The sequence below is a fragment of the Candidatus Nitrosotenuis aquarius genome, assembly GCF_002787055.1.
GTDB classification, from domain to species: domain Archaea; phylum Thermoproteota; class Nitrososphaeria; order Nitrososphaerales; family Nitrosopumilaceae; genus Nitrosotenuis; species Nitrosotenuis aquarius.
Genome location: NZ_CP024808.1, coordinates 450,962 through 503,740 on the forward strand (window position 1 = coordinate 450,962; position 52,779 = coordinate 503,740).

The following is a 52,779-nucleotide window of genomic DNA, read 5'->3' on the forward strand; positions in this document are numbered from 1 at the left end:
TACAACTCCAGTCGGTAAACATTACAAGCATGATAAAACAGATCATAGTGGATAATAATTTCTCAAAGGATGTCAAGGTAAATGTCGACAATGTGGATCTTAAACTCAGCGTTGATGCCAGAAAGATGGAAGCAGTCATAACCAATTTGCTGATAAATGCAGTCCAAGCAATAGACAATAAGGGAACCATCAATATCCGAATTTTGGACAACGGCTCTAATGCAATATTTGCAATAGAAGACTCTGGTCCAGGAATCCCGCCTCAAAACATATCCAAGATTTTTGACCCGTTGTTTACCACGAAGCAGACTGGAACTGGGCTTGGCTTGTCAATTTGTAAAAAAATCATAGAGCAACACGGTGGAAATATCAGCGTCAAGAACAACCCTACCACATTCATAGTCAGACTGCCAAAGAACCTAAACCCTCAGGCGTGATTTTTTAGGCAAAAATTACAGGTTCCGCTGGTATTGACTAGTACTGCGAATCGGTCCTTGGTAAAGGTCACATGGAATGACCTTAGTTTACTTTTGTACAAAAAGTTCTTTTTGCCATTTTCCGCAATTTGTCCAGATATTTTTATCAAGTTCTCCTCTAGCATGTTGTGGAGTTTGCGATAAACAGTAGTCAGTGGAATCTTTGTTTCCTCTGTTATTTGTAGTGCGGATTTTGGTTGCTCTATCATCGCAGACAGTATTATTCTGGCATAGTTATCAGAGAACATCTCTAGTGCTTTCTGCTTTTTTTCGTCTTGATCGATCACTATTTCGCGTAACGCATCAGATGACACGACAATATCCATACGTCAAATCTATTTTTAAACATATGACCGGATCATGATGCCAATACAGCGTAGATTAACCAGTACGGTTTATTAGGTAATTAGTTCCGCACGAGATCAATGGCACTAAAAGCAGCCCTGATCATAACTGCGATTTCAATTGTACTGCTTGCAATCTATGGAGCAGATGCAGCAGTAAGCAAGGGCTCAGATCAGGGATTTTTGCCGTTTGATCATAAAACACGCGGAATGGGCCTTGGAGGTCCAGCTATGATACTGCCAATAATTGCATTTTTCATATCGCGCAAAGAATCATCAAAGCCACTAGCTGCGATGTTGCTTGTAACTGGTGCTATGATAATAGTTGGCGGCGCAGTATTTTTGTCAATGCCTCCGTCGGATGAACCAAGAAATGTCATGGCAGAAGCAGGCCCGTTGTTTGGGGTCGGGGCATTCCAGATTGCACTGGGCGCAATAAAAATTAGAAAATGACTGTCTGCGCAAAATGCAGCAAAGAGTCCAACAAAACCTACGATTGTACGCATACAAATGACGAGCAGTACTGCGTAGAGTGTTATACTGAACTACATTATTACCTAACAGAGAAGAATTGAACGAACTCCAAGTCCTAATACAGTGGATAAGCTCGCTAGTATCAGAATACCTCTATGTAGGAGTCTTTGCAGCTGCAATAATAGAGACGGTTTTTCCACCAATTCCAACTGCCGCAATATTTCCATTTGCAGGCTATTTCGCATCACAAAACGGAATGAGTGTAATCGAAGTACTTGGGTTGGGAATGGCGGGCGGAGTCGGGGCCACCATTGGTTCTACTATCATCTATCTGGTGTGCATCAAGCTTGGACGAGTCGCAATGTTACGATATCTAAAATACGCAAGAATCTCTGAGCAAAAGTTGGCAAAAATAGAGACATGGTTTGAAAGACATGGAGAAAAGGCAGTCTTTTTTGGCCGAATGGTGCCAGTATTGCGAGAAATGATTTCAATTCCGGCAGGATTATTCAAGATGAAGCCAATCAAGTTTGTTTTGTATACGTTTTGTGGATCTTGTGTTTGGAGCATTGCTCTGACATTTGTCGGGTATTATTTTGGCCAAGTCACACTAGGAATAATTTGACTTGCATCCATAGATTTTAAAGCCCAAATTACATCATACCAGCATTGCAAGCAATCATACTGGCAGGAGGCCTTGGGAGTAGACTAAGACCGATTACCGATTATGTTCCAAAACCACTAATCCCAGTAAACAACATCCCGTTAATTGAATGGCAGATAAAACAATTAAAAAAATTCAAAATAAACGAGTTTATCATATGTACTGGCTACAAAACAGAACAAATTGAAAACTATCTAGAACAAAAAGAAAACTTTGGCTCAAAAATCAGATATTCCACAGAAAAATCACCACTCGGCACGGGCGGCGCAATAAAAAAGGCAGCAAAACTAATCAAAGAAAAGTCATTTTTGGTTATTAACGGCGACATCATAACCGACATTGACGTTAGAAAATTGTACTCAAATCCAAACTCTATTGCGCTAGTAGAACTGCGAACCAAGTTTGGCACCGTAGATCTTGACGATTCAAAAATAGTCAGATTTAGAGAAAAAAAGCCAATTGAGAATGTCTGGATGAATGCTGGGATTTACCATCTGGACAAAAAACTGGTTGCGGCCCTTCCATTCAAAGGAGCAATAGAAGAGACAACATTTCGAAGGTTTGCCAGCAAAAAAAATCTAACCGGAATAAAGTTCAAGGATGCATTTTGGCACTCTATTGATTCTCACAAGGACCTAGACGAGTGCTCAAAGGCACTAAAAGGCAAAAAGATCTAAGACATGAAATTATCATATAGTCTAGGCTCACTTTTATCAATTGAGGATCTTCTAAAGTGTGCTGAAAAAACCGCCAAGACAGATCCTGACACCGTATGGGTTCCAGAAACTTGGGGCATGGAAAATTTTGCAATGCTGTCCGCAGTTTCTGCCAGAACCAAATCCAAGATAGGCTCATCCATTATCAACATTTACTCGCGCAGTCCTGCACTCATTGCGATGGGTGCTGCCACAATAGATACTATATCAAATCAAAGATTAACGCTGGGCCTGGGAACAAGCAGTGTCCCAATCATTCAAGGGTTACACGGATATAGATTTGAAAAACCGCTACAAAGAATGAAGGAAACCGTAGAGATAATTCGCCTTGCTCTTTCTGGCAAAAAAATCGACTATACCGGAAAGATATTTGCATTGCGAGGATTTACGCTACTAATTAAGCCACCAAGACAGCACATTCCAATCTATATTGCTGCAATAAACCAGAAAATGACGGAACTTACTTGGAGAATAGGAGATGGGGTTATTTTCTATTTGAGGCCAATCTCCGAGATGAAAGAGACAACATCCAAAATGCAGAGTAATAGAAAAATCGACGTTGCCTGTCAGCTAATAACCAGTGTTTCAGAGGACGGCGACCAGGCAAAGGAGCGGGTGCGAAAAACATTGGCGTTTTACATCTCTGTTGGTGAAATTTATAGAAAATTCCTAGCAAAAAACGGCTTCAAAAAGGAAACGGACAACATCTATCAAGAATATCTAAAGTCAGGCCTCAAATCAAACCACGAGTTAATTCCAGATTCCATGTTGCAATCACTCACAATTTCCGGCGCCCCGCAAGAATGCAAAAAGCAGTTAAAGCGATTCTACGATGCAGGAATTACGCACCCAATAATCCAGTTTAATCCAAGCGGTGAAGTCGGAAAATCCTTTGATTTGTTCACAAAGACATTCAGTGATGTATGATGAGTGTAGCAATAGCTGGGTATTCCACTACAAAATTCACGCTAGACCAGACCCCAATAGAAGAACTACTTGTCTCCGCAACAAAAGAATTATTCCAAAATACGAAAAACCTATCGCAAAAAGACATTGACGCAGTCCTAGTCTCAACAAACAACAACAAAAAGTACCTGGCACCAATATTATCAGAGATAACAGGAATTGCCCCCAAGATTGCCCAAAGCATAGAAAACATGTGCAATTCAGGCGCAAACTCGATCGTTTCTGGATATTCTTACATCGCATCAGGAATGGCAGACGTGGTACTAGTAGTAGGAGCAGAGCAAGCGGAAAATTCCGCCCAAGTACTGGATTGGGACATGTCTCGCGGAGAGTTCACACATCCGATATTTTGGGGGACAATGTTTGCCAAGGCCCATAAAAGAGAGTTCGGCACAACCGACGAAGAACTGGCACATGTTTCTGCCCTAAATCACAAAAATGCACAGGACAATCCAGCTGCATACAACCCAAAAACCTACACCATAGAAGACATCATGGATTCAAAACGGCTAACGGAAGATCTGAGGTTGCTTGATTGTTCCCGTTCTTGCAGTGGAAGTTCTGCAGTCTTACTTGTATCAGAAGAAATAGCAAAAAAGTACACAGATTCGCCGGTTTTCATATCTGGAATAGGCCAAAAAACCACATCTGCAAGTTTTACAAAAAATGAACTGACCAGGTTAGAATCCACAATAGATGCAGCAAGTCAAGCATATTCCATGGCAGGCATCAAGGCAAACCAGGTAGATGTAGCAGAAATTCATGATGCATTTTCAATCTGTGAATTGATGATCCTAGAAGATTTGGGATTTGCGTCAAAAGGAAAAGCAGGAAAACTCGTTTTAGAACTGTACAAGAATGGCAGTAAAAAAATCAACCCCAGAGGAGGACTGATTGGCGCAGGCCATCCTCTTGGAGCTACAGGGATAGCACAAATTGCAGAGATTACATCACAACTTCAAGGAACAGCTAAAAAAAGGCAGGTAGAAAACGCCAGAATAGGCCTTGTGCAGAACATGTCGGCAGCTGCAACATCATCCACGGTTTTGGTGATGAAAAATTGAATTTTGAATCAGAGTTAAGGCAGGGCCGATTCACGGTGGGCGAATGCAACAAGTGCCATAGGATAAGCTGGCCTCCAAGTGATTTTTGCAATAATTGTTTTGGCAATCTACAATACAGGCCAGTAAAAGAGCCAGGAATTTTACTAGAATCATCTACCAAAGACGGTAAGATCTTTGGAATTGTGAAATTCGAAGATTCGATCAAGGTAATTGGCACAATAGACGGCAATACCGAGCAAAAACCCGGACAAATGATGAAAATTGCAAGTTGTGGCTTTGATAAATCCCCAAAATTCACATTTACCAAGTCATAATTCCAAGACCATTTGCTTGATAATACAATAACCTAGTATTCTATAATCAGACAAACCAATACTAAACCATGTCAAACCTGGTCAAGCTGCAAAAACCCGTCAAGAAAACAAAAAAGGACAATGTCAGAATAGCAAGAACGCGAAGGCAGCGCGGGTATCACTGGGAAGATACGCTGGTTAAGCGATTCAATGCTCTTGATGGCTGGAAGGGATTTCGGTTAGGCTCGCCAAGCGTAGGCTTGCCAGATATTTTGGCAATTAGCACAAAAAACAGCACCATTTTTACAATAGAGGCAAAGTCAGGCACCACAAACTCACTTGTCGTGCCATACGATCAGATAATTCGCTGCCTAAAATGGGTGGATAATTTTGAGCTGTATCAAACACGAGATGTAATTTTTGCGTTCAAGTTTCTATCAAAAAAGCGAATTGGTCTAGGCGAATATGAAAAAAGAGAGTTGCGAGAATACTACAAAGTATGGGACAAGTCAAAGCAGATATCAGATTTTGCGTGCAATTATGACGGAACCACATATTCCATAATAGATGCAAAACGCCAGAGACTTGACCTAAAGGATTACACCATGCCGTTTGTGAGTAAAAACACCAAGACCACCCAAGAAGCCTAGTGGAAAGAGGACAAATTCAGAATAACTCTTTAATTATCCAACAACACTAACAATATCATGAGTTTTGAGGAATTTGTAGATGAACGCATGCTCGTAAGCCATAATGTCTTTGGCGACAAGGAAATGAAGATAAAAATTCTCGAAGTCTCAGACGAGCACCCGCCAGTCCAATGGAAGTTCGGAAACAGAGTCAAGGTCAACAAAATCCTGATCACAATAAAGCACCTCAACACCCAACAAGTCGAAGAGGGTGAATTCGACATCGAGACAATCGAAAAAGAGCTCAGCACGCGTAGCCACTATACCTCAACTAATAGATGGGTGTCTGTCAACGATATCAAAAATGGCTATGTGGTAAATTCCAAACACGTCAATCTTATCTCAGACGCAGTGGCTCTGGAATACATTGTATTTTGAAAATCAGCACCAAAAACTATAAGAAAGTACTCTAAAATCATCAAATCATGTCATCAAAAGAGATTTCGATTTCAGGCACGGACTATACTATCACACTAACGGATCAGCTGGTAAACCAAGTAAACAACCTAAAGGCATTATACAGCGCAGCCTATGAGGACCCAGAAAGCTTCGAGCAAGTAAGCTCAGAGATATCCAATGCAATAAACGAGATTGCGTCTCAAGCCGAACCACCGGTATCAGATGACGATTTGGATGGATTCATCCAGGAAATAATTCGAGTAGTGGACAAAAAGGCAGAAGAAATCAAAGAAGAATTAGAAGGCAAATCCAGTGTAAAACCAAAAAAAGAATCCAAGACAGCAAAACCACAGAAATCAAAAAAATAATATCATTTTAGCAACAAATCAGCAAAAAATATGCAGTTTTAGTTATATTCTACTTTGGATTAACTATCCTAATGAAAGCGCATTGTGAATGCGGGATTTGTGGGCATTATGAGGAAAGCGAATGTCTTGCCAAAGAATGCAAATGCTGCATTAACTTCCATGTTCGTTCAGGTGGAAAAAAATCCAGTTAAAATAATAACAAAACAAACAGAATTATTGACAAAAATACAAACCCTTGAAGAATTCAAACAGATCAAAAATGCGGATTTTGGCTTTATTGTCATATCCGATGACACCGCTGCAACACTGCATCAAAGCAAGTGTGCCAACCTAAGAGAGGACGAATTCCCAAATTGCACTCACCATTGGTTTTCAACACTAACATTGGCAGAAAAATCATTTAATGTTGTGATTTGCAATGTTTGCAAGCCAGAATAGCTACTTGTGGCAGCTGCAACTTTTTGACCAGTGCTTTGAGCAGCCAAAAATTTTGTGATCTTTGCATCCACAGATGACGCATTTTTTCTCAGACATTATTCCCTCAATATTGATTTTATATGCTCTAATAGATTGTTTTCCTCTATGGAATCAAGAATGGACATTCTGAGATTTTTGAGCCTCATTGGATCATCAGAATATAACAGTGACATTGTGTCCATTTCTCTGAAAAACTCGTGATTTGCCAGATATTTTCTGATTGGCGGTAGCACGTGTTGATAGTCAGCTAGTTCTTGCTTGTTTGTCTCTAGCTTGTTTGCCAGTGCCGCAAAAAGGCCGTTTATCTTTGCAAGTTCTCTGCGTATGATGTCGAGATCGCCTGGCTTGTCACGCAGGTTTTGCAGTAGGGTATGTGAATCATCTACTTGTTTTAAAATGCCTTTAAGATACTCTTCAAACGTAACCATTTTCTTTTTGAAATACAACACCATTGAAAAAGCTTAGTCTAGCTTTTGATTCCAAAATATTAACAATTCAAATTTAAAGTAGTAGTCAGGTGGAAACGTGTATTGAACAATAACGCTTACCTAAAATGCATAGATCCAGCTTGTGGCCTAGAGTATCCGATTAATTCCAGAAACATCGAATGTGAGCAGGGGCATTTACTGGATGTAAAATACAAAAACACCCCCTCCCCGGAGCTAAAGGAATTATTCTATAATCGACGAAACCCTCAGGGAAATATTTTCAATGAGAGTGGAGTTTGGAGATTCAGAGAGCTACTCAATTTCTGTCAAATAGACACGGGCAACAGAGATGAATGCTCAAAATACCTAGTATCATTAGACGGCGCAGAGGGAAGACAGTCCAAGCCATACCAAATGTCAAAGGTGGCAGACTTTATTGGAATAAACCATGACGGTTTGTGGCTCCAGCCAGAAGGATACAATCCAAGCGGATCATTCAAAGACAATGGTATGTCGACTGCGGTAACACATGCAAAACTAATTGGTGCTAAAAAAATAATCTGTGCATCAACGGGCAACACCTCGGCAGCTGCTGCAATGTATGCGGCAAACGAAAACATGGAGTGTGATGTATACATTCCAGCAGGACAAATTGCTCCAGGAAAGCTATCACAGGCGTATCAATTCGGTGCGCAAATTGTCCAGGTTCAGGGAAATTTTGATGATGCCCTAGCAAAATCACTGGACGATGCAAAACATCATGAAGGCTATACGGTAAACTCGGTAAACCCGTTTAGAATCGAAGGACAAAAAACCATACCATACAGGGCAATAGAATACCTAAACTGGAATCCACCAGACTGGATTGTCTATCCAGGCGGAGCATTGGGAAACATTTCAAGTTGCGGCAAGGCATTAATGGAATTATACGAATGGGGCTGGATCAAAAAAATTCCAAGAATAGCGGTGATAAATTCAGAAGGGGCAAGCACTCTGTATGATTTGTACAATGGCGAATTTGAGGGACAAAAGCTGCGCTGGAACAAAGGCAAGCCAGATACCGAGACGATAAAAAACTATTACAAGCACCTGGACGAAAAGGGAATCAGGCCGAAAACAAAGGCAACTGCAATTCAAATCGGCAGGCCAGCAAACATACTCAAAGGATTGCGGGCGCTGGAATTTACAAACGGCATAGTGGAAAAAGTCTCTGATTCCGAAATGCTTGACGGCATGTCAATTGTAGGACTAAACGGTTTTGATTGCGAGATGGCGTCAGGTGCATCCCCAGCAGGAATCAAAAAGCTAGTCGAAAAGGGAATAATCAAAAAAGATGATGTCGTAGTCGGAATACTCACAGGTAGGCAGAAAGACTCTAGCCTTCCAGTGGATTATCATAACAATCCAGCAAACAGATTCGCAAACCCACCAAGGGAATAATTATTTTTTAGCGAAAAATTCTTCGAGTGCTTTTTTCTTTTCTTCCATGTGAAATAGCGTCTCGGTGTGCACAAATGCCTCTTCATATGGTTTTTGGAAGAGCATTGCCTGCATGAGCAGGTGGTTTTCAGGGATTACTATTCCAGTCTGATCATCAGAGTAAACCATTTTGATTGTGTCTCCAATTGCTTCAATCATGTTTGCGTGTATGTGAATCATGTTGGTGTCTTTGAAGCTAAACTTCATGGATTCTGCGGCATCACGGATTTGTTTTGTCCCCTTTGCCGTCCAGAGTGTGGCAACACCATATTCATCTTTGAACAGGTCTAATATCTCAGATGGGTCTGGCGCAGAATCCTTGAATCGTATGCTCATCATGTGCACATGCATTTGACGGGTTGGCACCTTGATTGCCTGTATGAATAATGGTGTGTCTTTGCCCATGTATGATTTTACATCGTCCTGATGGTGCGGGTTTGGGGACAACTCTATTGTGTCTGGGACAGATTTTTCAGTCTGCTCAATGTCTGCCCAGCGTCTAACAAGTATGGCATCAAATCTCAACAATCTAGAGCCGTATTTTTCACGGAGTGGTTGCAGTATTCTTCCCATTCCTGTGACATTGCAGCTTCCTTGCATGACATGTTTTTTGCCAAAGGCATCCTTGTAGTTAACACGCGAGTTAAACAGTAAATCAGATACACGCTCATCCCCAAAGACAGACTCGCCTCCCTGATAGATTGCCATTACACCTTTTGGCTCATAGAGCTGTTTTTTGTTGGTGTATCCAGTTCCTCCAGGGGCACCGTCAATTACAAGGTCACAGTTTGACAGTGCTTCTTCTATACTGCCTTTGATTTTGTAATTCTTAAAAGAGTCAATGCTTTTTTGCGGCACATAGACATCAAAGCCTCTTGATATAGCATCGTTTACCTTTTCATCCGGAGAGAACTTGCCCACTCCGATTACCTTTATTTCAGGATCGTCTTTGATGAATTGTGCAATTCGGTTTCCAATGGAACCATATCCATTGACAAAAACCCGCTTCATGGTTTTGTCCCAGAATTGGGATTTATTTACATTTCACAGATTAGGTAGCAGGCGACAATTCAGATGATGTGGATTGGTCTTCTCGTATCGAGTCAAATTTTGCAATAGACTGTCCCAATCCGGATTCTATTTTTTGAGCGGTGCTTTCTTTGCTTAGCATCGGCGAAAGTAGAAAATATGCAAGTATTAGCAATGACGATAACGCCGCCACCACAGTAATCGTCCACAATCTATCATTTTGCACATAATACATGTTATTCACATTTAGATTAATGGGCATGTGTTCGAATCACACAAAACAACTAAATGCATCCCGATTCTGGCTACAGCATTGATACATGCTCCATCTCTAGGCATAGGTGCAGGAATTGCAGCTGCCGTCATAATTGGAGCACTCTTTGTAATCAATGGACAAATGCCAGAGACAGGCTTTAAGACAGAAGACATCAAGGATGTAGAAAGAGACCAGATTTTACAAGAACAGCCTCCACAACAAGTGCAAATGTCAGTCTTTTCTGCTAATGCATCACCAATACTTGGTGATCCAAATGCGCCAATCACAATAATAGAGTTTGGGGATTACCAGTGCTTTTACTGCAACAAGTTCTTCCACGATACAGAACACCAGATTCATGACAATTATATCAAAACAGGCAAGGCAAAACTAGTCTTCAAAGATTTTACCATAATAGGGCCAGACTCTGTAGTAGCAGCCCACGCAGCGCATTGTGCAGACGAACAAGGCAAGTTCTGGGAATATCATGATACACTATACAACAACTGGAATGGTGAAAACAACGGATGGGCATCGGCACAAAACCAACTCAAATTTGCCCAACAGGTAGGCCTAGACGAGACAAAATTCACAGAATGCATGAACAGTGAGAAATACACAGAAAAGATTCAGGCAAGCTCCGAAGACGCAAAGACGTTAGGATTGACAGGAACCCCAGCATTCTTTGTGATTGGTCCAAACAACAAGATAGTCAAAGTCCCAGGCGCTCAGCCATATGACGTGTTTGCCAATATTTTAGACTCGGAAGAAATAATGGCAGACTAGTCTGATCATGGAGTTTAATTGTGTAAAGGACTGCTCTCAATGCTGTATTGACCGAGAGTATTACCCATCAAAGAAATTCGGCAAAATAGGGGTATTGATTCTGCCCGATGAAAAGCAGAAAATAGAATCACTGGTAGAATCACTAGGAGTCACCGTAAACATAATTCCAAGAATTGCAATATCTAATGATGACTCTAGGCCGGAAAAAATCATCGCATACCAGATGATGGGAAAAGAGCAAAACGGCAACACCTGCCCATTTTTAGATACAGAGGAAAAATCACCCCATGGTGGATTTGCTTGTAAAATTTACAAAGATAGACCTCTTGCATGTAGGGCATATCCCCTCATAGAGACAAATCCCATCACACTAGACCAAAAATGCAAGTTCTGCCAGACGTGCCCCACTGCTGACTCTAATCTGAATTCAGAGATAGAGTCCCTAATCCAGATTAAAAACAAGATGAATGCAGACATGCCAATAATATGGCGATATGCGACAGGCATTGGAGATCAAAAAGACATCCCAATCATACAAAAGGGATGGATCAAGGACTAGGTAAATTCACAGATCCGCAACAAATGAGGATGTATTTGCAAAAAATTTCTGCAAAACGACAAAATTTCCGAATTTTTATAAATTTACACAACATAACTCGATTGTAGAACAGATTTAGCTGACAACCCTTATATTCAAAAATCCGAAGGGTAGCTCATGGCAGCAGGTATTGACGACATTGCCATTTACATTCCGCGCTTGTTTGTAGATTCGACCGACTTTGCCCAAGCACGAGGCGTAGACCCAGTCAAGCTAAAGCAGGGACTGGGCATATCACGCATGGCAATAGTAGATTCCAACCAAGACCCAGCGTGCCTGGCTGCAAACGCATGCCTAAAGATAATGCAGCGCAACAAGATATCCCCAGACGATATTGGTAGGCTATATGTAGCGACAGAATCCTCATTGGACGAATCAAAGGCCCTAAACTCTTACGTCATTGGTATGCTAGAGCAGGTATATGGAGACGGCTCCTTTGAGCATTGTGGTGGGATAGAGTGCAAATTTGCATGTGTTTCAGGATCATATGCCCTGTATGATAACGCCAACTGGATTAGGGCAGGAGAGGCGGAAGGAAAACACGCAATTGTTGTAGTATCAGACATTGCAAAATACGACATGGGTTCTTCTGGTGAATACACACAGGGAGCAGGCGCCATTGCGATGTTACTTAACGATAATCCAAGACTGTTACAATTTGATTCCAAGGTCACATCAACATCAATTAAAAACGAGTACGACTTTTACAGGCCGTTTGGCAAAGAAACCCCAATTGTTCACGGACAATACTCTAATTTGCTGTACCTAATCCAGGTCAAAAAAGCATTTGAATCATACAAGAAAAAGGCAATAGAAACAGGAATCATCATGCTAAAGGAAGGAGAGACAATCTTGGACCACATTGATTATCTTTGCATGCACTTGCCATATTCTAACATGGGCAAAAAAGCACTATCATACCTGCTAAGACGTGAATGGCGAAGCCTCCCAAGGTGGAAAAGAATAGTAGAACAGACAGGAATGGAAGAGCCTGTGCCAAAAGATCCTCGTGGCACAATTGAATCAATACTTGCAGACGAAGAATACATGGGCAAAGACCACGAGTTTAACAAATTATTTACCAGAACCAAAGAATATCAGGCATTTTACGAGGACAAGCTTGCCAGCTCATTAATTGCATCATCGATGATAGGCAACCTATACACCGCATCACTATATCTAGGATTTAGAAGCTGCCTTGAATTTGAATTCCAAAAAGGAGTCGACTTGGAAGGGAAGAGATTCGGATTTGGCTCATATGGTAGCGGAAGCAGTGCAATGGTGTTCTCAGGCGTAGTTCAGCCATCATACAAGGAAATCGTCAAGAACATGAACTTGGAAGCAGAAATAGGCGAGCGAGTCAAGCTATCGCTAAAAGACTATGAGGAAATACATGAAAACAAACGCGCCCCAACACAAAGCATGCTAAGCGGTAAAAATGAATTTGTCCTAGTAAGCGTTGAGAAATCTCCTGAGAGTAGGGGAGAGCGCAAGTACGTATACTGCCAGTAATAGTCCAAATTCACATCATGGACACATCATCGCCAATCAAGGACAGCCTATACCAGATAATTCAGAGCGTTCCTGAGAATATAGTTCAAGAAAAGATTGCAAAAAACCCAGACTCGTTCATGCGGGAAATATTCTCAAGGGCAGACATGGACTCACTTGGTGGAAACAAGACTGAAAACTATGAAACATTTGCGGAATCGCTCATGCATTTTGTTCTGACTAATGCGCTTATTCCAAGCCAAAGAAAAATAACACTAGGCCAAGCTGAGATAGATATTGTAATTCCAGACACTAGAACGTTAAAAACATCAAACAAAGACGCAATCGTGATTTTATTTCCAAAGACAGAAAACGTAAAATCAATACTACAAAGATTAGAAAAAACGCTCACCATTCAAACAATTAAAGAAAATATTTGGCTTGTGCAAAAGTCATCACTGGGATTACCATACAAAACATACGAACTAGAGAGAAGTGGCTCGTTTTTTCACATTATTGAGGATGTCAAAAAGACAACGGCTGGCAAGAGTCAATCAAAATTAAAGATCTTTAAAGTTTAGACAACACAGAGTCTTTTTGCAAGATTTGTGATATTGTCATGATGTTACCATTTTGTATGTTGGGGATTTTACAAATGACATCGATGCCACTCAGCGACACCAGATCCTCTTCTAGTTCTTGCATGACATATCCTTCAGTATCAGTCTGGTTAATTATCAGCCCCAAAACGTTTATTCCATATTTTTTGCATAGATTCAAGGCAAGTAACGTGTGGTTAACAGAGCCCATCTTGGTTCCAGTCACCATCAAAACATCAAGATTCAGATCTTTTATCAGATCCGCAACAAAGTAATCCCTCAAAATAGGAACAAGTATTCCACCAATTCCCTCAACTAGAACAACATCGTGGTTTGCTTGTAATTTCTCATAGCTCGATAAAACCAGGTCAACGTCTATTGTTTTGCCCAGTTTTTTTGCGGCTCGATACGGCGAAGTCGGAATTGGGAAAAAATACGGATTAATCAGTGATTCAGGATCATTTACGCCGGAATGGTGTACAAGTAATTCGACATCTTCAGATTTGAATCCGTTTTTTTGTGGAATTCCTGTTGCAAAAGGTTTCATTACGCCTACATCGACACCAGAAGACTTTAGAGTACTTGTAAGGGCGCACGTAAAGACGGTTTTGCCTATGCCAGTGTCAGCACCAGTAATGAAAATCGACTTCATGTAAAAACTCCTAGTATATGGAATTAATCCTTTTACCGCTTGATTATTAAAATGAAAATCACCCATACAGGCAATGAGACCCAGTTCTGTGTGGCACCCATACACGCAAATGTCAGAATGGGATTCATTTCCAAATATTGTCAGGGGGGATGGATTTTGGCTCATAGACTCTGATGGAAACAGATATCTGGATGGCGTGGCAAGTATGTGGTGTAACGTTTGGGGTCACTCTAAAAAAGAACTAGTTTCCGCAATCAGCAAGCAAGCAAAGAAAATCACCCATTCATCTTTGTTCAATCTTACAAACAACCAGGCAGAAAACTTGGCAGAAAAACTAATTGCGATATCACCAGGCATGAATCGAGTCTTTTACTCTGATAATGGTTCGACTGCCATGGAAATTGCATTCAAAATAGCAATACAATACTGGCAAAACATCGGATACAAAAACAAGAACATGTTTGCCACACTACAAAACGGATATCACGGCGATACATTCGGTACAATGTCCGTAGGATTTGTTCCAGCATTTTTTGCCAAATTCAAAAAAAACCTATACAAAACAATCCAAATTCCATTTGAGAACAGCTACAAAATAGCAAACATCGAAGAATATTATTCTCAGACCCTAGAAAAAATTGAGGTCACATTAGCAAAGAACCAGAACATTGCAGCATTTGTAATGGAGAGTGGTGCACAGATAGCTGGTGGAGTCAACATATACCAAAACGATTTTCAATCACAGATTAGCAAAATTTGCAGAAAATACAACACATTACTGATATTAGATGAAATTGCTACAGGGTTCGGCCGTCTAGGATCATTAGTAGAATATACCGCACAGAAAAGCAAGCCAGACATTGTGACATATGGCAAGATGCTCACAGCAGGATACTTGCCAATGGCCGCAACGCTTGTGACAAAAAAGATCTATGATTCGTTTTTGGGCAAATATCACCAAATGAAGCATTTGTATCACGGTCACACATTTACTGGCAACACGCTTGCATGTGCAGTGGCAAATCAGAATCTGGATTTGTACCAGAAAACAAACTTGATCACAAATGTGAGAAAAACTGCAAGTCACTTGAAAGGACGCCTAGAGGAATTCTACGACATACATACAGTAGGCGACATTAGGCACAAAGGAATACTTGTCGCAATAGAGTTGGTCTCAGATAGAGCAAAAAAGACGCCCATGTCGTTTGCAAAATCCACAAACAAGATAGTCTTTGAGGAGGCAAAAAAGCACAAAATCTATCTCAGAACTCTAGGAAACATAGTCATGCTTGTACCGCCGCTTGCGATGCCCCAAAAAGAAATCGATTTTCTAATAGACGGCACAATCAAAACCATCAAAAACATATCAAAATAATTGTAAACCAGTCTGCAGTCTCAGGTTAACATTTGAAATATTAATTAATAGAAAAAATCAAATCGCAGTGATGGATTCCCAGTTTATTTTAGAATGCCAGAATAAGGTTTTGGGTGGAAGAAAACTAACAGAATCAGAACTAGAAGGACTCATCAATATTGAGAATTTGAAAGAACTATCGGATGCAGCAAATAAAATCACAAGGGCATTTCAGGGAAACAAGGTGGATGTAGAACAATTGGCAAACATCAAAAAAAACTATTGTAGTGAGGATTGTGTTTTTTGCGGCCAATCGGCGTTTTTTAATACAGGAATAGATAGCTACCAGTTACTACCACCAGAAGAAATAGTCAAGACTGCAAAAAAGGCAAAAGACGAAGGCGCTGAATCATATTGTTTGGTAGCCGCGTGGCGTCAGCCATCAGATTCGGATTTTCTCAAAGTTTGCAATATCATAACTCAGATTAAAGACCAAGTCGGAATATCAATAGAGTGCAGCCTTGGATTTCTCACAGAGGCACAGGCAAGAAAGCTCAAAGAACTAGGTGTCAAGCGATACAACCACAACCTAGAAACCGCAAAATCAAAATTCTCGCAAATATGTACCACTCACACATATCAAGACAGACTAGACACATTACACATTGCGAGAAACGCTGGCCTTGAGCTTTGTACGGGCGGAATTATAGGAATGGGCGAAACACGCGCACAGCGGCTAGAATTAATTTCGGAATTGGCAAGACTAGAGCCAGAAGAAGTCACAATAAACCTGCTAGTGGCAATTCCTGGAACACCACTCGAATTGCAAACCCCGATATCATTTGAAGAGATCCTGCGGGTTTTTGCAGTGACTAGATTTGCGTTGCCAAGGTCGATCATCAAGATTTCAGGTGGGCGTGAAGTACACCTAGAAGATTCTGGTGAAGAACTCTTGCTAAGCGGTGCAAATGGCATAATTAGTTCTGGCTATCTTACTTTGGGTGGAAATCCAATGAACAAAGATCTTGAAATGATCAAAAACATCAAACTTGAAGCTTGATTACATAGCTCAAAAACTAGCAGAGCTAAAAAAACAAAACCTATACAGAAACCTCAGAAATGTCAGAATCAGCGGGCCATACATCACGATAAATGCAAAAAAGCGAGTAAATTTCTGCTCAAATGATTACTTGGGGTTATCTGACTGGAACATCAAGCCAAGACAGCTTCAATCCAGCTCAAGGCTAGTATCTGGAAATGATGAGTCATTTATCAGATTAGAAAAAAAACTCGCAGCTCATAAATCGCAAGAATCGTCTTTGGTTTTTCCAACTGGATACATGGCAAACCTTGGTGCAATACCTGCCATTGCAGACAAGCAATCCACGATATTTAGCGATGAGCTAAACCACGCAAGCATAATTGAGGCATGTAGACTAAGCGGGGCCAAAACCCAGGTATACAAACACAATGATTCCCAAGATCTTGGGAAAAAAATATCCAAAATCAAAGGCAGAAAATTCGTCATAACCGAGGGAATATTCAGCATGGATGGCGATTTTGCCAATTTGGAGGAAATCTCGGAAATAACTGAAAAAACAGATTCTATCTTGGTGATAGATGACGCACATGGAGACTTTGTCGTGGGTAAAAACGGCAAAGGCACGCCAAATCATTTCGGTGTAGAAAAAAGAATAGACGTCTACATTAGTAGTCTGAGCAAGGGACTGGGTTCTTTTGGCGGGTATGTGGCATCATCAAACCAAGTCACAGAGTTGTGCATAAACAAGGCTCGCTCGTTTATCTACACATCCGCATTGCCGTCGTTTTTAGTTGAATTGTCATTATCAAGACTAGTACAAAACAGAGCAAAACAACAAAAAAAACTGAAACAAAACGTATCTCATTTATCATCAGGCCTAAGAAAAATAGGATATGACATCAGGTCCCAGACGCACATCATACCAATCATAATCGGCAGTGAAAAGAAAACTCTGGAATTTGGCAAATTCATGTATGATAATGGAATCTTTGCACAGCCCATCAGATATCCAACAGTTCCAAAGAACTCGGCAAGGCTGAGAATCTCAGTTACTGCATGGCTATCAAAAAAGCAGATCGATGATGCATTAGAGGTATTCGATAAAGCAGGTAAAAAGTTTGATTTGGTGTGAGCTATCTGCGCATGTCAAAGCCCATAAACGCAGGTGAGCCTACAAAGACTGCGATTGCCACTATGATTCCAAGCGCGATTCCAACTATGATGAATCTCTTGTTCACGAGTTTTACCCATGCAACTTAGATAAAAAGCAATACCAGAAAAATCTGGAACAATGCTTTAATAAAAAAATTCAACAACTGTTGTATTGGCAGACATAACTATTGGGATTGCCGCAATTGCCGGACTGGGCTCATTTCTGGCACCATGCATTCTGCCTGTGATTCCAGCATTTTTGGCCTATATCTCAGGCACGACAATTACTGATCTTCAGAGAAACCGCGGCATGCAAAGCCTGGCGACAAGCAAACTAAACATTTTACTAAACACAATATTTTTTGTTCTTGGATTTTCCATAGTTTTTTCAATATTTGGCGTGATACTAAACAGCGTACTTGTTAACAATGCAACCAATCTGATTTCAAGTTTTAACCAGATAGGAGGAGCAATAATTATCGGATTTGGAGCGTTCATGTTATTATCAACTAGAATTACGAAACTGAACTTTGAGAAGAAAATTTTCCCAAAGGTAGGAAAAGTAAGCTACACGCTCTCGTTTGTGTTCGGCTTGGCGTTTGCGACAGGATGGACTCCATGCATTGGTCCGATTCTCGGAAGCATTCTCACATTAGCTGCGACAACACCAAGTCAGGCATTTACGTTGCTGCTTGCATATTCCATCGGATTGGGAATTCCGTTTATCCTAATGGGGGTATTTTTTTCAAAAATGACTCGAGTCATTAATGTGCTGAGCAGACATCTGAAATATTATTCCGTCATAATGGGAGGGCTAATCATACTGCTTGGAGTCCTAGTTTTAACAAACCAGCTTGCGACAATAGCTAGTTTTCCCATTTTGAACAATTTGTTACTTGGATGATATTATGAAACCAGAGATAAGAACTGCATTAATCATGGGCGCAATAATTTCAGGACTAGTCGGTGGGCTAGGCACATATTTTTCCACTCTAGACCAACCTGATGATTTTACTGCACAAGACATGTCCAAAACTGACAAGAGCCGCTTCAAAAAGGCCCCAGAACTAGTCGGAATTGCAGGCTATATCAACTCGGATTCAACATTGCAGGAAGAGATCAGAGGCAAAGTAGTCCTATATGACATTTGGACATATAGCTGCATAAACTGCCAGCGAACCCTCCCATACATTACAGCATGGGATGAGAAATATTCAGACCAAGGACTAGTAATAATAGGAATACATTCGCCTGAATTTGAATTTGAAAAAGACATCAACAATGTAAAACGAGCAGTGGAAAAATTTGGAATAAAATATCCAGTGGTACTAGACAATGACAAAAAAACATGGGATGCGTTTGAAAATAGATACTGGCCAAGAAAATATCTTGCAGATGATGAAGGATACATCAGATATGATCACATCGGCGAGGGAGCATATGATGAAACTGAAATGGTCATCCAGGAATTACTAGAAGAGCGAGCAGAAAAGCTTGGAATCAAGGTATCTGCGCAGCCGCTAGTGGACATCGAACAATACAGACACGGATCTCGAACTCCAGAGCTGTACTTTGGATATGACTTTGCGTTTGGCCGAAGTCAGATTGGAAACCCCGAGGGATTCAGACCAAACCAAGAAGTAACATACACAATACCAGACAAACTACATGAAAACAATTTCTATTTGGATGGAACCTGGAAAAACCTTGAAGACAGAATGATATTGACATCAGAGTCAGGCAGAATTGTTTTGCCATACTTTGCAAAACAAGTAAACATTGTGGCTGCCGGAGAATCAGAGATACAGATATTGCTTGATGGCAAAACAATTTCAGCTCAACATGCCGGCACAGATGTCAGAGATGGCAAAACAGCCATCAAAGAGGCCACGCTGTACAACCTAGTCAGTATGGAAGAGTCGTCATCTCACGTACTAGAGATTCAGGCAAGATCTGGCTTTGAAATCTATACGTTTACCTTTGGTTAGACTTGTAACCATACCACCATGTAACCAGAGTTACACCATGTAAGGTTACAAATTTCTTTAAAAGTAATTTTTCAAGCATTTTGACATGGGGTCATTAAGCGACAAATGGAATGATTTTGGAAGATCAGAAAGCCTCACACAAAAAATTGTCGATAAAGTAAAGCCAGACGTCCCACTCAAAAACAAAATCGACGTAGCCCAGAAAAACCTCCAACTACAGATTGTCAAACTGGACGGAATCTCTCAAAAAATAAAACAAAAACACGATTACATTTTCAGCAAAATAGTTTCAGCACAAAAATCAAACAACAACTTGCACGCAAAGGCATATGCAACCGAATTATTGGAAATTAGAAAAATGCACAACATGGTAAATGGTGCAAAACTCGCACTAGAACAAATTCAGCTCAGACTTAACACAGTGTCAGAGCTTGGAGACATCGTGGTGACATTGAGCCCATGCATGTCTGTAATCAAGGGGCTAGGCAGCTCACTTTCTGGAATAATGCCAGAGGCAACATCATCGATGCAAAACCTCTCGCAAATACTAGGCGATGTGCTAACTGGATCTTCAATGAATGCTGCAGATGCCACGGTGTCCACATATAGTCCAAATTCAGACACGCTTGCAATACTAGAGGAAGCCCAAGCAGTAATTGAAGGCCAAGCAAGGGCAAGCATTCCAGAACCACCAACAAGCATAGCTAGTCAAGCAAGAAGAGAATCAATCATTTAGATTTCTTTTTGCTTTTTTCAATTAGAATTTTCTTTATCCTGGAAATTGTAGGATAGCTGTATCCGCGGCGTCTGTAATTTGAGATCATCATTTTCCAGTTTTTTAGACGCCATTGCGCCTGCTCGTTTGTTATGGAGTGGATTTCTTTTTGTATGATGCTTTTTCTGCCCACCTTGAGAACCCCCGCGTCTTTTGCAGACCACCGGTTCTTGGCAAACTTGAGCCCTAGTAGAATTTCTTCAATAGGCATTTCTCTAAAACAATCTTCAATTATTTTGAGCTGAGCATCAGATGGTGTCTTTTGCACCTCAAGTTTTATCTCATCCACGTACGGCCTGACATGTTATTTCTTAATAGAGAACTGATAAGCTAGTTTTAACAAAATACCAAGTGTATGTCTTGCCAACCTGTTTGTTTGTATAGTACAAAACCCATGATATTATGTGTGCAATGCAAGACAAATCATGGTAGAAAAACACCTGCAAAAAAAAGACTTGCAAGCTGGAGGAGACGATCCGTTTGGAATCCAGGTCAGAAAACTGTATTTTCGAGAAGAAGAGACTGACACTAGAGAGCATTCTGAAAAAGTCAAAGATAAATTCGTAGAGGCGGGAAATGACACCAGAAATGCGAATCAGTATGTAAAATTTGTAAATGCTCATTTGCAAGACAAAGTATCAAAACTTGAGAAAATTAAAGCAGATCAAAACAGATTTTGGGGGGAATTGGACATGTTCAAATCTGAACCAAAGCCAGAACCAACTAGTACCAGACCGGAAATAGAGGAAGCAATGATAGTGCGGGATCTGTCTGCGATGATAAACAAATACGGCATTGAAAAGCTGATCAGTGCGCTAGACAAAATATCAAGACAGTAACAAAATTCAAGTACCATATCACATAATATCATTTTGATGCGAGTCTTTTATTCGCAAAAAACAGAACAAGTAATCAGAATCCAGTTGACACAGTGGCGACAAATGATACAAGAACACCTGACTCGAAAACATCAAGACCTATCAGACAACTGGAAGACTTGTGCCCTAGGTGAGAGAATAAAAACAGAGGGAAAAGATCTTCAAAACCTCAAGGATCTGTCCCCAGAAGCAATAAAGTTAGGCTATGACTTTTCAGTAGCACTGCAAGAGCGAAATAATGCTCTGGCGCTGGAAATCATAGAAAAAATAGAAAAACTATCCACCATTTGGAGAAATGAATCGTAAGGCGATCTTGGATTAATTCTGAGATTAGTTTAATAACCCAAATCAGGCGTAAAATTATCATGAATAAGATTATGTCTGCCGCAATCTTTGCATCAGTTGTCCTAATGTTCGGCACAGTCGCATCAGTACTAGAAATGGTACCAGATGCAGAGGCAATAAAGGCAAGAGGCACGTATCTGAAGGATACTGCTTCGAGTCAGAGACATACAGCATCCAAAGTCTGTGGCGACCAATTATGTGGAGGACTGATTGACTCGTCAACAGGATTGAAAAAGGGACAAATCAGCAGAGGCTTTTCAAGATAAGCACGACATCCTCTGACTTTTTACTTTTTTAAACTAAAAAATAGAATTATTGCCCTTTAATTTTCAGTAATTCTTGGTGTGTGTATGTATCGTATGGAGATTTGAATGTCTTTGACTTGAAGTTCCATTTGAAATATGGTTGACCTTCGCATAATTGATCACCACAGACACTGTTTCCCATCCATTTTGAGATCTTGTGTCTCTGCAGACCTTTACCTGAGGACTTTTTTGCTTCTGCAAATTGTCCTGCCTCGAGTGCATTAATTACTGTCATGGACAATAATATGCTGACTCCAATTAATGCTGCTAATTTGAGCATGTTTTTGCTGAACTTTATTGCATTAATTAATCCATCCATTTATCGATATTTCAAAACTCGAATTTAGAAATAAAGAATTTTAATGGTGTTAGTTATGTGGAGCGCTCTTGCCTATTCGCTTGACGGTTTTAAGGTGCGTGCCCTCTTTACAGAGCTCATCACCACAGACCTTCTTTGACCATTTGCTGAATTTGTGCTTTGGAGAGTCTTTTGCCGGCTTTGCGTCTGCTGGTTGATCGGCTGAGAAGCCCATCAATAACGCGCCAGAAAGCAATACTGCCATTGCTACAAGACCCATTGTTTTAGCAGCCATGTTAAACGTACCAATTGCTGTCTAATTAATTGATCTTTTTGTAATGTTTCAAAACTCGAATTTAGCAATATTTGTCATTTGTGCCTAGAATTCAACGCGTCACGAATCATCTTTTTGTGATGTGGCAAGGTCTTGCCAGGCAGCCTTGTAAAAAACCCATAGTCATCGCTTTGGTAATCTGTCTTGATTTTTCCCCTTGATGGCACCACTATGAATCCATGCGAAATATCATGACGGAATTTGTTGAGGCTCTCATAGACTCCAACAAATCTTTTGATTTTTACATTGAGGTTTAGCTCTTCTTTTGCGGATCTTTTGACTGCGCCTTGCAGAGTTTCATCCTTGTGGACCATGCTTCCAGGCAAATGCCAGTATCCCTTGTATGGATTTCTGGTTCTTCTAGTCAGCAGGACAGACTTGCCATCAAGTATTATCAGGTCAACACATGAAAAAGCAAAATACTTTCTAAAGTGTTCATAGTCTTTTTGCGGTGCTTTTTTGACCAAGTTTTGGCAGACCCCCACCTTTTGGAGTAAAACTGGGCTAAATTAACCAATTCTGTATGCCTAAAAATCCAAGATTTGGTAGAAATTTTGCCAATATTAGAAAACATCAAATTTTGCAAAACCATTCGTAAATGCTAAACCCCCCGGTATGAAGGCCTGGCTTACTCATGTAGTGATTTTTTCAAAAATGCTCAAAAACCATGGGGGTTTAACGTTTGTGCGTAACTAATACAGGCAAGCACCAAAACACCCCCATTGCCCAGCTAAGGACCTTGCAATTATTTTTGATACGAGTAAAAGCTAAACCCCCGGTTTTTGGCAATTTTTTACCATTTTTTGGGTCAGTTTTTGATACCAAGTTTTGGTCTTTTTTCATCATTTTCTAAATTGAGTTTACTGGTGGTTTTTTGGAAAAATGTGCCCTCATTTCCCCATATTCTAAAATGGAAAATAATGGTAAATTTTTTAGAAAAAATAGATAGAACTAGATGGGTTTTGTATCACACCACAATGCAAAACCAGGTAGTTTTGCGCGTATTTTTGTATTGTCGTAATTTAACACTGGTAGTACGGGGTTTAAACTAGACTAGTTTGTAAGGGTGACCTTTTCGCGGTTTTCTATGATTTCTACTTCTATTGTTTCCAACGGATCTTCTACCTGATTTCGCCTAATTGATAATAATTTGGGTTTCTCAAAGTCCACCGTACAATCAGGACATGCATATACCAAGACCCTATGTTCGTTTGGCGCCTTTGGATTTGATAATCTGGGGTAATAGGTCAGTCTGCCACCGCAATCAATACAATAACGGTTGGCCCTTCTAGTTCTGGCCATTGTAAACCTCCTGCATTATTGGATATCTGCGATCAGATATTAGATCGGTTCGGTCTAAATGTATAAACCAGAATGGTTGCAACGATCAATGTTTCAAAACTCGAATTTAGAAATATTACACACAACACACATGCAAACCGGACTTGATGATTTGCCATCAGCAAAAACAAATATTTCAGAATTCGAATTTAGAAAGATTATGGCGCCGCCCGTCAGACTTGAACTGACGACCCCCTGATTAACAGTCAGGCGCTCTACCACGCTGAGCTAGGGCGGCACGAAGATTGTGCTTGGCGCATGCGATTTAATTCTTGCGAGTATTGATTGTAAAATGAGAAAATTATTTTTCTATGCCTTTTGCCTTGTGGTACTGGTATACACCATCTAGGAAGACTCGGTGATCCTTGTTTTTGACTTTGGTCACTGCCTCGATTTCTGCAGCAGTCTGTGTGACGTCATTTAAGACTGGGCCTGTGATTGTAATGTCGTCGCCTTTTGATACCACCTTTGTTGCGCCGTGGATTTTTGCCACGCGCGGTGCCCGCTCTCCTTGGAAATTCTCAATTAGTACCAGCTTGTCCTTTGTTTTTACTGTGATTGGAAAGTGCGCATACACAATTTTCATTTTTATGGTGTAGCCATTGATTACGCCGTCGCAGAGGTTTCTGACCAGGGACAGTGCGGTGTTTGCAATTGCATAGTATTTTTTTCGAGTGTTGATTGCCTTGATTGATACTTTGCCGTCAGAGACTGACATTTCGACTGGGATTTTCTTGAAATTCTTGTAGACTTTGCCTAGTGGACCCTCAACTAGTAACATGTGCTTGTTTAGTGTGACTTTGACTTTTTGAGGCACTTCAAATGTTGTTTGGAATATTTCCTCTTGCTTAGTAGACATATCCTATTAGAAAACCTCCAATTCCCTTGTTTTGCGCGTCATGGTGCGACATTATACCCTGGTTTGTAGTTACTACTAGCATTCCTCGGTTGTATGCTGGCAGGTATTGTTGCTCCCACTCGTTGAACTCGCCTTTTTTTACCTTGAATCTGGGCGTGATTGCGCCGCATTTTGTGATGTGTGCTAGTAGCTGAATCTTGAATTTGCCGCCTCGCTTGTCTTCTACGTGCTCAAATTCACCGATATAGTTGTGCTTTTGCAGAGTTTTGAGCACCTCGATTCCTAGCTTTGAGGTTGGCAGTATGACGCATTCGGTTCGTCGTCTTGCCTCGTTATTGTATAACGTGTTAAATAGATTGGAAAGAATGTTTGTCGCTGGCATTGTTTGATCACCGATATTTGTAAAAGCCCAGCGAATTTGCTACTTCCCTGAAGCAACGTCTGCAGATCATAAGGTTGTATTTTTGGATTACTGCTGTATAGTCTCCGCATCGCTTGCACCATCGTGAGCCTTTTCCGAATTCGTGCTTGTGTCTTCCAGTATACTCGTATGATCTGTCCTTCATATGATGGTCACTCCAAACTCCCTAGTTAAGAATTCTTGGGCTTCTTCTCTTGAGATTCTGTGTTCGTGTCCAACTGAGGCCTTGTGTCTGCTTCTAAGCCTGATGCTAAAGCCCGGTCTTGTTAGCGTGATTGCAACTTCCATTCCAAGGATTCCTATTTGTGGATCGTACTTTATTCCCGGAATGTCGATGTGCTCTTTGATTCCAAAGGAAACGTTGCCGAAATTATCAAAGGATCTTCCCTTTAGTCGGTTTCCTACTGCCTCTAGCAGTCGTTTTAGCAGTATGGTTGCGTCTTCGTCTCTTATTGTTACTGCGACTCCGATTGGCTCTCCCTTTCGAACCCCCCAGTCTCGTTGCGTGCCCTTGGCGTCCCGGGAGCATGATTTTTTGCCAGAGATCTGGTCGAGTGCTCTTTTTGCAATTTCGATCGCATCTCCGGACTTGCCTACACCCATATTGAGGACTACTTTTTCTAGTCGAATTGTTTTCATTGCGTTTTGTGTTGCCGACATGATTATCACGCTATTTGGATTACTGGCTCCTTTTTGCCAACCACCATTACAAGATCTGATGGAATTTCGATTTCACGCTTGCCTAATGATAATAATGCTCTCTTTGGAAGAACGAATGTTCCTTCCTTGATTTCTTTGACGTCCGCTAGTTGTCCTGCGTTTACTCCTTTGGTTACCAATACTTTGGCGCCTTTTTCCAGCGGAAGTACCTCGTTGATTTTTTGTTCCGGCACCTGCATGAGGCATGAATCTCCAACATTTGCCTTTGTGTCAGAGACTAGTGAGCGACCATCATGGAATCCTAGTTGGGTTTTGCCCTTTCGAATTGTGGTCTTGCTTGTGACCTTGACTAGCTTGACTGATTTTTCTGATGACTTTATCTTGATTGGCTCTAGTATGTGGCCCTGCTTTGGGACCAGTCTGTAAATGTCTTGGACTCCTGCTAGCTCCACAACATCCATCAGTCCGATTCCGTGGTGGACTGACTTTCTTTTTACTCCGTCAACTGATACCTTGCCGTTGTATATGGCATATTCTGCCTCTCTTGCTGTTGTGACCAGTTTTAGTGTGTCCCGGAGGAAGACTGCGCTAGGAATTGAGAAATTCTTTGAATGTGGTCCTGGTCGTACCGTTGTTACAAATCTTGGGCTCTTTCTGGTTATGCCCCAAAACATTGGAGCCATTTGTCTTTTGAGTTTCTTGCTTCCTGCTATTCGTGGCATTTACTTACTCTCCTTTTTTGGTTTGGCTGCTTTTGTTTCTTTGTCTTGCTTTTCTTTTTTTGGCGCTTCTGCTTTTGGTGTTGGTTTTGGAGCTGCTGGCTTTGCTTCCTTTGCTGGCTTGGTTGATTTGCCTTCCAGCTTTGCTGCTCGCCACTTGTCCTCGGTGTTTAGATCAGTTACTATAACATTTGATGTGTGTATGAATACGTCTAGGTTTCCGCCCTTTAGTTTTTCTTTTTTGATTCCTTCAACTGCGACTCCATTTTTCATGGCAGAAACTCGAGTTACTTTTCCAGAGACTCCCTTGAATTCCCCTCGAACCACTTTTACCGTATCGCCTTCGGTTACTCGGACGCTTCGCTTGTGGTATTTGTTTTTGAGGTCCTTGGAGAGATGGCCGCAGAGAAGCTTGCTTCTAAGAGACTGAGATGCTTGGTAAATTGTCCTGTTGCGGATTGTAGTTGGTTTCATTGTGTTATACCACCATTGATGCCAGGTTTGCTACTCTTGGCCATTTCTCGGATGCTTCGGCTGCTACTGGTCCTTTGATGTCGGTTCCCTTGATTTCGCCTTCTGGCGTTACAAGTACTGCGGCATTGTCCTCAAATGAGACACGGACTCCATTTAATCTTCTAATTGGATACTTTTGTCTAATGATTACTGCACCAAAGATCTGTTTTCTGAGCTCTGCTGGTCCTTTCTTTACTACAACATTTACAAAGTCGCCGACTGCCGCAGATGGATATCGAGATGTTCTTGTCTTTGCTCTCTTTACCATGATTATTTCCAAGATTTTTGCGCCGGTGTTGTCTGCACATGTGATCCTAGCGCCCAGTGGTAGTGCGCGGGTTACATATGGTCGGAATTCCTGTACGCCCTTTGCGGATACTGCGCGGGATTTTCCTGTAGACATTTTATGACTTGACCTCCACTACTACAAATGATACTGACTTTGCAATTGGCCTGCATTCTGCAGCAACTACAATGTCGCCTTCTTTGATTTCTTGTTTAGCTGACTTGTAAGCATGGATTGTGCTTGTGCTTCTTGCGTATCGTTTTGTCTTGGTGATATACAGTGGGTTTTCTCGCTGGATAACTACTGTGTTTTTGTTCTTGGCGCTGACTACTTTACCTTCGAATAGCTTGCCTCTGACGCTGAGGTGCTCGCCGTTGTCAGTTATGATTCCTTTGTAGACTTTGGGTTGTTCTGTCATGCTTTCACCTTTATTCTGTCCTCTGGTCTTTTTGCTATTAGATTGCCATTAATGACTTGATCGTTTGCAAACTTCCATGAGGTGTGCTGTTTTGGGATGGTTTTTTGGCCATGGTTTGTGTTAATTGTAAAGGTTTGCTGAGTTTCAAATGCGATTTTACCATTTAGGCCAATCAGTGATGTGTTATTCGAGTCTACAATTTCTGTGTGCAATCCAATGAATTCGGAGTTTAGTGCCATCATTGCTTTTTCATCTCGTTTAGTCTTGTGAGCATTCTTGCGATTTCTTTTCGCAGTGCACGAATTTTGCCGGATTCCTTGCGCAGAGTTCCCTTTGCGGCATCGGTTCTCATCTTTGCAAGCTCGACTCGTGATTGCTCTAGTCTTGACTTAAGATCAACCTCGTTTAGCTCTCTGATTGACCTCATCTTTAATTGGGCCATTTTACTTTAGTTTCTCCTCCACTTCTTCCATGAGATCCATTTGCTCAATCTTTTCCTGGTCGAGTTTGACTTGCTCGCTTTCTGTTCTTGCGATACGTTCCGATTCCTCTTTTGCCAGTCTGATTTCGCGCTCTTCTTTGGTTTCTTTTTTGCCCTTTAGCTCAAATTCTGGAATGTATCTTTCCTTTCTTGCAATTCTGATTCTAACGCCGATGTAGCCCATAGGGGTTGGAATCGGTGTTGTGTCTTCGTCAACTATGATGCTTGCAGAGTGGCCTGCTCGTGGTAAAACTCCCAGCGAGTGTTTTTCAAAGGATGAACGGTCACCTCGAAGTTTGCCTGAAACTGTGATCTGGACTCCCATTGCGCCAGCATTCATGATTTGTTGCAGTGTCCACATTGTTGCTCTTCTAAATGCTGTTCCTCGCTCGATTAGCTGCGCCAGTCTGTTGCACATGACACTTGCGGTAAGCTCTGGCTGTGAAATTTCATTTACTGCTATTTGTGGGCTTTTTAGGCCGAATCTTTTCTCCAGAGTTTCGGTTAGTTCTCTGATTCCGGTTCCTTTTCTACCAATTACGATACCGGGTCGTGTTACATGTAGTACAACTCTAGTGCCAGTTGGAGTTTTGGAAATCTCAACGTGTGAGAATCCTGCCTCTTTGATTGCACTTCGGAGATAATCTTTGAGAAGCATCATGTTGTAGTTGTCTTTGATTACATTTTTGACTGAAGACATTTTTCTAAACCTCTTGAGCCACCAGCTCGACGTGTGTTAGGACGTTGTTCTTTGGAGTTGCCCTGCCTTGTGCTCTTGGAGTGAATCGCTTGATTAGAACACCCTTGTGTGTATTTGCAGAAATGATTTTGAGTCTGTCCAAGTCCATTCCCTTGTACTCGGCATTTGCTTCCAGATTATCCAGTAACTTGATGAATTCCTCAGCAGCCTTTCTTGGGTAACGACCAGACATTACGCCAGTGTCAGAGCGGTGTCCTACTTCGTTTTTGTATCTTCTAAATGGGACTGCTCTTTTCAGTGAGATTACTTCTTGTAATGCATCTCGTGCCTTTTCAATAGACATGCCTTTGATCATTTTGGCTACCTCACGTGCATGCTTGTGAGAGAATGATTTTTCTCGAATTGATGCTCTGACGTGTTTTGTCGAGTCAAAGTTTTGAAAAGCGTAACCAAAGTCTGGCATAGTAATCACTTTAATGGTACATACAAGCTGGATCTTGATGCTCCGACGCCAGGTGCACCGTGAACGACTCGCTTGTTTGTTCTAACATATTCGCCGATAAAGTGGCCAATCATTTGTGGTGTGATTGTTACTGGAACGAATTCCTTTCCAGAAAATACGTTAACTGTTACTCCTACCATGTATGGCAGTACAATAAGATCTCGGATGTGTGTCTTGATTGGATTCTTGGACTTGCCTGCCTTGTCCGCCTTGATCTCTTCAATTAGTTTTCTTTTGCCGTCGGTGATTCCACGGGTAAGGGATCGTCTTGCTCTCGCTGGGAATAGCTCGAATAATTTTTCTAGCGACATGTTTTGGAGTTGATCCAATGGAATGCCCCTATAGTCGAATTCCTTAACCATTTATTGACACCTGTAGGTTTGAATTTTTGCGGTCCATATTATAGCATTCCTATCTTTGTTGCAAGGTCGCGTGCTTTTTCGACAGTTTCAAATTTGACAAACGCTTTTTTGCCAGAAATTGTTCTTGCGGTATTGACATCAATTGCGTTTTCTTCGTATAGTATCTTGATTGCCTCTTTGATTGTCGCCTTGCTTGCGTCCTTGTCGACAATAAAGCAGATCCTGTTGTCTTTTTCAATTAGCGAGAATGTCTTTTCTGTGACGTATGGTCTTAGAATTATTTTTGTTGCTTGTGTGGTATTCATTGTAGTGCCTCCATAAGTTCAAGATGGCGTGACTTTAGGTTTCCAATTTCGTTTATTGCCCCCTTGGTGTAAACTGTTAATCTAACTAGACTAGAACCTGGAGCCAAGTCTAGGATGGATAGATCACTTACTGCTCTCACATCTACTCCTAGGAATGCACCGCATGCCTTGGATAGGGATTTTGCGTCTTTGGTTACAAAGAGAATTGATTTGCCCGTCTTTGTTTTTCTTCCTCTAATGGATGATCTGCCAGAACGTGCCTTTCTTTTTTCTAGTCGCTCAATGTCACCAGACAACTTTAGTGCAGACAGCACCTTGGAGATTTCTTTTGCTTTAGAGATCTTTTCAATGTCATCAGATACTATTACTGGAAATGATTCAATTCCCTTGATGATGTGTCCTCGTGAGGAGACCAAGTCCTTTGAAGCAGTAGCTGCAATTGCAGAACATAGCGCTAGTCGTTTTTCTTGTTTGTTTAGTTTCTTGTAGACTATTTTTTCAGATGTTGGGGGGTGTGCTTGTCTTCCGCCTCTGACCATTGCGACTTTGGCAGCTTGTCCACGTCTTGGACCGCCGCCACGAATTCTTGCAACTCTTGCTTGGCCGTGACCTGTTGGCGGATCGTTTGATGCAGCAACTGTGTTTTGCCCAGCAGAGGGCATTCTTCCCTGTCTTTGGTAGTGGTGAGAGTCCAAGTTGACAAATGCTCGATGAATTAGATCCTTGTTTACTGGTGTTGAGAATACCATTGGCAACTCGATTTCATCTTGCTTTGTGCCAGTCAGTGACAGTGTTTGTGTTTTCATACTACAATCTCCAATATGTTTGGCTTGAGAACTTTGTTTGGAACATTTCTTACTTGGGTTCTAAGTTTTACTAGTCTTCGGTATGTTCCTGGAACTGAGCCTTTGAGAACCACAAAGTCGCCGTTGACAAACCCATAGTGTTTGTATCCGCCAGTTGGGTTGATTTTGAAATCGTCTTTGTCGGTGTTACTCATGATCATGATTCGTTTGTTGTATTCTACTCTTTGATGGAAACCACGCTGGCCTGCGCGAGGTACGGTGTACATGATGCTAGACGGTGAGATTGGACCCAATGTGCCAAGAGCTCGAACTGACTTTCTTGATTTGTGCTGCTTTTTCTTGACACCCCATCTTGTGATTGGACCTTCCCATCCTTTGCCTTTGGTAATTGATGCTACATCAACGCTTGAGCCAAGCTCAAAGACTTCTTCTACTTTGACTTGCTTTCCAAAGAGAGATTTTAGAAAATCAAATTGTTTTTTGAGGTCGCCACCTTTTACTGCAACTTCAAAAACATATGGCTTCTTTTGTGAGATTCCTGCATTGTTTGGCAGTACTGCGACAATTGCATATAGTTCACTTGTGCGATTTAGCATTTTTTCTGCTCGCTCTAGTGTTCCTTCTTTTGGTTTTAGTGTGAATAATCTTGAAACTTCTTTTGGCATATCGTTAGAATAGACGTCAAATAATGCATGTGCACCATCAATGTCTTCATAATATCCGCGAATTCCAATTACTGAGATTGGTGGTGTTGCAACTACAGTACCAAGGCTGACTAGTTGTTTTCCATGGTTTGGTGTTTTTTCTCTATCATCAATGCTTACAATTTGGATGCATCCGACTTTGAATCCAGCATAGCCCAAAAGCTTTGGCTGCTCAGATACAATGTCCGGCCAGGTTCTGATTCTTGGTTCCATGCTTTTGGCACGTCCTCTAGGCAGATATGCAAGACTACCACGGCGTGGCTGGCTGTGTTTTCTATGACCCATGGATAATCGAAAACAATTGTTAACCCCATTATATACCTAAAGATAACGAATGTTACGGATTTGTTAGTCCGCTGATCCTATACAGAATTGAAATTGCGCCAATTATGACACCTGCAATCCCTAGGCCTATTGCTAGCAAAAGAAAATTCTTCTTTGCCATAACACGGTGATGGTGGGACTTAATTTGAATGTGCCATGTTCAGAATCGACAAGATTCCGATCATGGATTCTTCCATGCGCACAGTATCGGTTGCCTGATTTGGGAAAAAGTTGAATGTTTTTGCGTTTTGGAATTGGTTTATCTTGTTGCCTAAAATGTCATACAGTCCTCGATCTGGTGCGCCAAAAACCACCAACAAAGGCTTATCGGTGTGACCATATTCTTGGAGCTGTTTTTGTGTTATTTCTTTGCCTTTTCGTGATGTTAGAATTATGGTGCCACTCCATTCTTCTAGGATTTTGATTAAGCTTGGGCGTTCTTTGACTTTGTAGCCCCAATATTGCTTGATTTCGTGCTCTGAGATTTCTTTGAATGTTATCGGATCTGTGGTTTTGATTTGGACTGTGACTCGTTTTTTGTCCCATTCTTTTCCATAGTACGGAAGCATTTGGTGAATTCCAATGTCGATGAACTTTTTTCCTTTGTGAAATATGATTGCACCTTCACGTACATCACCGGGCTTGATGTTTTTTGGATTCGAGGACAGTGAATGGTGTGGGATTTGCAGAGGATGCATTATTCCTGCATAACGAAGGTCATCTATTTTTGGAAAAATTGTTTTGCGCAAATATTGTGGCGTTTCCAAATATCGCAGTATGGTTGCCAAGAGTAGCCGATCGGACGTGTTGCCTTGGCCTTCATCGTAGATGAAAATCGTTTGTACGCCAAAAATCGCACATGCTCTTGCAATTATGGAGACTTTGCGAGACTTGTCTAGCTTGGTTGCTTCGTCTTTAAGACAGGAATCTGGAATTGCTACAGAGATATTCAAAAAATTCTACGCATTTGGAATTGGGAACTTTTGTTTTCCAAGCTTTGCATAATTTGCAATTTGCTCTGGAGTTACTTTTTCAAATTGCTTGGTTGATGATTTGATAATTGACATTTTGATGTGGTCTGTCCCTTCTTTTTGATCACTTGCAATGTAGATGCAGGAAGTAGCAAGTGCAGCTGCGTCATCTAATGATAGATCATGTTTGAAGTTCTTTTCAAGAAAGTCATTTGCTTGCTCAGAGCCTGCACCAATTGAGACTGCATCATATGCGATGTAGGTTCCACTGGGATCAGTCAGATATAGTGAGTTACCATTAGAGTCGACGCCACCAATGATTAATGCGACGCCGAATGGTCTTGCTCCACCAAACTGAGTGTATTGTTGGCATTGGTCTGCAAGATGTTTTGCGACTGTTTCAACGTCTACGGCTTCATCGTAAATTATCCTGTTACTCTGTGAGAAAAATCTCGCATTGTCTGCTTGACTTCGGGCATCCGGAATGTAGCCAGCTGCTGCAAATCCGATGTGTTCATCAATTTGGAAAATTTTATGAGCTGATTCAGAGATTTGTAATTTGCGTGGTTTTTCTTCTACTGCCATTACAATTCCGTCTTTGCTTTTAATACCAACTGCGATTGCTCCGCGTCGTACTGTTTCGATTGCGTATTCTACTTGATAGAGTCGTCCATCCGGAGAAAATATTGTAATAGCTCTGTCATAGCCTTGTTGAGAAGGAAGCAATTCTGTTTTGAGATCTTTGAAAGTTTAATTTAAGTCTAGTCATGCGTGAATCGTGCGATTTGAGATTCCATTTTTCGGACATGAAAACGTGCGGGCGCTACACACAAGGACAATAGAGATCACAACAGAACACGATCTGACACTTCAAGGAGACTGCATAGTCGGGGTTGGTGCAGATCATGGTTGTGTGAGCATACCAGAAAATCTAAAAGAAAAACTCCGCCGATCTGAATCAAAGATAATAATTACAATTCAAGTTGATGATGAAGAGTTTGTCATCGAGGGCAAAGGTCATGAAGATCTCAGACTAGAAAACCCCCACGACATTGTAATTAGGAAAAGTAATTTTCTTTGTCCGCGAACCTTGGCAATTGGATGCGACAAGGCATCTGATGATATTCCAAGAAAAATGATAAAAAAATTACAAAACCCTAAAACAAAAGGATTGTTTGTAATCGAAGTTACTTGATCTTTTTTTGTCCTGTAAGGTCCTTGTTTTCAAGAACATTTGCCATAGCCCGATTTACGATTTCGGTGAGGACAAATTCATTGTAAGCAGATTCTGACTTTTTTTGTAGTGCCGGCTTTTTTGCAATACCTTCTAGAATTTTCTCAATTTTTGCGGATGTTATTTTTATCATCGAGGAGTATTTCGAATCAAAGTCTTTTGATGATGAATTTGAGAACAGTTTGATTGAGGTACCATAGAATTTTGCAATGGCCCCCCTCACTTCTTCAATTTTTACTATCTCAATTAGGCCTGCTTCTTTGAGAATGTCCAAATGATGTCGGATTGTGGTGATGGCTTTGTTGTGTCCATTTTTTTGGAGTTCCTTTGCGATTTGTTCCGCTGTTAGTTGTTTGTGATACAGCATTTCCACTATCTTTACTCTGGCAGGATCTTCCAGGGCCTTTGCGTGTTCAACTGAGATGCTTACCACTCGGTTGACCTTGATTGTTTTTTCTAGTAATGTTGACATGATACTTGCATCTGAAGCGTTCAGCTAAAAGATCCTAGTATCACATTTTTTTGTCCAATCGCATTAACTTTTTTACACTACGAAAAATCTCGTAGTGCAAACAGAAATATTGTTTTTGCTACTAGGAATGTAGTTGCAATACAATAACATTAGTAATAATGTTATAATTCTAGTATCAAAACTAGTAATTTGAAAAAATCTAAAAATTTGGCAGCTTGGGAAACTTTGGTTCCAAAATGAATGTAAGGATGGCATCAGAATGGTTGGCTCAACTCGCAATTCGAGTTGAAAATAATACTTTGTGCCTAAAGAGTCTTGCCAGAAATTAGTTTGTAGGAATCTACGTATCGACTTGACATTTTTTGTATAATCTCAGGCGGTATGGAGGGCGCTATTGGTTCTTTGCCTGCCTTTCTTGCATCATCAAATTGTTTTTGATATCCGTTTGCAGTAAGCCAATCACGCAGAATTTGTTTGTCGTAGGACTCTTGTATCTTGCCTACGACATATGTCTCCTTTGGCCACATTCGGTATTCATCTGGACCTATTGAATCACCTAGTGTGATTACCCCATCAAGCTTGCCAAACTCCAGTTTGAGGTCTGCCAGTATGAATCCTGCGGCATCTGCAATCCCGTACATTGTATCATAGATTTCAAGCGATTTGGATTCTAGGAAATTGTATTCGTCCTCAGTTACTAGTTTTCGTTCTAGTGCAATTTTTTTGTTGATTGGTTCATCATGTTCTGATTTTGTTGTAGGATCAAAGATCGGCTTTGGCAGTTTGGCCGCAATTTCGGTTTTGCTCCCTTCTGGAATTACGATTTCGCCTGCATTCCATCGTGAAATTAGGCTACCATAGAAATATCCACGTACTACACATTCTACAGGAATCATTTGCATTTTTTTGACAATGATTTCATTTTTTGAAACCGATTTTACAAAGTGATTTTTGACAGGTAGTTTCTCAAACCAGAATTCTGCAAATTTTGTTAGTGCTTCGCCTTTGTGTGGTATCGGATCATGAAACTTGACATCATATGCAGATACACGATCGCTGAATTTGAAAAGTAGAGTGCCATCTTCCATGTCATAGACGTCTTTTACCTTACCAGAACCTATGAATTTCAAATTACACTCAAGATCTAAAGCAAAACCAGTCGTTATAACAATTTTTGAGTGGATTTTTAATTATGATATGGTAAGAAAAGACGTGAAGATTCTTCTTTTGGCTCTGTGTGTCTCCATGTCATTTTTGCCTGCCTTTGCAAGCCATACTGGGAATAGTGGAGATTCAGGTCCGGTCATATACGATCAAGGCCTAACAGTAGAACGCTATGTCAATGAAGGCATTCCAAACAGCCCAACTACAATGGCCTTTGTTGGCGACAACCTATTGGTGTTGGAGCGATATACCGGACTGGTAAGATTGGTGCGAGACGGTCAGCTCAGTCCGTGGCCTGTCCTAGACGTGTCGGTTGCAAAAGATGGAGAGCGGGGAATGCTTGGAATCACCACAATAGGAAATGATGTTTATCTTTATTTTACGGCGGCAGATTCTGACGCAGGTAAAGCAATAGAGAATAGAGTTTTCAAATATACTTGGAATGGGGACAAGCTTGTTGATCCAGTATTGCTAAAGACGTTACCAAGCGATAACTTTTATCACAATGGTGGCGCAATGACAAACCACAACGGTCAAGTCTATGCAGTAATTGGAGATAATGGGAATTATGGTTGGCTGCAGAATAGGCCCCATGAATGGAAAAATGACACCAGCGTGATTTTACGAGTCGACCCACCCGGCCCATATTATGCAATTGGAATTAGAAACAGCTTTGGCCTTGTAATCGATCCTGTTACTGGCAACCTTTGGGATACTGAAAACGGGCCTGACGAATATGACGAGATCAATTTTGTGCCAGAGAACTTTAACAGTGGTTGGATTGAGATTATGGGTCCAACAGACAATCAAACCAAAATTGATTCATTGCCAAAATACGAAAATTATGCATACAGCAATCCCGAATTTAGCTGGCAAAAACCCGTCGCCCCCACAGCAATTGAATTTGGCAGTAAGGAACTAGGACAAGAGAACAAGGTCTTTGTAGTTGACTGCAACACAGGCAATCTCTACAGATTTACCCTCAATCCAGATAGAACGGGTTTTATTTTTGAATCGCCTGATTTGCAAGACTTGGTGCTAAATGTAGACGATTCACCAGATGAAATCATAGTTGGAAGTGGATTTGGTTGTTCGACGGATATTGAGCTAGGTCCTGACGGATTCTTGTACATTTTGTCATTGTCACAGGGGGCGATTTACAGAATAATCCCCACAGCATCAGGCGAGCAGCCAATCCCAGATGCACCAAAAACAGAATTCCCAATAGAATACATACTGACCACATCTGCGATTGTTGCAACCATAATAGTTGCAGTTGTTGCTGCAATGTTGGTCAGAGTGATAATAAAGAAAAGAAAATCCTAACCAGATAGATAGTACAAAAATTTATCAATAGATTTTCCCAAAACCATACAATGCGCGACATAAATGAAATCATGCCCAAGATCCCAAACATGAAGTGGGGGGCACTAACCAACAGATACCCTACAAACAATAATGTCAAAGAGCTAGACAAAATGCTGCCACATGACAAGAAATGGCACACAGTATTTGATTATGAGGACCAAGTTTATGTCGACGATGTTCGAGTCTGGAAAAAGGACAAAAAAGCCTGGACTTAGCTTCCCATCATTCCAACCATTTTGGGTGGAGCCCTATACTCTTTGATGATTGATATTCCATTGTCTGCAGTTACCACTACTTGTTGTAAGGAATTGTCTTCTGGAGGAGATAAAATCACCTTTTGTCCTGGCTCTAGTGTCCCCAGTGGTTGAATGTCGCCATTGCCAAAGTTTACCACAATGTTGGTAAGAGGTTTAGAGCCAGTGTTTTGAATCATCACTCTGGCTGTGACAAAAAGATTTTGTGGGTCTTTGAACGGGTCCACATCTATCTGATATTCTTGTGTAGATATGACACCTTTTGTTAGTGACAGTACAGTAAGAATTCCAATTATTGCAATTGCTGCAACACCCGCAATGATAAAGAACCTGTATGTCGCCACAGCGTGATTTTAGCTAAAGTTGCTATTAAGACTATTTTCCGCCTTGTTCTGGAATTGTAGATAATGTAGTAGTCGATACCACGTTTTTGGTCTTGCGGATTTGCTTTGTTATGATATCAGAGACTACCTTGTGGTTTTGCCCCACCACTTTGACAAACAAATCATACATTCCGTATGTCCCATGGGCTTCTTTTACTCCGTCGATTTTGAGTATGTCACGCATGACATCCATTTCGTGCGCCGTTTCGCACTTTACAAGAACAAATGCAATTTCCATTATTCCCCTTTCATCTCCTCACGGGTTTTAAACTGTGGCTTTATTCCCAGGGTCTCATAGTTTCCCGTAGTGCATGTAAAGCACATCGAATTGTGTGGAATTCCTACCGCAGTCGCCAAGTTTTGTGCGTCATTATATCCTAAAAAGTCTGCACCAATGTCGCTCCTAATTTTCTCAATGATTTCTTGTTCGGTTCTGTCTTGGTTTGCCCCAGTTGCCAGCTCGTCTTGCGATGGAAAGTCAATTCCAGCATAGCATGGATATTTGATTGGAGGATATGTGATCAGCATACTGATTTTTTTGGCACCAGCACGTCTGAGTGCTTTGATGATTGCCTTGGAGCTCGTACCGCGGACCAGACTGTCATCAATTACTACAACATGCTTGCCATTTATTATTTCAGAAATAGGTATGATCCAGCGATTTATCTCGACTCTGTCTGACTGGTGTGGCTCAATGAAGCTTCGCAGTGGTCCCTTCTTGCTGTATCTGTCCTTGAGCAGCCCTTCATCAAATATCAATCCTAGCTCTTGCGCATAACCTAATGCAGCCGGTCTTGCAGAGTCCGGAACTGGGATTACCAAGTCTGCATCTTTTATTGGGAATTTTTTTGCCAAGAATTGTCCGATTCTTTTTCTTGCGACATAGATGTTTGTTCCCTCCATTTTAGATGTCGGGTGTGCAAAATATGTGAATTCAAACGAGCAATGAGAGCGCTGTTTTGCCTCCGAGAACATTTCTGTTTCCATACCAGTCTTGCTGAACTTGAGCAGCTCTCCGGGAACAACATCTCGAACCAGTTTTGCCCCTATTGCAGAAAGCGCCGATGACTCTGACGCCACAATTGAAACTCCGCCTTCTTCCTTAGAGCCTAAAACCATCGGTCGGAATCCACGCGGATCGCGCGCTGCATAGACGGCATTATCGTCAGATACAAAAGTAAAGCAATACGAGCCTGCCATTTCGTTTTTGAGAATGGATAGTGCAGATCCAAGTTTTCCATTAGTGGACATCAATGATACTAGGCGTTGTGCGGCAATCATGGTGTCACTAGAGTTTTGCGGGGTGAATGTACAACCACCAACCATGTTTGCTAGCTCCGCAACATTGGCAATTGTTCCATTGTGGGCAATGCAAAGATCCTTGACTTTGAGCGGTTGTGCGTTTTCTAGGCTGCTTCGTCCAACCGTAGAATATCTCACATGGCCAATCGCTGCAGGCGATGCGTATTCTTCTGTTATTTTTTGAAATTCGGATGATGCCGCAGAAACTAGACCCAATCGTTTCACGGGAGTCTTGTTTGGAACTGCTATCCCCCAAGCCTCTTGGCCTCGGTGTTGTAGTGCACGTAATGCATCAATTACCATAGGTATTACATTAGAGCCATCTCTTGAGAAAATTCCCACTACACCACAATTCTCTTTTACTTTAGGCATGAAGCACCAGTTCCCTCAGTGAATTAAACCACTTTTCATGTGCCTTATCAACCCTTAGTTTGGCAACTTGATTTTTCTTGTTTGAAAATACGATTTCATTTCCTTGGAACGAACCGATCTGAGAATGTGTTATGTTTTTCTTTTTGAGTGCGGCAAGCACTGGGGCTAGCTTTGATGGTTCCACTACAAGCAAATATCTAGAGTGACTCTCTGAAAACAAAATCTTGGCAGAGTCTAGCTTTTGTTGTGGCACTTTGTCTAGCGATACGACACATCCAATTTGGCTAGTCATGCACAGTTCCGATACTGCAATTGCCAATCCGCCCTTTGCACAGTCGTGTGCGGCCTTTACTTGCCCAGATTGGACTATTGACAATACCGCCTTCATGTTTTTCTTGGATTCTGAGAGGTCTATTTTTGGCGCTCGTCCGCCAATGAAATCATGAATGTATTCATAGTACTCAGAGCCGCCAAGCTCGTCTTTTGTTGTTCCAACAAGTATCAATGCGTCATTTGGCATGATTTTTTGAGGCTTGAGAGGAGTTTTCTCAATTAATCCCAGCACGCCTATCAGTGGAGTCGGCTTGATTGGACCTTGCGGAGTTTCGTTGTACAAGCTGACCTTGCCGCCAACACATGGAATCTCAAAATGTTTACAAAATTCAGTTATTCCTTTGAGCGATTCTAAAAACGTCCAAAAGATTTCTGGGTTTTCAGGGTTGCCAAATTGCAGATGATCAACCATTCCAATTGGCTCGGCTCCTGTACACACTACATTTCTGCATGCCTCTTCAAAACACCCCATTGCACCATGCTTGGGATCCAAATAGCAGTGTTTTGGGTTTCCGTCGATTTTGACTGCAAGGTATTTTTCATTGTCCAGTCGAAGTACGGCGGCGTCAGAGCCGGGCTTTACCACGGTTCTAATGCCAACCTCGTGATCATATTGTCCATAGACCCAGATTTTACTTGCAATGTTTGGACTTGATAAAAGCGACAGGATTGTTTTTGATATATCCTTTGATGCAGTAGGTTCTTTTTTGTTTTGGAGTTGCTTTAGATATGCTGGCTCTTTTGACGGCCTGTTCAACAGCGGAGCATTTGCAACTATCTCTGCAGGCATCGATGCGAGAACAGATTTTGAGTCCGTTACCTTCATGATCTTATCACCAGTTACCTTGCCGATAACAGAACAGCTGACTCGGAATTTTTTGCAAATCTTTTGTAGTTTTGGGAGTCTTTTTTTGTCGGTAATTACTAACATTCGCTCCTGTGATTCTGACGTCATGATTTCCACAGGCTTCATGTTTGGCTCACGTGTGTGGACTAGGTTCACATCCAGCTCAATTCCTACACCCATCGCATCAGCAGTCTCTGAAATTGCACATGAGAGGCCTCCACCCCCTAAATCCTTGATTGCTTTGATCAGGCCCTCATTTCGTGCCTCCAAAGTGGCTTCAATGATTAGTTTTTCAATGAACGGATCTGGGATTTGCACTGCAGAACGGTCTTCTGTTTCAAGCGAATCTGATGCAAATTGTGCACCACCGATTCCGTCTCGCCCAGTTGAACCGCCCATCAATACAACCACATCACCTGCATTTGCATGATTTTTGATCAGTCTCTCTTTTTTCCCAAAGCCAACAGATGCAACATCGACTAACGCATAATTAGAATAACACTTGTCAAATTCGACTTCGCCACCAACTGTTGGGATTCCTAAACAGTTTCCATAGTCTGCAATTCCCGTAACTGCATTTTTGAACAACCATCTTGCATGCGAGTCTTTTGTTATATCGCCAAATCTCAACCCATCAAGCAATGCAATCGGTCTTGTGCCAGCGGACAGGATATCACGAATTACTCCGCCAACACCTGTTGCCGCCCCGCCATAGGGCTCCACGGCTGATGGGTGGTTATGCGATTCTATGTGTACGGTGACTACATAGCCGTCTCCAACATCTAATACTCCAGAATCATATCCTTTTTCATGGATTACTCGCGCTCCTTTGTTTGGAAGCATCCTCAGGTGAATCTTTGAAGACTTGTACGAGCAGTGCTCTGACCATTCTGCGGCCACAATGTGTCGTTCAGTGTCGTTTGGTTGCCTGCCAATTTTTTTAGTTAGATACTCTAGTTCTTCTTTTTGTAAACTCATTTTCTGGCACCAATTGTAGCAATCAAGGATTGGAATATCATGTTCGATGGTGCACAGTCCTTGGGGTTAATTTCAGGCTCGACTGCACGTTCCGGGTGAGGCATCATGCCTACTACGTTTCCTTCTTTGTTACATATTCCTGCAATATCAAAGACAGAGTCGTTGATGTTAGAACCATACTGGAATACAATCTGGTTGTTTTTCTTGAGTTTTTCCAGATTTTCTTTATCTATGTAATATCGCCCTTCTCCGTTTGCAATCGGAATTGGAATTTTCTGTCCTAGCTTGAACTTTGATGTGAACGGCGTCTTGTTGTTTTTGACTATGAGTTCAGTCCACTGGCACATAAAGTTCAGAGACGTATTCTTTAGTAAAACTCCCGGAAGCAGTTGGGATTCCACTAGAATTTGAAATCCGTTGCATACCCCTAAAACAGGCATGCCTTTTTCTGCCATTTTTTTAACATCAGATATTATAGGGCTGTGTGCCGCAATGACTCCCGCGCGCAATCTGTCGCCATAAGAAAATCCACCTGGCAGAACAACCGCATCTAGATTCTTTGGTAACTTGTCTTCATGCCAGTAATATTTCACGTCGAGCTTGAAGACATCCTGTAGTACATGGAACATGTCGCGATCGCAGTTGCTCCCCGGAAATACGATTACGCCGACCTTCACAATTCCATTGTATGTTGCGCGATTATTAAACCAAAGCCAGCAACATCTGTTAAAAAAGACAGGAAATGAAAAAACAGATGTAAACCAAAACACCACAAATGTTTTTTATCTAGAATTTTTTCAACGGAATTATGGCCTACATACGCGATATTATGAACAAGCATGTAGTCACAATATCCAAAGAAAAGTCTGCTCTAGAGGCAGCAAAACTATTGCTGGAAAAGGATATTTCGTTTTTGGTAGTCACAGAAGGTCAAAACCCAATAGGGATTCTATCAGAAGCTGACTATGTCAAAAAGGTAGTTGCTTTGGACAAGCGTGCGTCCGAGGTAACAGTGTCGGAGATAATGTCTCCCAAATTCCGCTGGGTAGAGCCAACGACTACAATTGAGGATGCAGTACAAAAGATGCTAAACAACAAAATTCGAAGACTCGTCGTGCTGGAAGGACAAAAACTGGCAGGTGTCATAACTCAGACTGACTTGGCAGCTCACCTACGAAGCAAGCTGCTCATCGAGGAAACCGTAAAATCTATTAAAACAGACTAGATGGGTTTTGCGGAAAAGGTAACCCTGCTCACCATTGGATTGTAGATTCTCAGATCATCGCATATTTTTTTGACTGATTTTTCTGCCGATTCTTTTTTTGGCGAGGTGATTTGGAATTTGAGCATTTTGGCAGAGCGGATCTTTTTGATTGCGCCAGAGCCGCCCTTTAGGACCAGATCATTTAGAATGGTGTCCCCTTCTGGGTCGTTCATTCCAGGTTTGTTTTCTATTATCACCTGAACTTCAAAGAGAGGCAACGCTTGTGCTGTGATTTTGCTGTAATATAATGAATGTGTATCAGTATTGATTTTATAGTACGTCACCAGACAAAAAGCAAATTGACTACGCGCCATCGATACTGGAAGATTACATCCGATGAAATGGAAAAGGCCGATTTTGATCCAGCCAAAGTCCTAAACTGGGAAATAAAAGGAATCAAAGAGCCTGAAGACGAAGCAATATTCATCGGAGTGTTCTTGTACAAACATGGAACACCGCGAGACTATGATTCGATTAAAGGAATCACGATGTATCACAACAATGTCAAAAAGGACATAGTAAATGAGGTGGTAAAATTCCTCAAAGACAAGTTCGGTGGCGAGCAGGCAGAAAAAGGCGAGCGGATCTTTTTGACGGGCTCTAAAGAAATCTATACTCCAAAGGAAATAGGCAGTCTGGCAAAACAGCTAGAGTCAAAATTCGCCCTAAGGGCGATAATATCCATCGAGTTTGCAGACATTTCTGAGGAAGAGAGAAAAAAGTCTGGTCTTGCAGACGCAAAACTGTTGCCAATACCTGGCAAGCACTAGAAACCTAAATAGCGTTTTAATTGGTAATGTATCATAATGTCAGAGCTGCAAGGAATCTATGCGCATTTGGCCGAGCTAAAGACTCGACTGATTCGAATTGTAATATCTGTTGGCGCAATCATTGGGTTTTTGCTGTCATTTAGGGCAGAGCCGTTTTGGTACAATGGCATCAAGATGTACTATCCACTTCCAGACCCGCTGCACAACTTGGCGGCCCAAATTACAAACCACATGAGAATGAATCTAATCCCGGAGGGAGTACAGCTAATCCAGACAGCACCAGGTCAGGCATTTTACGCCCAAGTCTATGTTGCCGCCCTAGTTGGTGTGGTGTTGTCAATGCCAATAATAGTCAGAGAGTTGACAAAATTTATCGCCCCTGCGTTTTCTGACAAGGAAATACATTCGGTGCAAAGAGTAGCAATTCCTGCCATATTATTATTCATTGCCGGTGCCGTGTTTTCGTATTTTACTGCCATCCCGTTTATTTTGGACTTTTTGTACCAGTACGGCGAGTCTGTTGGCGCAGTCACCTTTTTGAGCATAATGGAGTTTGTGACGTTTGTCTTGCAGTTCCTATTGGCGTTTGGAGTTGCGTTTCAACTACCGCTGATCATGTACGCCGCAACAGCATCTGGTATTACTGACGCCAAATTTTGGCGCAACAATATCCGATATGCCATTGTAGCCCTGATAATAATTGGCGCGATTGTAACTCCTGACGGAAGTGGAATCACCATGTGGTTCATCTCCGGTCCCATGATTGGGCTGTATCTGGCAGGCATGGTAATAATTGAGCGCCGTGAGCGCAAAATTAAAAGAGTTAAATCAGAGAACTGAGCACTTAGAATCAAATGCTACAAGTAATAACTGGCTTTATTGCAGGCCAAGAATGGATATTTATCGCAATTGCCGCAGGCATCATACTGTTTGGCGCAAAAAAGATTCCAGAGCTTGCAAGAACACTCGGTAAATCCAGAATGGAATATGAAAAAGGCAAATTTGAGGCAGAAAAAGAACTCAAAGACCTAAAAGACAAAAAAGACTAGGATTCTGCTATTTTACAAAACTCGTCCATTACTTTGTTAAATTCCGGTACAATCTGGGATTTGCCAAAAATGCTCGCCAGCTTCATCATGCCATTTAGCTTGATATCAGCAGTAATTGTCAGCTTGGTCCCATGGTCTGTTTTTTCATAGATTTCTGAAATGTGTGTGCCCTTTATGTCGCCGCCCAAAACAAAGATGTCATGCGATTCAGGGTATTTGCTGACATGTTTTGTTGTCATGACTAGCTCTTTGTCACCCAATCTCATGTGCTCTTCCACTATGGCAATGTTTTCGCGAACTGATCTGACTCTAATCGATGGAAAATACTTTGGCAGGATATTTTGAAAACTCTCATAGTTTGCTATAATATCAAAGACGTGTTGCCGCTCGGCCTTGATGTTTTTTATAATTGTGACTTTCGGCAGTTTAGGTTCCCCATCTCTTGTATAGATCATGATCAATGTTGAACTGGTCTAGGCATTTGCCAACAGCGTGATCAATGATTTGCTCAATGGATTTGGGTTTTGTGTAAAATCCCGGAACTGGCGGCAAAATGACAACGCCCAGCCTTGCCAGTTTCAACATGTTTTCCAGGTTTATTGCGGTAAGCGGTGTCTCTCGTGTCACCAAGACCAGCTTGCGCGATTCCTTTAGTGTGACGCCGGCAGCTCTTGCCACCAGGGTTTCATCGTAACCATTTGCTATGCTGGACAGAGTCTTCATGGAACATGGAATCACAATCATTCCGTCGTGTCTGTATGTGCCTGATGATATGCCTGATGCCAAATTGGAGTCATCCGAATATTCTGTGGCCAATGATTTTAGTTGGTCCAGTTTGTAGTCGGTTTCCATTGCGAGGCATTTTTTTGCCCATTCCGTTATTACCAGATGAGTTTGGATGTTGCATTGTTTTAGCACTTCTAAAATTCGGACACCGTAAATTATGCCTGTGCTACCAGTCATACCAATTATTAGCTTCATGATATGCCTGATGTGTTTTGATTATTTTAAGCTGTGATCGGTTTGTTGTGCATTATAACTAGACAACTTGTGGTTTTGATAATACCACAACTATGCAGAACTAGGCAGTTTTGTGCGTGTTTTGATTAGGTTGTAATTTAACACTGGTGTTATCGTGGTTAGACTAGCTTTCCGGTTCTTCGTTTTCGCCTTCATAATCATCGTGGCGATGCTCTTCTGAATCATCCGAGCCACCACGGGTCACTTCACAGTTGACAATACTATTGGTCCCAGGCCCTCCAAGACATCTGTCGTTGTCAGTTACAGGGTTTGGTGTTTCTCCGCCATCCATGGTGTCGTTGCCAGGGCCACCATGTATTTGATCATCGTGTCCTTGGCCGTTTAGTGTGTCATTTCCGTCCCTGCCAAATAGTTTGTCATTGCCATCTCCTGCATTGATGACATCATTGCCTTTTCCTGCTCCCAACCAATCATTTCCGGGTCCGCCAGATATTGTGTCATCGCCTTGATTTGCATGCACTTCATCGTTTCCATCGCCTGCATCTATAGCATCATTGCCCTTACCGCCAAAAATCTTGTCATTTTGGTCGCCGCCGTCTAGAGAGTCGTTTCCGTCACCGCCTTGTATCTTGTCATAACCGATTTCACCATATAGATCATCATCGTCTTTTCCACCCCAGAGCCTGTCGTTGCCGTCGCCACCGTAGATTATGTCGTCTCCCTTGTCTCCATACAGCTTGTCTGCTCCCGCATCACCATACATGGTGTCGTTGCCATCACCACCCCAGATCTTGTCCGCTCCATCGCCTCCGATTAAACAGTCGTTGCCGTTCTTGCCCTTGATTTTATCATCGCCGCCATATCCTCGGATCAGGTCTGCTCCATTAGTACCAGAGAGATTGTCGTTGCCTGAGGAGCCATCAATTATGTTGTATGATGATTCTGGCAGGCCGCAGAAGAGTGTGGCCGACTCAGTCACGGTTATTGTTATTGTTGCAGAGTCGGCATCCACACCATCAGTTATGGTATACAAGAACGAGTCAGTGCCAAAGAATCCAGGACTTGGCAAATACGTAATAGTGTTGTCTGAATTGACAGATGCGGTTCCGCTAGTCGGTGATGCAACTGACAATATCGATAATACTCCTTCTATGTCGGAGTCATTATCCAGAACCGGAATGGTAACTGGCGTGTTATGTTGGGTTGTCGCAGTATCGTCTGCTGCTACTGGCAGATCATTTATCGAGTTGATTGTGATTGTGACGGTTGTGGTGTTACTGGTGTCTTCACCGTCTGATGCTCTATATGTAAAAGAGTCAGAACCGAAGTAGTTTGGATTTGGGGTGTAGGTGAACGAGCCGTCAGTGGATAATGCCAGAGTGCCGTGTAATGTATTATCAACTAAAATGGCAGTAAGAGTTGTTGTTTCCACATCTAAATCATTTCCTAATACTCCTGGAATTGCAACAACTAGTGCTTGGTCTTCGTCAGTGCTGTAGGCATCAGGCATTGCTGTTGGGACATCGTTTACCGACAATATAGTAACGGATACTGTGGCAGTTGCTGGTGCGCCCTCAGAATCTACTATAGTATAAGTGAATGAATCTGATCCGAAATAATCTAAATCTGGGGTGTATGTGATGGAATCAGGACTAGACAGCATTGCTGTTCCGTGTGACGGTGTGTCAACGGATGATATGGTCATTGATCCTTCTTCATCAGTGTCATTGACTAGCACGTTGATTGTTTCTGCAGTGTCCTCATTTGTAATTAAAGCGTCATCGCCTGCGGTTGGCAAGTCATTAACTGGGGTTACTATTACAGATACAGTTGCAGTGACAAATCCTCCATTTCCATCAGATATTGTATATGCAAATTGATCTGATCCGAAATAATCTAAATCTGGGGCATAGCTTATTGTTGTGCCGTCAGTTGATGCAATGCCATTTGCCGGATCTGTTACTGAGACTATTGTTAGATTATCACCGTCAATGTCTGCATCATTGGTCAAGACAACAATTGGTGTCGGTGATGAATCTTCCAATACGGTTGTAGAGTCATCTCCTGCGGTTGGATCATCATTGAGTGGGTTTACTGTTATTGATACGGTTGCAATATTGGAGTTTAGCGAGCCATCGTTTGCTTGGTATGTGAAAGAGTCAGAACCGAAGTAGTTTGGATTTGGGGCGTAGGTGAACGAGCCGTCAGGGTTTAATGTTAGTATGCCATGTGATGGGGTCATTACTAGTGTAGCAGTAAGTACTGGCGAGTCGACATCAGAGTCGTTGGCTAGAACTCCTGGTACAACTAGTATGCCGTCTTCGTCTATTGAGTAGATGTCGTTTGTGGCAATCGGGGCGTCGTTTTCTGCACCGACAAACACAGTTACGGTTGCGCCAGATTGTGCTCCCGCCGAGTCCTGCATTACATATGTGAACGTATCAGTGCCTGCAAAGTTTGGTGCCGGAGAATACAACACAGAGTTGCCAGAGATTGCCACTCCGCCTGTTGCGCCTTGTGTGACAGAGACCAGTGTCTTGACATCTAATAGATCAACGTCTACATCATTTGCTAATACGTCAATTGCTACTGGTAGGGAATCTTCCATTATAGATGCAGTATCAGCATTTGCTATTGGTGAATCGTTGACTGGGTTTACTGTTATTGATACGGTTGCAACGCTCGAGTCTGCGGTTCCGTCGTTTGCAACAAAGGTAAAGGAATCAGGACCGAAGTAGTTTGGATTTGGGGTGTATGATGTAATAGATGATGTAGGAGTTATTGTGGTTATTGGTCCAAGTGTGCCATGTGTTGGGCCTGCCACCACACTAAATGTCAGAGAATCGCCGTCAAGATCAGAGCCAGTGAGCGTTATTGTTACTGCGGTGTCTTCAGACGTGGCCATATCATCAGAGTTTGCTGATGGGATGTCATTGACGGGGGTTACTGTTATGGTTACTGTTACGATATCTGATTCTGAGAAATCATCATATGCCCGGTATGTGAAAGTGTCAACTCCATCAAAGTTTGGATCTGGTGTGTATGCAAAGTTACCTGTTGTCTCTAGCAATAGCGTACCGTTAGATACATCATCTACTAGTAAGGCACCGAATGGATCTCCGTCTGGATCAGAGTCGTTTGCCAGAATTCCAGGAGGTCCAACTACAAGTGTGGCGCCTTCCGCCATCATATAATCGTCATCTGTTGCCACTGGAATGTCGTTTACAGATGTTATCGTAACAGATACGGTCGTAGTGTCCGCATCCAAATCCGCATCAGTTATCGTATAGGTGTACGAGTCAAAGCCGTTTTGGTCTGGGTTTGGAATATAGGTTATGGTGTTATCTGGGTTTACTGTCGTAGTGCCCTTGGCTCCATGTGTTGAAGAGATTGTAAATGGAGCATTACCTGTGCTAATGTCATTTGCAAGAACATTGGTTGCGATTGACATGTCTTCGTTTGTGGTTACAAAGTCATCTATCGCATTGGGAAGAATATCGGCCGAGTCATCATTTAGTATTGTTCCTCTTCCTTGAGGGTCATTAAAGGCCGCATTTACTGGTGCAAAAAGATTAACAAAAAAGAACTCATTTGGCTCAAACGTCGTATCCCCGTTTATTACCACAGAAGCAACAGTGTTGAGCTGCCCTGCAGGAATGGTAACTAGGCCAGAAGACATGGCATAGTCATTATCAGATACAGTGGCTGAATCATCTGCAGTGACATAGTTTACAGTTACTGGCAACGTGTGTGTGGCAGTAAGCGATATAGTAAATTGCGCAGTACTTGTGCCAGAGTTTCCTTCTGCTACTGCAACATCGTTTATGAGTATTCTTGGGATTCCATCATCGTTTAAAATCGTGCCGGTCCCATCTTCATTTGCGCTAGGCAGGTTTGCACCCATCGCATTTGAAAGCCGCACCAAGAATACTTCATTTGGCTCAATACCAGTATCGCCTTTAACGACTATTGTTATTGTTTTTGCAGATTCACCTACTGCAAACGAAACAATTCCATTTTGTTGTACATAGTCAGACCCAGAAGACGCAGTTATCTCAACAGTAGCAAAATTAGCAGAGACAGGTGTAAGTGGAGGTGAGGAAAGAGACACCGTAAATACAAAGTTAGTGTTTCCAGCATCGCCTTCAAACGCGGTAACATCATTGATGTCCATTGTTGGAAGGACTTGTGCGAATGCTTCTTGTATCAAAAACCCAGAAACAACCGTTCCTGTCAACAATATTACAGAAAGAAAAAGACTAGTCAGCAATGCATAGTCAAATCGCATCATAAAACCAAGGCCTCACAGAGTATGATAGTCCTATTCCTCATTGGCACAAAAAACACTCTTTCTTATTTAAAGGATCATTTGTTCATTTGAGGCTGCACTACCCACACATCATAAAACAAGCTACATGTTGTTATTCCCAAAAAAAGATAGAGGTGTTATATTACCAATATTTGTTAAAACATTATTGGCAATAAAACGATCAGAGATATCAAAGATAATTCAGAATTATTCTGACTTTAGAATCGGCGTTTTGGGTAGCCACTCAGCCCTTGAGATAATGGATGGTGCAAAAGACGAGGGAATTTCTACTGTCGTAATATGCCAAAAGGGCAGAGACATTCCATATAGAAGATTCAAGAGAATTGCAGACGAAATCATTGTTGTGGATAAATTCTCAGACATGGCATCGCCTAAAATGCAAAAAATGTTCCTAGACACCAATACCATAATAGTTCCACACAGAGCGCTGACTGCTTATCTTGGATATGATACCATAGAGAAAAAATTCAGAGTCCCGATGTTTGGCAACAGAACACTATTCCAGGCAGAGGAGAGAAGTTTTTCCAAAAACCAGTACTATCTTTTGGAAAAATCAAAGATAAGGCTGCCCAAGATTTTCCGCGATCCCAAAAAAATAGACAGGCCTGTAATAGTCAAAGTACAGGAAAAGAAAAGAAAGCTAGAGCGCGCATTTTTTACTGCATCAAACTACAAGGATTTCCTGACAAAGTCCCAAGATAGAATCAAAAAGGGAATCATCGATTCCAAGGACCTCAAAAAGGCAAGCATTGAAGAATTGGTTTTAGGAACATACATGAATTTCAATTATTTCCACACGCCAATCTCCGACCAAGTCGATTTTATCGGAATAGAGCGAAGACTGCAAACCAACATACATGACTATAATGCGCTTCCGGCAAAACAACAATTAGACATCAATGTAGACACACAAAACATCGAAGTTGGACACACACCTGCCAGCATTCGAGAGTCACTATTAGAAAAAGTAATAGAAATGGGCGACAAGTTTGTTGCAGGCGTAAAAAAGGTCTACCCGCCCGGAATAATAGGTCCGTTCTCCCTCCAGTCAGTAATTACCAAGGATTTAGAGATGGTAGTGTATGATGTGTCATTACGTGTGCCAGGCAACCCAATTGTAGCTACCACCTCACCATACACAAAATACCAGTACGGTGAGACCTTTGGAGTAGGACGAAGAATTGCAATGGAGATAAAGCGAGCCCACCAAGAAGGAAGGCTAGCCGAAGTCCTAACCTAGATCATTTTATTTGTAAATTTTGCTCCTATGATCAAGGTCAACAACAAAAATAATCAACATATTTTGTCTTAGATCCATGATGACTCTATAATCTCCCACTCTTAATCTGTAAAATGGGGAATTAGTCAGTCGGATTACAAATCGGAATGGGTTTTCACTACAATCCATTACATAATTGTAGATTCTCTGTGAGATTTTTGTATCTAGTTTTTTTAACTGTTTTAGTGACTCATCAGACCAAACAACATTCCATGTCATCCTAACGTAAGCCTAATCTCTTTTTGACTTGCTCCGAGGTATGTACTCGTCCAGCTTTGATATCTGCAATTCCTCTTTCTATGCTTCGGATCGTTTCTTTACTTAGATAGTCATCCTCTTTGCTGTTTAAGAGTAACCTCTCAATTACGGATTCGTATGTTTCTCCAGAATGGTGCATTTGTTTTTTTAGCTCGTTTTTTATTTTTTTAGATAGACGAATCGTACTTTGTTCCATATTATACACCATTATACTTGTGCATACAGAAATATAAGAATTGTCATAGATTAAGCACAAAAAACGGTGGAAAATCTAGCTCAGATTCTCCATTTTGTCTTTGAGTAGTGTTTTTCTGACCAGTATTGGTATGTTGTAAAAGGCAGCCAGGGCAACTGCATCTGATGCGCGGTAATTTCTCAAAACAATGTCTTTTTTGCCTGTAAAGTACAAATTTGCCCGCAATACAGTGCCGCTCTCATAGACTTTGACTTTGACTAGCAACATTTCATTTTCCTCGCAAATCTCTTCAATCATGTTGTAGATTGTTGGTAGTGTGTCGCGTCGTCCTTCCAAAAACGACTTGATGTGCCTGGCTACTTCGCCGGAAAACGCCCTCATGTGAAATTCCTTTTTGTCATCGGATTGCAGTATTATGATGCCCTCCATTGCATATGGATCAATAAAGCCAACATGTGTAATTTTTGCGGTGGAATAATCGGGCTCTTGTTTTTGTGAGATATCCAACTGGTATCACTATGGATTGGTTTCTATTAAAGAATCACATGATCGTATGGATAACTTATCAGTCCTACGCGGCTCTTAAATGCAAAATCCACTAAATGGTATCATGCAAATAGACATACCACTACCATGTCCGGCATGTGGCGGAAAAATGTATTCAGTTGGTTATGACACGCCGCTGAAGATCCTAAAACCCAGAACTTGGCAAGTCTGCAAAAGCTGCAAGTTCTCGCGCAGTGTAGAAGACTTCAAAAAATCGCTCTGCTGTGCATAGCGGTGGTTTTGGTCTTTTTCTTTTATTTTTTCAGAGATAGGGTTAAGTTTGGTTTTATTTGAGCCAAGCCTAAATG

General features: G+C 41.6%; 78 protein-coding genes and 1 tRNA gene (2 of these 79 only partly in view). 35 read left to right on the forward strand and 44 right to left on the reverse strand.

Annotated elements, in window-relative coordinates; genetic code table 11:
* On the forward strand, positions 1–437 hold the final stretch of the coding sequence (locus tag NAQ_RS02665) for a sensor histidine kinase (protein WP_100182126.1). The gene continues 613 nt to the left of window position 1, outside the view; the window shows 437 of its 1,050 coding nt (coding positions 614–1,050); its start codon lies beyond the left edge, outside the window; the stop codon is at positions 435–437.
* On the opposite strand, the gene NAQ_RS02670 is transcribed toward NAQ_RS02665, so the two are convergent.
* Positions 428–802 (reverse strand): helix-turn-helix domain-containing protein, encoded by a 375-nt coding sequence (locus NAQ_RS02670; RefSeq protein WP_100182127.1) that lies wholly within the window; start codon positions 800–802, stop codon positions 428–430. The genes NAQ_RS02665 and NAQ_RS02670 overlap by 10 nt on opposite strands.
* 99 nt (positions 803–901) lie before the next feature.
* Here NAQ_RS02670 and NAQ_RS02675 point away from each other — a divergent pair, with 99 nt between their 5' ends.
* The 10 genes from NAQ_RS02675 (at position 902) to NAQ_RS02720 (ending at position 6,891) form a co-directional block, all read left to right on the forward strand.
* Positions 902–1,273 (forward strand): hypothetical protein, encoded by a 372-nt coding sequence (locus NAQ_RS02675; protein ID WP_100182128.1) that lies wholly within the window; start codon positions 902–904, stop codon positions 1,271–1,273.
* Between the two features lie 118 nt (positions 1,274–1,391).
* Positions 1,392–1,919 (forward strand): DedA family protein, encoded by a 528-nt coding sequence (locus NAQ_RS02680; protein WP_100182129.1) that lies wholly within the window; start codon positions 1,392–1,394, stop codon positions 1,917–1,919.
* A 44-nt stretch (positions 1,920–1,963) separates the two neighbouring features.
* Entirely contained in the window at positions 1,964–2,635 is a 672-nt protein-coding gene (locus NAQ_RS02685) for a nucleotidyltransferase family protein (RefSeq protein WP_100182130.1), read from the forward strand.
* A gap of 3 nt (positions 2,636–2,638) precedes the next feature.
* Positions 2,639–3,601 carry an LLM class flavin-dependent oxidoreductase gene (locus NAQ_RS02690; protein ID WP_100182131.1) on the forward strand — a complete coding sequence of 321 codons (963 nt, stop codon included), beginning with the start codon at positions 2,639–2,641 and terminating at the stop codon, positions 3,599–3,601.
* Complete coding sequence (locus tag NAQ_RS02695; RefSeq protein ID WP_320410629.1) at positions 3,601–4,704, forward strand: thiolase family protein; 1,104 nt, start codon at positions 3,601–3,603, stop codon at positions 4,702–4,704. The genes NAQ_RS02690 and NAQ_RS02695 overlap by 1 nt, the downstream gene beginning before the upstream one ends.
* On the forward strand, positions 4,701–5,018 hold the full coding sequence (locus NAQ_RS02700) for a Zn-ribbon domain-containing OB-fold protein (protein WP_162858591.1): 318 nt from the start codon (positions 4,701–4,703) through the stop codon (positions 5,016–5,018). The genes NAQ_RS02695 and NAQ_RS02700 overlap by 4 nt, the downstream gene beginning before the upstream one ends.
* A gap of 68 nt (positions 5,019–5,086) precedes the next feature.
* Positions 5,087–5,647, forward strand: a complete 561-nt coding sequence (locus NAQ_RS02705; protein ID WP_100182134.1) for a resolvase — start codon at positions 5,087–5,089, stop codon at positions 5,645–5,647.
* Positions 5,648–5,704: 57 nt separating this feature from the next.
* Positions 5,705–6,064, forward strand: a complete 360-nt coding sequence (locus tag NAQ_RS02710) for a hypothetical protein (RefSeq protein WP_245871691.1) — start codon at positions 5,705–5,707, stop codon at positions 6,062–6,064.
* Between the two features lie 47 nt (positions 6,065–6,111).
* Positions 6,112–6,453, forward strand: coding sequence for a hypothetical protein (locus NAQ_RS02715; RefSeq protein ID WP_100182135.1), 342 nt, complete (start codon positions 6,112–6,114; stop codon positions 6,451–6,453).
* 108 nt (positions 6,454–6,561) lie between these two features.
* On the forward strand, positions 6,562–6,891 hold the full coding sequence (locus NAQ_RS02720) for a hypothetical protein (RefSeq protein ID WP_218192569.1): 330 nt from the start codon (positions 6,562–6,564) through the stop codon (positions 6,889–6,891).
* A 95-nt stretch (positions 6,892–6,986) separates the two neighbouring features.
* Here NAQ_RS02720 and NAQ_RS02725 read toward each other — a convergent pair whose 3' ends face one another.
* The gene (locus tag NAQ_RS02725; RefSeq protein ID WP_162858593.1) at positions 6,987–7,358 is read right to left on the reverse strand and encodes a hypothetical protein; all 372 of its coding nucleotides are present in this window, start codon (positions 7,356–7,358) and stop codon (positions 6,987–6,989) included.
* 102 nt (positions 7,359–7,460) lie between these two features.
* Between NAQ_RS02725 and thrC the strand changes: the two genes are divergently transcribed.
* Positions 7,461–8,798: a threonine synthase gene (gene thrC / locus NAQ_RS02730; RefSeq protein WP_100182138.1), complete on the forward strand. Its 1,338-nt coding sequence runs from the start codon at positions 7,461–7,463 to the stop codon at positions 8,796–8,798.
* On the opposite strand, the gene NAQ_RS02735 is transcribed toward thrC, so the two are convergent.
* Together NAQ_RS02735 and NAQ_RS02740 are read right to left on the reverse strand one after the other, a co-directional pair.
* On the reverse strand, positions 8,799–9,848 hold the full coding sequence (locus tag NAQ_RS02735) for a type II glyceraldehyde-3-phosphate dehydrogenase (RefSeq protein WP_100182139.1): 1,050 nt from the start codon (positions 9,846–9,848) through the stop codon (positions 8,799–8,801).
* Between the two features lie 40 nt (positions 9,849–9,888).
* Complete coding sequence (locus tag NAQ_RS02740; protein WP_162858594.1) at positions 9,889–10,092, reverse strand: hypothetical protein; 204 nt, start codon at positions 10,090–10,092, stop codon at positions 9,889–9,891.
* An 87-nt stretch (positions 10,093–10,179) separates the two neighbouring features.
* On the opposite strand from NAQ_RS02740, the gene NAQ_RS02745 reads away from it, so the two are divergent.
* From NAQ_RS02745 to NAQ_RS02760, 4 genes are all read left to right on the forward strand, one after another.
* The gene (locus NAQ_RS02745; protein WP_100182141.1) at positions 10,180–10,908 is read left to right on the forward strand and encodes a DsbA family protein; all 729 of its coding nucleotides are present in this window, start codon (positions 10,180–10,182) and stop codon (positions 10,906–10,908) included.
* Between the two features lie 7 nt (positions 10,909–10,915).
* Complete coding sequence (locus tag NAQ_RS02750; RefSeq protein WP_100182142.1) at positions 10,916–11,467, forward strand: YkgJ family cysteine cluster protein; 552 nt, start codon at positions 10,916–10,918, stop codon at positions 11,465–11,467.
* Between the two features lie 156 nt (positions 11,468–11,623).
* The gene (locus NAQ_RS02755) at positions 11,624–13,018 is read left to right on the forward strand and encodes a hydroxymethylglutaryl-CoA synthase family protein (RefSeq protein WP_100182143.1); all 1,395 of its coding nucleotides are present in this window, start codon (positions 11,624–11,626) and stop codon (positions 13,016–13,018) included.
* Positions 13,019–13,035: 17 nt separating this feature from the next.
* Complete coding sequence (locus tag NAQ_RS02760; protein ID WP_100182144.1) at positions 13,036–13,578, forward strand: hypothetical protein; 543 nt, start codon at positions 13,036–13,038, stop codon at positions 13,576–13,578.
* Here NAQ_RS02760 and bioD read toward each other — a convergent pair.
* On the reverse strand, positions 13,568–14,248 hold the full coding sequence (bioD, locus tag NAQ_RS02765) for a dethiobiotin synthase (protein ID WP_100182145.1): 681 nt from the start codon (positions 14,246–14,248) through the stop codon (positions 13,568–13,570). The two genes, NAQ_RS02760 and bioD, sit on opposite strands and share 11 nt — an antisense overlap.
* A 73-nt stretch (positions 14,249–14,321) precedes the next feature.
* Here bioD and bioA point away from each other — a divergent pair, with 73 nt between their 5' ends.
* The 3 genes from bioA to NAQ_RS02780 all read left to right on the forward strand — a co-directional run bounded on the left by bioA (position 14,322) and on the right by NAQ_RS02780 (position 17,776).
* Positions 14,322–15,623 carry an adenosylmethionine--8-amino-7-oxononanoate transaminase gene (bioA, locus tag NAQ_RS02770; RefSeq protein WP_100182146.1) on the forward strand — a complete coding sequence of 434 codons (1,302 nt, stop codon included), beginning with the start codon at positions 14,322–14,324 and terminating at the stop codon, positions 15,621–15,623.
* Positions 15,624–15,693: 70 nt separating this feature from the next.
* Positions 15,694–16,662 (forward strand): biotin synthase BioB, encoded by a 969-nt coding sequence (bioB, locus tag NAQ_RS02775; RefSeq protein WP_100182147.1) that lies wholly within the window; start codon positions 15,694–15,696, stop codon positions 16,660–16,662.
* On the forward strand, positions 16,652–17,776 hold the full coding sequence (locus tag NAQ_RS02780) for an aminotransferase class I/II-fold pyridoxal phosphate-dependent enzyme (protein WP_100182148.1): 1,125 nt from the start codon (positions 16,652–16,654) through the stop codon (positions 17,774–17,776). Before bioB ends, NAQ_RS02780 begins: the two co-directional genes overlap by 11 nt.
* Before the next feature lies 1 nt (position 17,777).
* Here the strand turns inward: NAQ_RS02780 and NAQ_RS10300 are convergent, their stop codons facing one another.
* Complete coding sequence (locus NAQ_RS10300; RefSeq protein WP_162858595.1) at positions 17,778–17,882, reverse strand: YdgA family protein; 105 nt, start codon at positions 17,880–17,882, stop codon at positions 17,778–17,780.
* A gap of 86 nt (positions 17,883–17,968) precedes the next feature.
* Between NAQ_RS10300 and NAQ_RS02785 the strand changes: the two genes are divergently transcribed.
* From NAQ_RS02785 to NAQ_RS02795, 3 genes are all read left to right on the forward strand, one after another.
* Positions 17,969–18,700: a cytochrome c biogenesis CcdA family protein gene (locus NAQ_RS02785; RefSeq protein WP_100182149.1), complete on the forward strand. Its 732-nt coding sequence runs from the start codon at positions 17,969–17,971 to the stop codon at positions 18,698–18,700.
* Positions 18,701–18,704: 4 nt separating this feature from the next.
* Entirely contained in the window at positions 18,705–19,784 is a 1,080-nt protein-coding gene (locus NAQ_RS02790) for a thioredoxin family protein (protein ID WP_100183408.1), read from the forward strand.
* 85 nt (positions 19,785–19,869) lie between these two features.
* The gene (locus tag NAQ_RS02795; protein WP_100182150.1) at positions 19,870–20,520 is read left to right on the forward strand and encodes a Snf7 family protein; all 651 of its coding nucleotides are present in this window, start codon (positions 19,870–19,872) and stop codon (positions 20,518–20,520) included.
* Here the strand turns inward: NAQ_RS02795 and NAQ_RS02800 are convergent.
* A complete protein-coding gene (locus NAQ_RS02800; protein WP_420887497.1) occupies positions 20,513–20,770 on the reverse strand; it encodes a hypothetical protein in 258 nt (85 codons plus the stop codon). The genes NAQ_RS02795 and NAQ_RS02800 overlap by 8 nt on opposite strands.
* Before the next feature lie 214 nt (positions 20,771–20,984).
* Between NAQ_RS02800 and NAQ_RS02805 the strand changes: the two genes are divergently transcribed.
* The 3 genes from NAQ_RS02805 to NAQ_RS02815 are packed head-to-tail and all read left to right on the forward strand — an operon-like array spanning position 20,985 to position 22,048.
* Entirely contained in the window at positions 20,985–21,398 is a 414-nt protein-coding gene (locus tag NAQ_RS02805; protein WP_162858596.1) for a hypothetical protein, read from the forward strand.
* Positions 21,399–21,434: 36 nt separating this feature from the next.
* Positions 21,435–21,743 (forward strand): hypothetical protein, encoded by a 309-nt coding sequence (locus tag NAQ_RS02810; RefSeq protein WP_245871693.1) that lies wholly within the window; start codon positions 21,435–21,437, stop codon positions 21,741–21,743.
* Between the two features lie 59 nt (positions 21,744–21,802).
* Positions 21,803–22,048, forward strand: a complete 246-nt coding sequence (locus tag NAQ_RS02815; RefSeq protein WP_162858597.1) for a hypothetical protein — start codon at positions 21,803–21,805, stop codon at positions 22,046–22,048.
* A 46-nt stretch (positions 22,049–22,094) separates the two neighbouring features.
* On the opposite strand, the gene NAQ_RS02820 is transcribed toward NAQ_RS02815, so the two are convergent.
* The 23 genes from NAQ_RS02820 to psmA all read right to left on the reverse strand — a co-directional run bounded on the left by NAQ_RS02820 (position 22,095) and on the right by psmA (position 33,817).
* Positions 22,095–22,367, reverse strand: a complete 273-nt coding sequence (locus NAQ_RS02820) for a hypothetical protein (RefSeq protein ID WP_162858598.1) — start codon at positions 22,365–22,367, stop codon at positions 22,095–22,097.
* Between the two features lie 88 nt (positions 22,368–22,455).
* Positions 22,456–22,680 carry a hypothetical protein gene (locus NAQ_RS02825; protein WP_100182156.1) on the reverse strand — a complete coding sequence of 75 codons (225 nt, stop codon included), beginning with the start codon at positions 22,678–22,680 and terminating at the stop codon, positions 22,456–22,458.
* A 74-nt stretch (positions 22,681–22,754) separates the two neighbouring features.
* Positions 22,755–23,186 (reverse strand): NUDIX hydrolase, encoded by a 432-nt coding sequence (locus NAQ_RS02830; protein WP_100182157.1) that lies wholly within the window; start codon positions 23,184–23,186, stop codon positions 22,755–22,757.
* Between the two features lie 586 nt (positions 23,187–23,772).
* Positions 23,773–24,021 (reverse strand): hypothetical protein, encoded by a 249-nt coding sequence (locus NAQ_RS02835; protein WP_048187924.1) that lies wholly within the window; start codon positions 24,019–24,021, stop codon positions 23,773–23,775.
* Between the two features lie 200 nt (positions 24,022–24,221).
* Positions 24,222–24,298: transfer RNA gene (locus NAQ_RS02840), tRNA-Asn, on the reverse strand.
* A 63-nt stretch (positions 24,299–24,361) separates the two neighbouring features.
* Positions 24,362–24,919: a 50S ribosomal protein L6 gene (locus tag NAQ_RS02845; RefSeq protein WP_100182158.1), complete on the reverse strand. Its 558-nt coding sequence runs from the start codon at positions 24,917–24,919 to the stop codon at positions 24,362–24,364.
* On the reverse strand, positions 24,909–25,301 hold the full coding sequence (locus tag NAQ_RS02850) for a 30S ribosomal protein S8 (RefSeq protein WP_100182159.1): 393 nt from the start codon (positions 25,299–25,301) through the stop codon (positions 24,909–24,911). Before NAQ_RS02850 ends, NAQ_RS02845 begins: the two co-directional genes overlap by 11 nt.
* Positions 25,302–25,308: 7 nt before the next feature.
* The gene (locus NAQ_RS02855; protein ID WP_100182160.1) at positions 25,309–25,485 is read right to left on the reverse strand and encodes a 30S ribosomal protein S14; all 177 of its coding nucleotides are present in this window, start codon (positions 25,483–25,485) and stop codon (positions 25,309–25,311) included.
* Entirely contained in the window at positions 25,482–26,003 is a 522-nt protein-coding gene (locus NAQ_RS02860; protein WP_100183409.1) for a 50S ribosomal protein L5, read from the reverse strand. The genes NAQ_RS02855 and NAQ_RS02860 overlap by 4 nt, the downstream gene beginning before the upstream one ends.
* A gap of 2 nt (positions 26,004–26,005) precedes the next feature.
* Positions 26,006–26,722: a 30S ribosomal protein S4e gene (locus NAQ_RS02865; protein WP_100182161.1), complete on the reverse strand. Its 717-nt coding sequence runs from the start codon at positions 26,720–26,722 to the stop codon at positions 26,006–26,008.
* Positions 26,723–27,193, reverse strand: coding sequence for a 50S ribosomal protein L24 (gene rplX / locus NAQ_RS02870; protein ID WP_100182162.1), 471 nt, complete (start codon positions 27,191–27,193; stop codon positions 26,723–26,725). It lies immediately after the preceding gene.
* A 4-nt stretch (positions 27,194–27,197) separates the two neighbouring features.
* Complete coding sequence (locus NAQ_RS02875; RefSeq protein ID WP_100182163.1) at positions 27,198–27,635, reverse strand: 50S ribosomal protein L14; 438 nt, start codon at positions 27,633–27,635, stop codon at positions 27,198–27,200.
* 1 nt (position 27,636) lies between these two features.
* Positions 27,637–27,936: a 30S ribosomal protein S17 gene (gene rpsQ, locus NAQ_RS02880; RefSeq protein WP_100182164.1), complete on the reverse strand. Its 300-nt coding sequence runs from the start codon at positions 27,934–27,936 to the stop codon at positions 27,637–27,639.
* Positions 27,933–28,178, reverse strand: a complete 246-nt coding sequence (locus NAQ_RS02885) for a ribonuclease P protein component 1 (protein WP_100182165.1) — start codon at positions 28,176–28,178, stop codon at positions 27,933–27,935. Before NAQ_RS02885 ends, rpsQ begins: the two co-directional genes overlap by 4 nt.
* A complete protein-coding gene (gene rpmC, locus NAQ_RS02890) occupies positions 28,175–28,378 on the reverse strand; it encodes a 50S ribosomal protein L29 (RefSeq protein WP_100182166.1) in 204 nt (67 codons plus the stop codon). Before rpmC ends, NAQ_RS02885 begins: the two co-directional genes overlap by 4 nt.
* Before the next feature lies 1 nt (position 28,379).
* Entirely contained in the window at positions 28,380–29,117 is a 738-nt protein-coding gene (locus tag NAQ_RS02895; protein WP_100182167.1) for a 30S ribosomal protein S3, read from the reverse strand.
* A 4-nt stretch (positions 29,118–29,121) separates the two neighbouring features.
* Positions 29,122–29,580, reverse strand: a complete 459-nt coding sequence (locus NAQ_RS02900) for a 50S ribosomal protein L22 (RefSeq protein WP_100182168.1) — start codon at positions 29,578–29,580, stop codon at positions 29,122–29,124.
* Between the two features lie 5 nt (positions 29,581–29,585).
* Positions 29,586–29,981: a 30S ribosomal protein S19 gene (locus tag NAQ_RS02905; RefSeq protein WP_100182169.1), complete on the reverse strand. Its 396-nt coding sequence runs from the start codon at positions 29,979–29,981 to the stop codon at positions 29,586–29,588.
* Positions 29,982–30,019: 38 nt separating this feature from the next.
* The gene (locus NAQ_RS02910) at positions 30,020–30,286 is read right to left on the reverse strand and encodes a 50S ribosomal protein L23 (protein ID WP_100182170.1); all 267 of its coding nucleotides are present in this window, start codon (positions 30,284–30,286) and stop codon (positions 30,020–30,022) included.
* Positions 30,283–31,092 carry a 50S ribosomal protein L4 gene (rpl4p, locus tag NAQ_RS02915; RefSeq protein ID WP_100182171.1) on the reverse strand — a complete coding sequence of 270 codons (810 nt, stop codon included), beginning with the start codon at positions 31,090–31,092 and terminating at the stop codon, positions 30,283–30,285. The genes NAQ_RS02910 and rpl4p overlap by 4 nt, the downstream gene beginning before the upstream one ends.
* The gene (locus NAQ_RS02920) at positions 31,089–32,081 is read right to left on the reverse strand and encodes a 50S ribosomal protein L3 (RefSeq protein WP_100182172.1); all 993 of its coding nucleotides are present in this window, start codon (positions 32,079–32,081) and stop codon (positions 31,089–31,091) included. The genes rpl4p and NAQ_RS02920 overlap by 4 nt, the downstream gene beginning before the upstream one ends.
* Before the next feature lie 179 nt (positions 32,082–32,260).
* Entirely contained in the window at positions 32,261–33,073 is an 813-nt protein-coding gene (locus tag NAQ_RS02925) for a putative RNA uridine N3 methyltransferase (RefSeq protein ID WP_100182173.1), read from the reverse strand.
* 6 nt (positions 33,074–33,079) lie between these two features.
* Positions 33,080–33,817: an archaeal proteasome endopeptidase complex subunit alpha gene (gene psmA, locus NAQ_RS02930; RefSeq protein ID WP_100182174.1), complete on the reverse strand. Its 738-nt coding sequence runs from the start codon at positions 33,815–33,817 to the stop codon at positions 33,080–33,082.
* Between the two features lie 52 nt (positions 33,818–33,869).
* Between psmA and NAQ_RS02935 the strand changes: the two genes are divergently transcribed.
* The gene (locus tag NAQ_RS02935; protein WP_100182175.1) at positions 33,870–34,286 is read left to right on the forward strand and encodes a DUF371 domain-containing protein; all 417 of its coding nucleotides are present in this window, start codon (positions 33,870–33,872) and stop codon (positions 34,284–34,286) included.
* Here NAQ_RS02935 and NAQ_RS02940 read toward each other — a convergent pair.
* Positions 34,279–34,797 (reverse strand): ArsR/SmtB family transcription factor, encoded by a 519-nt coding sequence (locus tag NAQ_RS02940; protein ID WP_100182176.1) that lies wholly within the window; start codon positions 34,795–34,797, stop codon positions 34,279–34,281. The two genes, NAQ_RS02935 and NAQ_RS02940, sit on opposite strands and share 8 nt — an antisense overlap.
* Before the next feature lie 305 nt (positions 34,798–35,102).
* Positions 35,103–35,927, reverse strand: a complete 825-nt coding sequence (gene purC, locus NAQ_RS02945) for a phosphoribosylaminoimidazolesuccinocarboxamide synthase (protein WP_100182177.1) — start codon at positions 35,925–35,927, stop codon at positions 35,103–35,105.
* Positions 35,928–36,009: 82 nt separating this feature from the next.
* Here purC and NAQ_RS02950 point away from each other — a divergent pair, with 82 nt between their 5' ends.
* Positions 36,010–37,287, forward strand: coding sequence for a PQQ-dependent sugar dehydrogenase (locus tag NAQ_RS02950; RefSeq protein WP_245871694.1), 1,278 nt, complete (start codon positions 36,010–36,012; stop codon positions 37,285–37,287).
* 50 nt (positions 37,288–37,337) lie between these two features.
* Complete coding sequence (locus NAQ_RS02955; RefSeq protein ID WP_100182178.1) at positions 37,338–37,544, forward strand: hypothetical protein; 207 nt, start codon at positions 37,338–37,340, stop codon at positions 37,542–37,544.
* On the opposite strand, the gene NAQ_RS02960 is transcribed toward NAQ_RS02955, so the two are convergent.
* The 5 genes from NAQ_RS02960 to purQ are packed head-to-tail and all read right to left on the reverse strand — an operon-like array spanning position 37,541 to position 42,475.
* On the reverse strand, positions 37,541–37,927 hold the full coding sequence (locus NAQ_RS02960; RefSeq protein ID WP_245871695.1) for a hypothetical protein: 387 nt from the start codon (positions 37,925–37,927) through the stop codon (positions 37,541–37,543). The genes NAQ_RS02955 and NAQ_RS02960 overlap by 4 nt on opposite strands.
* Before the next feature lie 31 nt (positions 37,928–37,958).
* Positions 37,959–38,204, reverse strand: a complete 246-nt coding sequence (locus tag NAQ_RS02965; protein ID WP_100182179.1) for an Lrp/AsnC family transcriptional regulator — start codon at positions 38,202–38,204, stop codon at positions 37,959–37,961.
* On the reverse strand, positions 38,204–39,640 hold the full coding sequence (purF, locus tag NAQ_RS02970) for an amidophosphoribosyltransferase (RefSeq protein WP_100182180.1): 1,437 nt from the start codon (positions 39,638–39,640) through the stop codon (positions 38,204–38,206). The genes NAQ_RS02965 and purF overlap by 1 nt, the downstream gene beginning before the upstream one ends.
* Positions 39,633–41,798 carry a phosphoribosylformylglycinamidine synthase subunit PurL gene (purL, locus tag NAQ_RS02975; RefSeq protein ID WP_100182181.1) on the reverse strand — a complete coding sequence of 722 codons (2,166 nt, stop codon included), beginning with the start codon at positions 41,796–41,798 and terminating at the stop codon, positions 39,633–39,635. Before purL ends, purF begins: the two co-directional genes overlap by 8 nt.
* The gene (purQ, locus tag NAQ_RS02980; RefSeq protein ID WP_100182182.1) at positions 41,795–42,475 is read right to left on the reverse strand and encodes a phosphoribosylformylglycinamidine synthase subunit PurQ; all 681 of its coding nucleotides are present in this window, start codon (positions 42,473–42,475) and stop codon (positions 41,795–41,797) included. The genes purL and purQ overlap by 4 nt, the downstream gene beginning before the upstream one ends.
* A 131-nt stretch (positions 42,476–42,606) precedes the next feature.
* Here purQ and NAQ_RS02985 point away from each other — a divergent pair, with 131 nt between their 5' ends.
* Positions 42,607–43,023 (forward strand): CBS domain-containing protein, encoded by a 417-nt coding sequence (locus NAQ_RS02985; protein WP_100182183.1) that lies wholly within the window; start codon positions 42,607–42,609, stop codon positions 43,021–43,023.
* Here the strand turns inward: NAQ_RS02985 and purS are convergent.
* The gene (gene purS / locus NAQ_RS02990; protein ID WP_100182184.1) at positions 43,020–43,280 is read right to left on the reverse strand and encodes a phosphoribosylformylglycinamidine synthase subunit PurS; all 261 of its coding nucleotides are present in this window, start codon (positions 43,278–43,280) and stop codon (positions 43,020–43,022) included. The two genes, NAQ_RS02985 and purS, sit on opposite strands and share 4 nt — an antisense overlap.
* A 123-nt stretch (positions 43,281–43,403) precedes the next feature.
* Between purS and NAQ_RS02995 the strand changes: the two genes are divergently transcribed.
* From NAQ_RS02995 to NAQ_RS03005, 3 genes are read left to right on the forward strand one after another with little or no spacing between them, the layout of a single operon-like run.
* Complete coding sequence (locus tag NAQ_RS02995; protein WP_245871760.1) at positions 43,404–43,832, forward strand: hypothetical protein; 429 nt, start codon at positions 43,404–43,406, stop codon at positions 43,830–43,832.
* Positions 43,833–43,868: 36 nt separating this feature from the next.
* Complete coding sequence (gene tatC, locus NAQ_RS03000; protein WP_100182186.1) at positions 43,869–44,672, forward strand: twin-arginine translocase subunit TatC; 804 nt, start codon at positions 43,869–43,871, stop codon at positions 44,670–44,672.
* A 14-nt stretch (positions 44,673–44,686) separates the two neighbouring features.
* On the forward strand, positions 44,687–44,881 hold the full coding sequence (locus tag NAQ_RS03005; protein ID WP_100182187.1) for a twin-arginine translocase TatA/TatE family subunit: 195 nt from the start codon (positions 44,687–44,689) through the stop codon (positions 44,879–44,881).
* Here the strand turns inward: NAQ_RS03005 and NAQ_RS03010 are convergent.
* From NAQ_RS03010 to NAQ_RS03020, 3 genes are all read right to left on the reverse strand, one after another.
* Positions 44,878–45,336, reverse strand: a complete 459-nt coding sequence (locus tag NAQ_RS03010) for an SRPBCC family protein (protein ID WP_245871696.1) — start codon at positions 45,334–45,336, stop codon at positions 44,878–44,880. The two genes, NAQ_RS03005 and NAQ_RS03010, sit on opposite strands and share 4 nt — an antisense overlap.
* Positions 45,308–45,862, reverse strand: coding sequence for a UbiX family flavin prenyltransferase (locus NAQ_RS03015; protein WP_100182188.1), 555 nt, complete (start codon positions 45,860–45,862; stop codon positions 45,308–45,310). The genes NAQ_RS03010 and NAQ_RS03015 overlap by 29 nt, the downstream gene beginning before the upstream one ends.
* Positions 45,863–46,025: 163 nt before the next feature.
* Positions 46,026–50,153, reverse strand: coding sequence for an Ig-like domain-containing protein (locus tag NAQ_RS03020; RefSeq protein WP_100182189.1), 4,128 nt, complete (start codon positions 50,151–50,153; stop codon positions 46,026–46,028).
* 190 nt (positions 50,154–50,343) lie between these two features.
* On the opposite strand from NAQ_RS03020, the gene NAQ_RS03025 reads away from it, so the two are divergent.
* On the forward strand, positions 50,344–51,432 hold the full coding sequence (locus NAQ_RS03025) for a DUF1297 domain-containing protein (RefSeq protein WP_420887498.1): 1,089 nt from the start codon (positions 50,344–50,346) through the stop codon (positions 51,430–51,432).
* A 6-nt stretch (positions 51,433–51,438) separates the two neighbouring features.
* Here NAQ_RS03025 and NAQ_RS10470 read toward each other — a convergent pair whose 3' ends face one another.
* From NAQ_RS10470 to NAQ_RS03040, 3 genes are all read right to left on the reverse strand, one after another.
* Positions 51,439–51,690 carry a type II toxin-antitoxin system RelE family toxin gene (locus NAQ_RS10470; protein WP_100182191.1) on the reverse strand — a complete coding sequence of 84 codons (252 nt, stop codon included), beginning with the start codon at positions 51,688–51,690 and terminating at the stop codon, positions 51,439–51,441.
* Between the two features lies 1 nt (position 51,691).
* Positions 51,692–51,925: a hypothetical protein gene (locus NAQ_RS03035; RefSeq protein WP_162858599.1), complete on the reverse strand. Its 234-nt coding sequence runs from the start codon at positions 51,923–51,925 to the stop codon at positions 51,692–51,694.
* Positions 51,926–52,000: 75 nt separating this feature from the next.
* A complete protein-coding gene (locus tag NAQ_RS03040) occupies positions 52,001–52,432 on the reverse strand; it encodes a bifunctional nuclease family protein (protein ID WP_100182193.1) in 432 nt (143 codons plus the stop codon).
* Between the two features lie 103 nt (positions 52,433–52,535).
* Here NAQ_RS03040 and NAQ_RS10010 point away from each other — a divergent pair, with 103 nt between their 5' ends.
* Positions 52,536–52,703 carry a hypothetical protein gene (locus tag NAQ_RS10010; RefSeq protein WP_162858600.1) on the forward strand — a complete coding sequence of 56 codons (168 nt, stop codon included), beginning with the start codon at positions 52,536–52,538 and terminating at the stop codon, positions 52,701–52,703.
* 73 nt (positions 52,704–52,776) lie between these two features.
* Positions 52,777–52,779, forward strand: partial view of a hypothetical protein gene (locus NAQ_RS03045; RefSeq protein WP_100182194.1) — the 5' end (the start) only. Its footprint extends 795 nt past the window's final position; only the first 3 of its 798 coding nucleotides appear in the window; it begins with the start codon at positions 52,777–52,779; its stop codon lies beyond the right edge, outside the window.

Bases quoted from the DNA above. Each gene is read 5' to 3' on its own strand.
- NAQ_RS02995 (WP_245871760.1), top strand. From the start codon at position 43,404: ATGGAAAAGGCCGATTTTGATCCAGCCAAAGTCCTAAACTGGGAAATA.
- purF (WP_100182180.1), bottom strand. From the start codon at position 39,640: ATGCCTAAAGTAAAAGAGAATTGTGGTGTAGTGGGAATTTTCTCAAGA.
- NAQ_RS03015 (WP_100182188.1), bottom strand. From the start codon at position 45,862: ATGAAGCTAATAATTGGTATGACTGGTAGCACAGGCATAATTTACGGT.
- NAQ_RS02735 (WP_100182139.1), bottom strand. From the start codon at position 9,848: ATGAAGCGGGTTTTTGTCAATGGATATGGTTCCATTGGAAACCGAATT.
- NAQ_RS10010 (WP_162858600.1), top strand. From the start codon at position 52,536: ATGCAAATAGACATACCACTACCATGTCCGGCATGTGGCGGAAAAATG.
- NAQ_RS03005 (WP_100182187.1), top strand. From the start codon at position 44,687: ATGCTACAAGTAATAACTGGCTTTATTGCAGGCCAAGAATGGATATTT.
- NAQ_RS02885 (WP_100182165.1), bottom strand. From the start codon at position 28,178: ATGATGGCACTAAACTCCGAATTCATTGGATTGCACACAGAAATTGTA.
- NAQ_RS02905 (WP_100182169.1), bottom strand. From the start codon at position 29,981: ATGGTTAAGGAATTCGACTATAGGGGCATTCCATTGGATCAACTCCAA.
- NAQ_RS02805 (WP_162858596.1), top strand. From the start codon at position 20,985: ATGGTAGAAAAACACCTGCAAAAAAAAGACTTGCAAGCTGGAGGAGAC.
- NAQ_RS02965 (WP_100182179.1), bottom strand. From the start codon at position 38,204: ATGGAAATTGCATTTGTTCTTGTAAAGTGCGAAACGGCGCACGAAATG.
- NAQ_RS02875 (WP_100182163.1), bottom strand. From the start codon at position 27,635: ATGTCTACAGGAAAATCCCGCGCAGTATCCGCAAAGGGCGTACAGGAA.
- rpl4p (WP_100182171.1), bottom strand. From the start codon at position 31,092: ATGAAAACACAAACACTGTCACTGACTGGCACAAAGCAAGATGAAATC.
- NAQ_RS02855 (WP_100182160.1), bottom strand. From the start codon at position 25,485: ATGAAGGACAGATCATACGAGTATACTGGAAGACACAAGCACGAATTC.
- NAQ_RS02865 (WP_100182161.1), bottom strand. From the start codon at position 26,722: ATGCCACGAATAGCAGGAAGCAAGAAACTCAAAAGACAAATGGCTCCA.
- NAQ_RS02920 (WP_100182172.1), bottom strand. From the start codon at position 32,081: ATGGGTCATAGAAAACACAGCCAGCCACGCCGTGGTAGTCTTGCATAT.
- NAQ_RS03035 (WP_162858599.1), bottom strand. From the start codon at position 51,925: ATGGAACAAAGTACGATTCGTCTATCTAAAAAAATAAAAAACGAGCTA.
- bioD (WP_100182145.1), bottom strand. From the start codon at position 14,248: ATGAAGTCGATTTTCATTACTGGTGCTGACACTGGCATAGGCAAAACC.
- NAQ_RS02940 (WP_100182176.1), bottom strand. From the start codon at position 34,797: ATGTCAACATTACTAGAAAAAACAATCAAGGTCAACCGAGTGGTAAGC.
- NAQ_RS02985 (WP_100182183.1), top strand. From the start codon at position 42,607: ATGGCCTACATACGCGATATTATGAACAAGCATGTAGTCACAATATCC.
- NAQ_RS02815 (WP_162858597.1), top strand. From the start codon at position 21,803: ATGAATAAGATTATGTCTGCCGCAATCTTTGCATCAGTTGTCCTAATG.
- NAQ_RS03010 (WP_245871696.1), bottom strand. From the start codon at position 45,336: ATGATCTATACAAGAGATGGGGAACCTAAACTGCCGAAAGTCACAATT.
- NAQ_RS02710 (WP_245871691.1), top strand. From the start codon at position 5,705: ATGAGTTTTGAGGAATTTGTAGATGAACGCATGCTCGTAAGCCATAAT.
- NAQ_RS02845 (WP_100182158.1), bottom strand. From the start codon at position 24,919: ATGTCTACTAAGCAAGAGGAAATATTCCAAACAACATTTGAAGTGCCT.
- NAQ_RS02760 (WP_100182144.1), top strand. From the start codon at position 13,036: ATGGACACATCATCGCCAATCAAGGACAGCCTATACCAGATAATTCAG.
- rpsQ (WP_100182164.1), bottom strand. From the start codon at position 27,936: ATGACAGAACAACCCAAAGTCTACAAAGGAATCATAACTGACAACGGC.
- NAQ_RS02670 (WP_100182127.1), bottom strand. From the start codon at position 802: ATGGATATTGTCGTGTCATCTGATGCGTTACGCGAAATAGTGATCGAT.
- NAQ_RS02675 (WP_100182128.1), top strand. From the start codon at position 902: ATGGCACTAAAAGCAGCCCTGATCATAACTGCGATTTCAATTGTACTG.
- NAQ_RS02715 (WP_100182135.1), top strand. From the start codon at position 6,112: ATGTCATCAAAAGAGATTTCGATTTCAGGCACGGACTATACTATCACA.
- NAQ_RS10470 (WP_100182191.1), bottom strand. From the start codon at position 51,690: ATGACATGGAATGTTGTTTGGTCTGATGAGTCACTAAAACAGTTAAAA.
- bioA (WP_100182146.1), top strand. From the start codon at position 14,322: ATGAGACCCAGTTCTGTGTGGCACCCATACACGCAAATGTCAGAATGG.
- NAQ_RS02910 (WP_100182170.1), bottom strand. From the start codon at position 30,286: ATGAATACCACACAAGCAACAAAAATAATTCTAAGACCATACGTCACA.
- purL (WP_100182181.1), bottom strand. From the start codon at position 41,798: ATGAGTTTACAAAAAGAAGAACTAGAGTATCTAACTAAAAAAATTGGC.
- NAQ_RS02690 (WP_100182131.1), top strand. From the start codon at position 2,639: ATGAAATTATCATATAGTCTAGGCTCACTTTTATCAATTGAGGATCTT.
- NAQ_RS02695 (WP_320410629.1), top strand. From the start codon at position 3,601: ATGAGTGTAGCAATAGCTGGGTATTCCACTACAAAATTCACGCTAGAC.
- NAQ_RS02755 (WP_100182143.1), top strand. From the start codon at position 11,624: ATGGCAGCAGGTATTGACGACATTGCCATTTACATTCCGCGCTTGTTT.
- NAQ_RS03020 (WP_100182189.1), bottom strand. From the start codon at position 50,153: ATGATGCGATTTGACTATGCATTGCTGACTAGTCTTTTTCTTTCTGTA.
- NAQ_RS02795 (WP_100182150.1), top strand. From the start codon at position 19,870: ATGGGGTCATTAAGCGACAAATGGAATGATTTTGGAAGATCAGAAAGC.
- NAQ_RS02900 (WP_100182168.1), bottom strand. From the start codon at position 29,580: ATGCCAGACTTTGGTTACGCTTTTCAAAACTTTGACTCGACAAAACAC.
- NAQ_RS02835 (WP_048187924.1), bottom strand. From the start codon at position 24,021: ATGGCCAGAACTAGAAGGGCCAACCGTTATTGTATTGATTGCGGTGGC.
- NAQ_RS02790 (WP_100183408.1), top strand. From the start codon at position 18,705: ATGAAACCAGAGATAAGAACTGCATTAATCATGGGCGCAATAATTTCA.
- NAQ_RS02725 (WP_162858593.1), bottom strand. From the start codon at position 7,358: ATGGTTACGTTTGAAGAGTATCTTAAAGGCATTTTAAAACAAGTAGAT.
- bioB (WP_100182147.1), top strand. From the start codon at position 15,694: ATGGATTCCCAGTTTATTTTAGAATGCCAGAATAAGGTTTTGGGTGGA.
- tatC (WP_100182186.1), top strand. From the start codon at position 43,869: ATGTCAGAGCTGCAAGGAATCTATGCGCATTTGGCCGAGCTAAAGACT.
- NAQ_RS02800 (WP_420887497.1), bottom strand. From the start codon at position 20,770: ATGCCTATTGAAGAAATTCTACTAGGGCTCAAGTTTGCCAAGAACCGG.
- NAQ_RS02955 (WP_100182178.1), top strand. From the start codon at position 37,338: ATGCGCGACATAAATGAAATCATGCCCAAGATCCCAAACATGAAGTGG.
- NAQ_RS02720 (WP_218192569.1), top strand. From the start codon at position 6,562: ATGAGGAAAGCGAATGTCTTGCCAAAGAATGCAAATGCTGCATTAACT.
- NAQ_RS02705 (WP_100182134.1), top strand. From the start codon at position 5,087: ATGTCAAACCTGGTCAAGCTGCAAAAACCCGTCAAGAAAACAAAAAAG.
- rpmC (WP_100182166.1), bottom strand. From the start codon at position 28,378: ATGGCCCAATTAAAGATGAGGTCAATCAGAGAGCTAAACGAGGTTGAT.
- NAQ_RS02820 (WP_162858598.1), bottom strand. From the start codon at position 22,367: ATGCTCAAATTAGCAGCATTAATTGGAGTCAGCATATTATTGTCCATG.
- NAQ_RS02750 (WP_100182142.1), top strand. From the start codon at position 10,916: ATGGAGTTTAATTGTGTAAAGGACTGCTCTCAATGCTGTATTGACCGA.
- NAQ_RS02825 (WP_100182156.1), bottom strand. From the start codon at position 22,680: ATGGCTGCTAAAACAATGGGTCTTGTAGCAATGGCAGTATTGCTTTCT.
- NAQ_RS02850 (WP_100182159.1), bottom strand. From the start codon at position 25,301: ATGCCAGCGACAAACATTCTTTCCAATCTATTTAACACGTTATACAAT.
- rplX (WP_100182162.1), bottom strand. From the start codon at position 27,193: ATGAAACCAACTACAATCCGCAACAGGACAATTTACCAAGCATCTCAG.
- NAQ_RS02895 (WP_100182167.1), bottom strand. From the start codon at position 29,117: ATGTCTTCAGTCAAAAATGTAATCAAAGACAACTACAACATGATGCTT.
- NAQ_RS02810 (WP_245871693.1), top strand. From the start codon at position 21,435: ATGCGAGTCTTTTATTCGCAAAAAACAGAACAAGTAATCAGAATCCAG.